We start from the raw sequence: 53,936 nt of genomic DNA, 5'->3' as shown, positions 1-53,936 counted from the left end.
GCGTGGCTGGCGTCGGCGAACATTTCCAGCGTCAGGTGCGGAATGCTGCCGATGCCCGACGAACCCACTGCCACGGACTGCTTGTCGGCCTGCGAGCGCTTGACGAAATCGGCGGCGTCGGTGGCCGGGTTGGCCGGATTCACGACGAACACGGTGGCGTTGTTGACCACGCGCGACACGGGCGCGAAATCGCGCACCGGGTCATACGGCAGGTCCTTGTACAGCGCCGGGCTGATGGCCACCGCGCCCACGCTGGTCAGGAACAGTACCGAGCCATCGCCGGGCGCCTTGGCCACGTAGGCGGCGGCGATATTGCCGTTGGCGCCCGCCTTGTTTTCCACGATGACCTGCTGCTTGAGCTCTTTGCCCAGCTGTTCGGCCAGCACCCGGCCCACCAGGTCCACCGGACCGCCGGGCGGGAAGGCGATGATCAGGCGCACCGGGCCATCGGCGTGCGCCGGGCTCAGGCTGGCCAGGCCCATGAGGCCTGCGAATACGAGTTTCTTGAACATGGTTGTCTCCTCGGGATTGTCGTGTCTTGTTGTTGCCTGCGGTCAGGCGATGAGCGCGCTACGGAAATCCGTACAGGCGCGCCGGGTTGTCCACCAGGACCTGCTGGCGCGATGGCGCGTCCGGGCAGGCCAGGAAAAAAGCGTCGGCCAGTTCGCCGTCGTCGGGCATGTCGCCCGCCACGTTCGGATGCGGCCAGTCGGTGCCCCACAGCGTGCGCTCGGGCAGCGCATCCACCAGGGCCCGCACAAAAGGAACGCCTTCGGCAAACGGCCGACGGCCCGAGGCGATGCGGTCGATACCCGACACCTTCACCCAGGCCTTGGGTTCCGCGGCCAATTCCAGCAGCGCGCGAAAGGCCGGCGCATCGACGCCGTCGGATGCCTTGACGCGACCCATGTGATCCACCACGAACGGCACCGGCAGCGCGCGCAGGCGCGGCAGCAGCTCGGGCAACATGGCGCCGTCCAGATGCAGGCACACATGCCAGCCCAGCGGCGCGATCAGGCCGATGACGTGATCGAACACGGCCGGATCGGGCGCGCCGCCCAGGTGCGGCACGAAATTGAAACGCGCCCCGCGCACCCCGCCCTCGTGCAATCGGCGCACGCTGGCGGCCGTGGCATCCGCCCCCAGCAGCGCCACGCCGCGATAGCGCCCCTGGCTTTGCGCGAGCGCGTCCAGCAAGGCGGCATGGTCGCTGCCGTGGCAGTTGGCCTGCACCACCACCGCGCGCTGCACCCCCAGGTGCGCATGTAGCGCCGCCATCCTGGCGTAGGGCGCATCGGGCGGCGTGTACGAGCGCCCCTCGGCATAGGGAAACACGTCGGCCGGGCCGAACACGTGGCAGTGCGTGTCGCAGGAGCCGGCCGGCAACGCATGGCGGGGACGGGAAGGTGACGCAAGCGGAGGGCGGCAATCGGGCACGGCGGGTTCCTGCGGGAAAAACGCCATCCTCCCGGATTGCGGGCCGACTAACAATGCTATATCTTTAATTTCAGATATAGAAAATATAAATATCATCACCCACTCCATGGACCTCAAGCAGATCGAATACTTCGTGCGCGTCGCCGAACGGCGCAGCTTTTCGCGCGCGGCCGAAATGCTGGATGTCGCCCAGCCCACCCTCAGCCGCCAGGTGCGGCTGCTGGAACTGGAACTGGGCCAGCACCTGCTGTATCGCAACGGCCGCGGCGCCGAACCCACCGAGGCCGGCCTGCGCTTTCTGGAACACGCCCGCGCCCTGCTGGCCCTGGCCGACCGTGCCAAGCAAGACCTGCAGACCCTGCGCGAAACGCCCACCGGCAAAGTGGTGGTCGGCCTGCCGCCGCGTATTGCCCGCGTGCTGACCCCGCCCCTGGTGCAGGCGTTTCGCCGCCGCTTTCCCGACGCCTCCATCGCCGTGGCCGAAGGCCTGAGCGCGCAGATGCGCGAATGGCTGCTGGCCGGCCGGGTCGACCTGGCGCTGCTGTACGACCCGGCGCCGTCACCACAACTGGCCTATGAATCGTTGTTTCGCGAAAACCTGGTGCTGGTGGCCGCCGCCAACCACCAGCCGCCCCTGCCCGACCGCATCGCGGTGGCCGGGTTGGGTGCGTACCCGCTGGTGCTGCCCAGCCTGCCCAACGCCATCCGCACCCTGGTCGAAAGCGTCTGCCGCGCACAGGGCGTGCGCTTGCAAGTGGCGGCCGAAGTGGACGCCGTGCAGACGATCGTGGAACTGGCCGCGCAGGGCGACGCCTACGCCATCCTGCCGCGCTCGGCGGCGCGCGGGCCGGCGGCCGAACACGCGCTGTCGCTCAGCGACATCGAGTCGCCACCCATCACCAACAACCTGGTGCTGGCCAGCGCCCGCCATCGCCCCGCCACCCGGCTGGCGGCGGCCACCGGCGAGCTGATCCGCCAATTGAACCTGGCCGCGCTGTTTGCCCCTGCGACGGGCGCTCAATCCTGAGCCCCCACGCAGAACGCCACCCGGCCCCCCGGACGCTGGCCACCGCGCATCGCCGCCGCCCTCACCACCGGGCGCCCCCCGCCCACCCGGTTCAAAAGAGTTAAAATAGCCCTCTGATTTCTTGTTTGGCGGCCTGTTGCTGTCAAAGTCTGCTGTCAAAGCCCCGTTGGCGTCTTACCTCAAACAATGACCACTATCCTCCCGAACCTTCCCACCGGCCAGAAGGTCGGCATCGCCTTCTCCGGCGGCCTCGACACCAGCGCCGCGCTGCTCTGGATGCGCAACAACGGCGCCATCCCGTACGCCTACACCGCCAACCTCGGCCAGCCCGACGAAGCCGACTACGACGAGATCCCCCGCAAGGCCCTGGCCTACGGCGCCGAAAACGCCCGCCTGATCGACTGCCGCGCGCAGCTGGTGGCCGAAGGCATCGCCGCCCTGCAGGCCGGCGCCTTCCACATCTCCACCGCCGGCATCACCTACTTCAACACCACGCCCATCGGTCGCGCCGTCACCGGCACCATGCTCGTGGCCGCCATGAAGGAAGACAACGTCAACATCTGGGGCGACGGCAGCACCTTCAAGGGCAACGACATCGAGCGTTTCTACCGCTACGGCCTGCTCACCAACCCCGACCTCAAGATCTACAAGCCCTGGCTCGACCAGCGCTTCATCGACGAACTCGGCGGCCGTTCGGAAATGTCCGAATACATGCGCCAAGCCGGCTTCGACTACAAGATGTCGGCTGAAAAGGCCTACTCCACCGACTCGAACCTGCTGGGCGCCACCCACGAAGCCAAAGACCTCGAGCACCTGAACTCCGGCATCCGCATCGTCAAGCCCATCATGGGCGTCGCCTTCTGGCGCGACGACGTCGTCGTCAAGGCCGAAGAAGTCACCGTGCGCTTCGAAGAAGGCCAGCCCGTCGCCCTGAACGGCGTCGAATACAGCGACCCCGTCGAACTGCTGCTCGAAGCCAACCGCATCGGCGGCCGCCACGGCCTGGGCATGAGCGACCAGATCGAAAACCGCATCATCGAAGCCAAGAGCCGCGGCATCTACGAAGCCCCCGGCCTGGCCCTGCTGTTCATCGCCTACGAACGCCTGGTCACCGGCATCCACAACGAAGACACCATCGAGCAATACCGCGAAAGCGGCCGCAAGCTCGGCCGCCTGCTGTACCAAGGCCGCTGGTTCGACCCCCAAGCCATCATGCTGCGCGAAACCGCCCAACGCTGGGTCGCCCGCGCCATCACCGGCGAAGTCACCATCGAACTGCGCCGCGGCAACGACTACTCGCTGCTCAACACCGAATCGCCCAACCTGACGTACGCCCCCGAGCGCCTGTCGATGGAAAAGGTCGAGAACGCCCCCTTCACCCCCGCCGACCGCATCGGCCAGCTCACCATGCGCAACCTCGACATCGTCGACACCCGCGAAAAGCTGTTCACCTACGTGAAGACCGGCCTGCTCTCCTCCTCCGGCACCTCGCTGCCCCAACTGAAGGACGAGGCCAAGAAGAAGTAATTCTTCCCGCCCGACAAAAAGCCCCTTGATCGCTCAAGGGGCTTTTTTTATCCGTGCAAATCCAGCAACCTCACACACCCCACCGCCCAAACGCCAAAAAAGGCCGCCCGCGCGGCCGACTTTGGCGACCCACCGCCCCACCAAAGACTTTAGGCCCCCCAAGCACACGGATCCCAAGCCAACCGTCAAGCAGGCACAACGCAGCCCGGCGCGTTGGCGGCTCGGGGGTGCGGGGCGTGTAGATGCGCCCGAGGGAATTCGAAGGGAGCCGAAGGCGGACGAGAATGACGAAGGGGAAGTCCGGAGCAAAGGCTCCGGACCGCAATCGTAGCCCCGCACCCCCGAGCCGCCAACGCGCCAGGCGTCTCAAGAACCCACGACGCTACAAAAAAACCTTAAAGCTCAACCTGCATCCCCATCTCAACCACCCGATTGGCAGGAATCTTGAAGAACTTGGTACTACGCGTAGAGTTCCGAGCCATGAAAGAAAACACCGCCCGCCGCCACCGCCACAAAGCCGGCTTGCGAGCCGCCACCACCGTCTGCCGCGACAGGAAATAAGACGTCCGCATCGGCTCAAGATCCAGCTCCGGATAAGCCTCCGCCACCAGGCGCAGCGCCTCCGGCACGTCCGGATCTTCCTTGAACCCGTAATTGATCGTCGCCGCCCAGCTGGACGCGCTCAGCTTGTGCACCGTAAAGCGCTCTTCCGGCGAAATGTACGGTACGTCCGCCACCAGGATCGTCAGGAACAGCACGTGGTCATGCAGCACCTTGTTGTGCTTCAGGTTGTGCAGCAAGGCCGGCGGCACGTTCCCCGAATTCATCGTCATGAAAATCGCCGTGCCCGGCACCCGCGACGGCGGATATTCCTCGAGCTGCTCCATGAATTCCTTGAGCGGCTGGCGGTCGCGCTGCTGCATCTCCGACAGCAGCCGACGCCCGCGGCGCCACGTCATCATCAGCGTGAACACCACGATCGCCACCACCAGCGGCAACCAGCCGCCTTCGTGGATCTTGAACACATTGGCCGAAAACAGCAGCACGTCGAACAGCAGCAACAGCCCCAGCACCACGAACCACAGCATCCGCTTGGCCCCCGTCGTGCCGCGCGGCAGCACCGCGAACGCCAGCACCGACGTCGTCAGCATCGTCCCCGTCACCGCGAACCCGTAGGCCGCCGCCAAGTTGTCCGAATTGCGGAACAGCAGCACCAGCACCAGCACTGCGCACAGCAGCAGCGCATTGACCTGCGGCAGGTAGATCTGGCCCTTTTCCACTGCCGACGTGTGCAGGATCTGCATGCGCGGCCAGAAGCCCAGTTGAACTGCCTGGCGCGTCACCGAGTACGCGCCGGAAATCACCGCTTGCGACGCCACGATCGTCGCCACCGTCGCCAACGCCACCAGCGGCGCCAAGCCCCATTCCGGAGCCATCATGAAGAACGGATTGCGAATCGCCGTCGGATCACGCAGCAGCAAGGCGCCCTGGCCAAAGTAGCAAAGCGTCAGCGCCGGCAGCACCATGCTGAACCAGGCGCTGCGGATCGCCGGACGGCCGAAGTGGCCCATGTCCGCGTACAGCGCCTCGGCGCCGGTCAGCGCCAGCACCACCGCGCCCAGCAGCACGAAGCTGATCAGCGGGAACTCGACAATGAAGCGCAGCCCCCACATCGGGTTCAAGGCCGCCAGCACCTCCGGCGTCTGCCACACCTGCCAGCCCCCCAGCGCCGCCAGCGTACCGAACCACAACAGCATCACCGGCCCGAACAGCTTGCCCATCGCCCCGGTGCCGTGCGACTGGATCGCGAACAGCGCCACCAGCACCACCAGCGCCAGCGGCACGACCCAGGCATCGAGCGTGTGCGACACGATGCTGATCCCCTCCAGCGCCGACAGCACCGAAATCGCCGGCGTGATCATGCTGTCGCCATAGAACAGCGCCGCGCCGAAAATACCCAGCACGATCAGCACCCACCGCAGCTTGCCCTCGCGGCTGCGCACCGCCAGCTCCAGGAGCGCCAGGGTGCCGCCTTCGCCGCGGTTGTCCGCCCGCAGGATCAGCGTCACATACTTGAACGACACCACCAGCATCAGCATCCAGAAGAGGATGGACAGCACGCCCAGCAAATGGGCCGGCTCCAGGTCGGTGTGCACGCTCAACCCGGTCAGGCAGGCCCGCAATGTGTACAACGGGCTGGTACCGATGTCGCCGTACACCACTCCCAGCGCCCCCAGAACGAGCGCCGCGCGCGAAGACGGCGCATGGCCGGCAGGTGCGTGACCGGGGGGAGAGGAAGGAACGCCAGCCGTGCCTTGGCTCATGATGTGGGTTCTTGCCGAGTGAGTTGAGCCCCTTTGCGGGGGCCGGGAAACACGACGGAAAGCCGTGTTCCGGAAAAGTCGGGACGGCTGGTGAGCTTCCACCAGGCGCCGTGCGCATGCGCGATCTCGCGCACGATCGCCAGCCCCAGGCCCGACCCGCCGGCCGTGACCGTGGGCGAGCGGTAGAACGCCTCGAACACGCGGTCGCGCTCTTCGGGCGGAATACCGGGGCCATCGTCCTCGACCGTCAAGGACGGCGGGTTGGCGCCGACGATCAAGGTGATCTTGCCGGTCGCGTTGCCGTAGCGCAGCGCATTGTCGATCAGGTTGCCGAGCAGCTCGGCCAGCAGCAACGGGTCGGCATCGATCCAGATCGGCGCATCGGGCGCCACCAGATCCAGTTCATAGCGAGCCTCGCGCACCCGCGGAAACCACTCGGCGCCGTGCGCCCGCACCCATTCGCACAGATCGATGCGCACAAAGCTGTCCTGCGGCCGGGCATTGGGGTCGGCGCGCGCCAGCACCAGCAACTGCTGGCCCAGACGGATCATGCGGTCGCTGACCGCCTTGATACGCTCGGCGCGGGCCCGCACGTCGTCAGGCAAGGGCCGTGCCAGCATCAATTCGGATTCCAGCCGCAGGCCCGACAGCGGCGTGCGCAACTGGTGCGCCGCGTGGCCGATGAAGCGGCGCTGCGCCGCCAGCGACGCATCCAGCCGCAGCAGCAGGTCGTTGGTATGGGTGACCAGGGGCTCGATCTCGACCGGCACGCCGGCCACTTCCAGCGGCTGCATGTCGTCGATGGAGCGCTGCCGGATTTCCTCGGACAGGTGGTTGACCGAACGCAGGCCGGACCGCACGCCCTGCACCACCACCCAGGTGAACAGCCCGATCAGCGCCACCTGCCCCACCACCATCAGCCAGAAGAAGTCTTCCAGCATCCACAACGACATGTCGATCTTGTGGGTGATGACCCAGGTCGCGGCCAGGTCCAGCAGCACCAGCAGCAGGATCGGCGGCATCAGCCGGATGACCAGATGCCGCGCAAGCGAACGGGACGGGAGCAAGGGGCGCGAGGCCGGGGGAGAGGGGGGAGTGCGTTCGTGCGTCATGACGCGGAGCCCTCGCTTAGACGGGAATGGCGTCCGGCCGCTGCAAACGGCCTATACCGGCCGGTGCAGGACGGCCAGGCGGGCCGTCAGGCCGTTTCCACATCCAGCATGTAGCCGAAGCCACGCACCGTCTGGATGCTGGCGCCCGTGCCTTCCAGGCGCTTGCGCAGACGGTAAACGTAGACTTCCACTGCGTTTTCGCTGAAGTCGGCGTCCCAGGCGGACAGGGAATTGACGATCTGGCGCTTGGTCACCACCCGGCCCACGCGGGCCATCAGCATTTCCAGGACGGACAGTTCGCGCACCGACAGCGACAGGCGCTGGCCGTTGGCACGGACTTCGCGGCCGACGGTGTCGAACACCAGCGGGCCGACTTCGATCAGGGGCTGCGCCTGCCCTGCCCTGCGGCGGCCGAAGGCGCGCACGCGCGCGGCCAGCTCGGGCAGTTCAAAGGGTTTGGTGACGTAGTCGTCGGCGCCGGCATCCAGCCCGGCGACGCGGTCTTCGATGCCGTCGCGGGCCGTCAGGATCAGCACCGGAACCTGGTTGCCGTCCTGGCGCAACTGGCGCAGGACGTCCAGGCCGCTCATACCAGGCAGGTTGAGGTCGAGCAGCATCAGGTCATACGGCTGGCCTGCCAGCGCGCCCAGAACCCGGTCGCCCTCGGTCAGCCAGTCGACCGCATACCCCTGGTCGGCCAGAAATTCCTGGAGCGCATGGCCCAGGGTGGTGTCGTCTTCGATTACCAGAACTCGCATGCCGCGATTCTAGCGCGATCCCAAAAAAAAGGGGCGCCCAATGCGCCCCTTTTCCCAGGAAACGTTCACTTGCCGGTCGGTGCCGGGGCGGCGGCGCCCGCCGGCGCGCCGGCCGACGGGGCTCCGCCCGAGGGCGGCGTGGTGACGAAGCCGATGCGCGTCATGCCCGATCGCCGGGCCGAGGCCATGACCTTGGCCAGGGTCTCGTAGCGGGTGTTCTGGTCGGCGCGGATGCGGATTTCCGGTTGCGGCTTGGTGCCGGCGATCGACTTGAAGCGGTTCGGCAGGTCATCGATATTGACCGGCTTCTCGTCCCAGAACAGCGCGCCGCTGGCATCGATGGCCAGGTCCACGGTCTTGGGTTCTTCCTCGATCTGCTCGGCAGCCACCTGGGGCATGTTGATCTTGATCGAGTGCGCCAGCAGCGGCGCCGTGATGATGAAGATCACCAGCAGCACCAGCATGACGTCGATCAGGGGCACCATGTTGATCTCGGAAACCGTGTGGCTTCCGGACCCTTTACCCTCAAAGCTGCCAAAAGCCATTATTCGCTCCCGCGTTGAACCGCGGCGCCGTTACCGTTCTGGCGGCGCAGGGCACGCACCTTGCCGTCGGACAGGGCCACTTGCTGGCCGGTCGTCAGGAAGGCGAACAGATCGTGCGCGAAGGCATCCAGGCGCGACAGGAACACGCGGTTGTTGCGCACGAAGGTGTTGTAGGCCAACACGGCCGGAATGGCAACCGCCAGGCCCAGGCCAGTCATGATCAGTGCTTCGCCCACCGGCCCGGCGATGCGGTTGATGGTGACGCCATCGGACAGGCCGATGCCGACCAGCGCGTGGTACACGCCCCACACCGTACCGAACAGGCCGACGAACGGCGCCGTCGACCCCACCGAGGCCAGCACCGTCAGGCCGTTTTCCAGCTTGGCGGTTTCTTCGTCGATCACCTTGCGCATCGTGCGGGTGACGAAGTCGGTGTTCGAACCGGCTTCTTCCAGCTTGGTGGCGCCGAACTTGCTGTGGTGCGCCTGGGCGTGCATGGCGTGGCTGGCCAGGTGCGAGAACGGATCGCGCGCGCCGTGCGTCACGATTTCGTTTTCGACCTGCTCGAGCGAGCTGGCGTTCCAGAACTTGTTCAGGAAGTCGGCCGAGCGCTTGCGCATGCTGACGTTGCTGGCAACCTTGACCAGGATCAGGTACCAGGTCACCAGCGACATCAGGATCAGGATGATGAACAGGCTCTTGCCCACGAAGTCGCTCTGGGCGACGAAGTGCAGGAAGCCCATGTCGGGGACGGCCGCAGGCGCGGGCGCCGCGGGCATTGCGGCGGCTGCGGTGTGCAGCGCATCGGTGGCTTGCTGGACGGTGCCGGCAGCCTGCTGGGCGACGCCACCGGCCGTGGCGGCGGCCTGCTGGGCAGCGGGCGCGGCGGCGGCAGCCGCCGGCGCCGCGGCCGGGCTGGTGGTCGCCTGCGCCACCAGGGTAGCGCTATGCATTGCGTTGGACATCTCAGTTCCTCATTACGAAATCGAACGGAATTTTTGCTTTGGCGGGGTAAGCCACGCCGTTGCGGGTATACGGTTTGAAACGGCCCTTGCGGGCAGCGGCCAGCGCCGATTCGTCAAGCCTTGGGAACCCCGAAGACGCGTCGATGGTCGCCCGCTCGACGAGCCCCTGGGTATTGATTTCCACCAGCACCACCACGCGCCCCTCTTCCCGCATGCGGCGCGAAGCCATCGGGTAATTGGGCATGGGCCGCGCTCCCTGGAATTCGATACTGGACACCATTACCGGCTGGTCCGGCGGCGGACCCTGCTGGGGGCCCTGCGGCGCCTGCGTGCCTTCGGGCGCGCCGGCCGGCGGCGTCTGCACGGGCGGCGTTTCCTTCTTGGGCTCGGGCTTGGCTTCCTGCTTGGGCTGGGGTTTGGGTTTCGGCTTGGGTTTGGGCTTGGGCGCCGGCATCGGCGGCTTCTCGACGACGGGCTCGGGCTCGGGTTCCGGCTCGGGCTTGAGTTCCGGTTCGGGTTCGGGCTCGGGTTCGACCTCGGGCTGCGGCGGCGGCGTTTCGACGACCGGCTGCGGCGGTTCCGGTGTGGGCTCGGCTTTGGCGATCTGGGGAATGGGTGCGTCGACTACGCTCACCATGATGGCCTCGGGTTCCTCCAATTCAGGACGGCTTGCGGGTGCCATGTAAATGGCATAGACCACTGCGGCATGTAGCGCAACGACCGCCAGGCCAGCGCCTGCGCGAATACCAAATGAAGACGTCGGAGTAGAGTTCAAACCACGTTGAAAGCTAGGCATGAATCAGCCAGGGTGCATTAACTTATCTGGCCAGCCAGAAAAAAGACGCGCGCCCGAAGGCGCCGCCGGCTGACCGGTACAAGCCGAACATCATATCTTAAATGCGAATGATTCGCACGCCATATTTCAGGTGGAACAGAGTAACACTCTTGATGTCGCTCAACCCGGGACCGATGCCCCTGCATCGTTGCGCCCAGGCGGGCGGCCCCCATGGGCTGGCCCGATGAATCGCGCGCAAAACAAAAAACCCGCCACGGCGACGTGTGCGGGTTCTGGATCGGCTTGGCGGTGCAAGACCGCTGACTGCTTCTGGTGGGTGCTACAGGGGTCGAACCTGTGACCTACGCCTTGTAAGGGCGCCGCTCTACCAACTGAGCTAAGCACCCGTCTTGGTTGCGGCTTTCGACTTTGCGAAAAACGCCTGCCGGGGTACTCAAAAGCAATACGCGGGCCGGAGTATACCGGACCGCGTACCTGTCGGCAAATCACCGGGCGCCGGAGCCGCGGGATTCGCCATGGCGTCAATCAGTTGACGGCGTCCTTCAGGGCCTTGCCCGGACGGAACTTCGGCACCTTGGCCTTCTTGATCTTGATGGTTTCACCCGTGCGCGGGTTGCGGCCGGTGCGAGCTGCGCGAGCCGACACGGCAAACGTGCCAAAGCCCACCAGGGTGACCGTACCGCCCTTCTTCAGGGTGGTCTTGACGGCACCGATCAGGGCGTCGAGCGAACGACCGGCGGCAGCCTTGGAGATATCGGCCTTGCTGGCGATGTGATCGATGAGTTCGGTTTTGTTCATTCAGGTGTACCCCTCACAAGGTATGGAGTCTGCCGGGAGTGCAGTTCATGGCTGTCATGGGAAGGCCACGACTTGACGCGAAGACCCGACAAACGACGAACAGACTAGTGGATAAACTTTTTCTTGCGCTGCAAAGCACAACTTTTAAACTGCTGCGCCGCTTGGGTTTCAAGGACTTTCAAGCCCTCAAACCGTCAGCGACGCAGACGTGTATTAGGCCTTGGCGTAGAGCGGCTGTCAAGCGAAAACCTCACCACAACCCGCACCAATACTAGCTTTTAGGTCTTTTCGCAATAAACAAAAACGCGCATTTCGGGGTTTGCGCGACACCCCCGCAACGCGTTCTGGAACAGCGTCAGACGTCGACCCAGCGGCGCAGCAAATTGTGATAGATGCCGGTCAGCTGAACGATCGACGCATGGCCCGGCGTGTCCTGGTTCAAGCGCTGTATGGCCACGTCCATGTCGAGCAGCAAGGCGCGCTGGCTGTCTTCGCGCACCAGGCTTTGCATCCAGAAGAACGAGCTCACGCGGGCGCCGCGCGTCACCGGGTTGACCTTGTGCAGGCTGGTGCCTGGATACAGCACCATGTGCCCGGCAGGCAGCTTCACGGCGCGCGGGCCGTACGTATCGTCGATGACCAGCTCGCCGCCGTCATAGGAATCAGGGTCCGAGAAAAACAGCGTGGCGGACAGGTCGGTGCGCACGCGTTCGGCCGTGCCGGTGACGCCACGCACGGCGTTGTCGACGTGATAGCCGAAGGCCTCGCCCCCTTCGTAGCGATTGAACAGCGGCGGGAAGATCTTGCGCGGCAAGGCCGCCGACATGAACAGGTTGTTGACTGCCAGGCGCTGCAGGATCAGGTTGCCCAGTTCCTGCGCCAGCGGATGCTGTTCGGGCAATTGGCGGTTGCGCTTGACCTCGGCGGACTGGTAGCCCGCCGTGACCTTGCCGTCGACCCAGTCGACAGCGTCCAGGCGGCGGCGGATATCGGCCGCCTCGATCGGAGAGAAGACTTCGGCAATCTGTATCAGCATGGGTTCCTGCCCTGTTCGGCCGGCGCGCTGACGCACCGGCGCTCCCCGTGGATTATCCCGGCAGGCAGCCGTTGAGCGCCTGATCGAAATCAAACAGCAGATCGGCTTCGTCTTCGATGCCCACGGACACGCGGATCAGGCTGTCGGCGATGCCCATCTGCTTGCGGCGTTCCGCGCCCATCTCGTAGTAGATGGTGTGCGCGGCGGGCAGCGCCAGGCTGCGCGTGTCGCCCAGGTGGGTGGCCATCAGCACGACGCGCAGGCGGTTCAGGAAGTCGAAGCAATCGACGCCGTCGGCAAGCTCCACGCCCAGCAGTCCACCGAAACGCGAACCGAACAGTGCCGCGGCGCGCGCGTGCTGCGCGTGGCTGGCCAGTCCGGGGTAATGCACCTTGGCCACGCCGCGGTGCTCTTGCAGGAAGCGCGCCAGCGCCAGCGCATTGGCGCAATGCTTGGCCATGCGCAGCGCCAGCGTCTCGGCGCCCACGGCAATGCGGTGCGCGGGTTCGGCCGCCAGCGTGCCGCCCATGTCGCGCAGGCCCTTCTTCTTGATCTGGGTCAGGCCCCAGCTGGTGGGTGAACCCTTGCGGTAGGTGTCGTAGATATTGGCGTAGTTCGACCAGTCGTACAGGCCCGTGTCGGTCACCGCGCCGCCCAGCGCGTTGCCATGACCGCCGATGTACTTGGACAACGAATTCATGACCAGCGAAGCCCCCACGGTGGACGGCCGGAACATCCACGGCGACGTCAGCGTGTTGTCGACGACATAGACCAGGCCCTTTTCACGGCAGATCTCGCCGATGACGGCCAGGTCCGCGACCTGCGTGCCGGGGTTGGCGATGGTCTCGGTGAACACCATGCGCGTGTTGGGCTGGATGGCCGCGCGTACTTGCGCGGAATCGGTCGCGTCGACGAAGGTGATCTCGACGCCCAGTTCCTGCAGCGTCCCGAACAGGCTGTTGGTGTTGCCGAATACGTACTGGCTGGAGACCAGGTGATCGCCCCGGCGCAGCAAGGTGGTGAAGATCGCGGCCAGCGCGGCCATGCCCGTGGAGAAGCTGACGGTGCCCTTGCCGCCTTCCATGTGGTTGATCTTGGCTTCGAGCGCCGTGGTGGTCGGCGTACCCTGGCGTGCGTAGGTGAACCCCGCCTTGCCCTGGAACACCGCGGCCAGCTCGCGGGCGTCGTCGTAGGCGAACTCGGACGAGGGATGCATCGGCTTGTGCACCGCTCCGTGCTCGACGGATTGCTGGCGGTCGGAATGGAGGATCGTGGTGGTAAAGCCGTTCTGGTGCATGATGGGCTACGCGGAAAAGAATGGGCTACGAAAAAGGAAGTACCAAAAAAACAGCGTGGGATCAGTCCTGGCGCTGGCGCACGGTCTCGTACAGGCACACGGCGCTGGCCACACTGACGTTCAGGCTTTCGACCGAACCCAGCATGGGGATATTGACCAGTTGGTCGCAGGTTTCGCGAGTCAGGCGGCGCATGCCCTCGCCTTCGGCGCCCATGACCCAGGCCATCGGCTGACGCGCGTCGATCTTGTGCATGCTGTCGGTGGCCTGGTCGTCGGTGCCCACCAGCCACACACCGCGGTCTTTCAGGCTGCGCATCGTGCGCGCCAGGTTGGTGACCATCAGGTAAGGCACGGTATCGGCCGCGCCGCAGGCCACGCGCTGCACGGTGGCATTCAAGCCCACCGCGCGGTCGCGCGGCGCGATGACGGCGTGCACGCCGGCGGCGTCCGCTGTGCGCAGGCAGGCGCCCAGGTTGTGGGGGTCGGTCACGCCATCAAGAATCAGCAGCAGCGGCGGGCCTTCGATGACGTCGAGCACTTCGTCGACGTCGACCGCCAGCTGGCGTTCGTCGGCCAGCGCCACCACTCCCTGGTGGCGGGTGCCGCGCGCCAGGCCGTCCAGGCGTTCCATGGGCACCGGGTGCAGGCGGCAGCCGGCCTTTTCGACCTGTTCGATGAACGTCTGCATGCGCTTGTCGCGGCGCGACGCTTCTACGTAAATATCCTTGATCGACTCGGGCGCGTGGCGCAGCCGCGCGACCACCGCGTGAAACCCGGCAAGAACTTGGGTCGACGCCATAAATGCAATACCTTTAGAAAAACGAATACCCGCCCCAGAGCGGAGCGGGCCGCCGGACGGGTCCGGCCATAGGCGCAATGTTACCCCTTATGGGGCGCTTGTCCCACGTCCGGCCCGCGGGCTTGCCGCAAGACCGGACGCTGTCGGGTCAGTGGCGCTTGCGCACGGCTTTCTTGGCCGGCGCGGCGCGCTGGGGGGCCTTGGCCGGCTTGCCGGCCTTCTTGGCCTCGGCGCGCCGCTCCTTGGCGGTCTGCCCTTTCAGTGCGGCCGGCTTGGGCGCCGCCGCCTTCTTCACGCGGCGCGGACCCTCGTCGGGGCCGCGGGCCGCCGCCTTGCGCAGGGCGTCGAAGCTGGTGCCCTGCACCAGGCGGAACTCGATGCGGCGCGCTTCCAGGTCCACGCGCGACACCTGCACCTGGACCTTGTCGGTCAGGCGATAGCGCATGCCCGTGCGTTCGCCGCGCAGCTCGTGCAGCGCGTCGTTGAACTGGAAGTATTCGCCGCCCAGTTCCGACACGTGCACCAGCCCTTCCACGTGCAGGGTGTCGAGCGTGACGAAGATGCCGAAGCTGGCCACGCCCGTGACGGTACCGCTGAAGTCTTCGCCCACGCGTTCTTTGACGAACCAGCACTTGAGCCAGGCCTCGACATCGCGGGAGGCCTCGTCGGCGCGGCGTTCGCTGGCCGACAGCACCAGGCCCATCTTTTCCCAGATGGCGTGTTCGTGCTCGCGCTGGGTACGGCCGATGACGACCGGCTGGTCCTCCAGGCTGGGCACGTAGCGCTGCCCGGCCAGCAGGGCCTTGATCACGCGGTGCGTGAGCAGATCGGGATAACGACGGATCGGCGAGGTGAAGTGACTGTAGCCGGGATAGGCCAGGCCGAAGTGACCCAGGTTATCGGGGCTGTAGATGGCCTGCTGCATCGAGCGCAGGCACATGGTCTGCAGCAGCTGGTAGTCGGGACGACCACGTACCGAATCCAGGAAATCACCATAGTCCTTGGCCGTGGGCGTCTCGCCCCCGCCCAGCGACAGGCCCATGGTGCGCAGGAATTCGCGCAGCGACTGCAGGCGCTCGGGTGTCGGGCCTTCGTGAATGCGGTACAGGCCGGGATGCTTGCTGCGCGTCATGAAGTCGGCCGCGCAGGTGTTGGCGGCCAGCATGCACTCTTCGATCAGCTTGTGGGCATCGTTGCGCACCGACGGCACGATCTGTTCGATGCGGCCCAGCTCGTTGCAGACGATCTTGGTCTCGACCGTGTCGAAGTCGATGGCGCCGCGCTTCTTGCGGCTCTGCGACAGCAGGTGATAGAGCTCGTACAGGCTCTGCACCTGCGGCATGACGGCGCGCATGGCATGGGCGGCCGGACCGCCAGGCTGCTGCAGCGCAGCCCAGATATTGGTATAGGTGGTGCGGGCGTGCGAATGCATGACCGCGTTATAGAACTGGTATGCCGTGACCGTGCCGGCCTTGGCGCCGGTCGCCGGGATCACCATGTCGCAGACCAGCACCAGGCGGTCGACGTCCGGGTTCAGCGAACACAGGCCGTTGGACAGCGATTCGGGCAACATCGGTATCACGCGGCGCGGAAAGTACACGCTGGTACCGCGCTCGACCGCGTCGTCGTCCAGGGCGTCGCCGGGACGCACATAATTGCTGACGTCGGCAATGGCCACCAGCAGGCGCCAACCGGGACGCTTGCGCTGGCCGGTACCCAGTTCGACGGCTTCGCAGTAGACGGCGTCGTCGAAGTCGCGCGCATCTTCGCCATCGATGGTGATGAGCGGCACGTCACGCAGGTCGACGCGATCTTTCAGGTCGCTCTTGCGCACCACGTCGGGCAGGCGGGCGGCCTGCTTGCGCGCGGCTTCCGAGAATTCCACGGGCACGTCGAACTTGCGCACCGCGATCTCGATTTCCATGCCCGGATCATCGATTTCACCCAACACTTCGGCTACGCGGCCCAGCGGCTGCGTATGGCGGGTGGGCTGCTCCATGATCTCGACCGCCACCACCTGCCCATGCTGGGCGCCATTGGTGTCGCTGGGAGGAATCAGGATGTCGTGCTTGATGCGCTGGTCTTCAGGCACCACGATGGACAGGCCGTGCTCATGCAGGAAGCGCCCCACCAGTTTGTTGGTGCGGCGCTCGATGACTTCGACGATGGTGCCTTCCGGCTTGCCCCGGTATTCGCCCGTGGGCTTGACCAGCACGCGGTCGCCATGCAGTACCTTGAGCATTTCGCGCGGCGACAGGAACAGGTCCGGCCCGCCGTCGTCGCGCAACAGGAAACCGAAACCGTCGCGGTGACCCAGCACCTTGCCGGCGACGAAATCCAGTTTGGTCGCCAGCAGCAGGACACCCTTGCGGTTGGGCATCAACTGGCCGTCGCGCTCCATGGCGCCCAGGCGGCGTTCGAAACCCACCAGCGTCGCGGGACGCTCCACGCCCATGCGCTCGGCCAGCTCCACGGGTGACAACGGCGCCCCCGCGGATCGCAGCGCTTTCAGGATGGCTTCACGGGACGGGACATCGGGGTCGAAGTCAGGCGGCGCTTCCGGCAACGGAGTGGATCTGTTGTTGTTCGATTCGTTATTCGATCGTTTTGCCAAAGCTAAATTTTCCGTATATAATGCGCAGCTTCTGTGGTTCGCCCAAGGCTGAACACTGAAGCAGAAGTGGTCGAGACGGATTGTAGATTGATTTTTTAACTACATACTGTTTTGTGATTTCTGACTGCACCGGCAGCATCGGTAATGTGAAAAACAAAACCCATGCAACTGAGCGGCAGCGTATCACAAAGTCTTTACCGAAATCTCTCAGTGCCCAGGTGGCGGAATTGGTAGACGCGCATGGTTCAGGTCCATGTGCCGCAAGGTGTGGAGGTTCGAGTCCTCTCCTGGGCACCACGGAATTCCGATCAAGGCGGCTGGCATCACGATGCAAGCGGCGTTGATTAAAAAGTTGAAGGCCCCGGTAATCGAAAGATTGCCGGGGCTTTTGCTTTGCGGCGCGCCCCAGCATGTTTGGCGCCCTATCCCCGCCACGCCCGCTCAGCGCCGGGGCACCTTTCTATTGAGGTGATGGCGCGCATACAGGTCCGCGCCCATGCCTTCGATCTGCCCGTCGATCAGCGCTTCGAACGGCCGCAGCAAGGCATCGAAGTGGTGCGGCGCCTCCAGCGCATTGAGCGCATGGGTTACCGCTTCGATGGTGGACAGGGCGCCGGGGATGTCGGCATGCCGGACCCGATAGCGCGTCGTCAATCCGGCGGGCAGCATCACTCGCGGCAGCGCGGCCAATTCGGGATTGATGTGCAGCAGCTTGCGTGCATGGGTCCAGGTGCCGTCCGGCACGATCAACTGCACCGGTCCGCCACGGGCTGCCGCACAGCCCGGCTGCAGCACCTGGGCGCCCTCGCCCGGAAACAGCACATGCGACGCCCAGCCCGGCTCGGCCCATTGCTCGGGCCGAAAATACTCCCCCACCAGCCGGCGCCCGCCCGCCAGCCCCAGCACCGCCAGTCGGGCCGTGTTCAACGCATGGCGCGCTTCGCTGGGGTGCTGCAACACCAGCACGCGCGTGCGCGGCGCCAACGAGGGAATCAAGGCGCACAGGCAATGGGATTCAGGGCGCTTGCAGCGCAGGCAGACAGTACGAGACATGGGGCGACACTATAGCGAAAGCGACGCCTTCAAAAAAAATCCAAAAAAAATGAAAAAAATGCCGCACGACTTGCACACTTTAAAAAAAGTATGCATAATCTCGTTCCTCTGCTGCTGAACACGAAACGAAACGCAAGCCGCTAGCTGAAAAGCCAACGACAAGCGCCGCGAAATGTGAAGCAACAGCGCCCAGGTGGCGGAATTGGTAGACGCGCATGGTTCAGGTCCATGTGCCGCAAGGTGTGGAGGTTCGAGTCCTCTCCTGGGCACCAATTATTACATCACGAGGTACCTGTCGTGATGCGCCAAGAAAAACCCCGTTCGCGAATGCGACCGGGGTTTTTTCTTTTCTGCTGACGGCTCTGCCGCCAACCCGAAGCCAGGTCGCCGGCCCGCCGCATCGCGGGCCGGGTCCCCGCCTTAAGCCAGCACCCGCGTCATCACGACGTGCGCAATGCCGGCCTCGATGAACTCCTCGCCTTCCACGCGGAAACCGTGCGCTTCGTAGAAGCCCTTGGCGTGGGTTTGCGCGTGCAGCACCAGCATGCGGTGGCCGTCGCCGTGGCCCTGCCCGATCAGGGCATCGAGCAACAGGCCGCCCACGCCCAGGCCGCGCGCCCGCTTGTGCACGGCCATGCGGCCGATGTGGCCGTCGGGCAACAGGCGCCCGGTGCCCAGCGGCGTGCCGTCGGCGGCATAGGCCACGGCGTGCACCGAGACCGCGTCGTCATCGTCCATCTCGACTTCGGGCGGCACGTTCTGTTCGATCACGAACACTTCATAGCGCACCGACGAGGCGTCGTCGCGCAGGCGGTCCCAGGTTCCCAGAGAGATGCGTACCGCCGGTTTTTCGCTGGCCATGTTGTTTTCCTTCGCGTCGCCGCTGTCCATGATTGCGTTGCCCTCATTTTCGCAGGGATGGCTCCCCGGTGAAACAGGCGTACGATCGCGGCTGGCCTCCCCTCGCCCATGCCCATGCCGCAAGCCGCCACGCCCGCCTGGTTGAAATTCGCCCCCGCGCTTTTCCTGCTGCTGTGGTCCAGCGGCTTCGTGGTGCTCAAGGTCGGGCTGGCCTATGCCGACCCGATGACCTTCCTGGCGCTGCGCTACGCCTGCGTGCTGCTGCTGCTGGCACCGCTGCTGCTGGCGTTGCGCCCGCCGCTGCCGCGCGGCGCCAGCGCCTGGGGCCACCTGGCCATGGTCGGCCTGCTGCTGCAGGCGGGCTATTTCTGCTTTACCTACCTGGCACTCAAGCACGGCATGTCGGCCGGCGGCGTCGCGCTGATCACATCGCTGCAACCCATCCTGATCGGCCTCTTGGCACCGGCCATCGCGCACGAACGCGTCGATGCGCGGCGCTGGGCCGGCCTGGGACTGGGCGTGTGCGGCGCCGCGCTGGTCATCGTATCCAAGGCCTCGGTCGACCTGGCGTCGCCACTGGGCCTGGCGTTCGCCGTGGCCGCCCTGCTGTGCATCACCAGCGGCACGCTGTACGAAAAGCGCTTCGGGGTGCAGACCCATCCCGTCACGTCCAATACCGTGCAATACACGGTGGGACTGCTGGTGAGCGCACCGCTGGCCTGGTGGCTGGAACCCATGCAAATCGAGTGGACCGGACCGCTGCTGGGCTCGCTGGCCTATCTGGTGGTCGGCAATTCGCTGGTCGCGATCACGTTGCTGCTGGCGATGATCCGCCATGGCGAGGCGTCCCGCGTGTCCGCCCTGTTCTTCCTGGTACCGCCCACCACGGCCGTCATCGCCCTGCTGGTGCTGCAAGAGCCGATTCCGCCGCTCGCCTGGCCCGGCATGGCGCTGGCGGCGCTGGGCATCCTGCTGGTGACGCGATCCGCGCGGCCGGCGTCCGCCCGGTAGAATGACCGGCTTTTCGCCCCCCCTCTCATGCCGCCATGAATGCCGTCATCACCGCCGCCCTGCCGGTCTTTGCGCTGATCCTGACCGGATGGCTGGCGGCGCGGTGGCGCGTGCTGGGGGCTGGCGCCACCGACGCCCTGAACCGCTACGTGGTCTACCTGTCGTTGCCGGCGCTGCTGTTTCGCGCCATGACGCAGGTGGACCTGACGCGCATGGCGCACTGGGGTTTCGTGGGCGCGTTCGCCGGCGGCATCGCCGTGACCTTCCTGGTGTCGTTCGTGCCACGCAAGCGCGGCCCCACCGGCCTGACCGACCGCAGCATCGAGGGGCTGGCCGCCTCATACGCCAACGCCGGCTACATGGGCATTCCGCTGTGCCTGGCACTGTTCGGCGCCGAAAGCCTGGCGCCCGCGGCCTTCACCACCCTGCTGACGGCCAGCGTACTGTTCGGCGTGGCCATCGCCTTGATCGAATTCGACCGCCAACAGGCGCCCAGCCTGCCCGCCACGCTGCTGAAGGTCGGCCGGGCGCTGATGCGCAATCCGCTGCTGGCCGCACCGGTGCTGGGTCTGGCCTGGGCCGGCACCGGCGTGCCGCTGCCTGATGGCGTGGACCGCTACGTAGCACTGCTGGGCGCGTCGGCCAGCCCCTGCGCGCTGGTGACCATTGGCCTGTTCCTGGCGCAGACCGAAACCGCCAGCGCCGGTCCGGGCGTGCTGCGGCTGGTCGCCGGCAAACTGCTGCTGCAACCGGCCGTGACGGCGTTGCTGGCCTTCCAGGTGTTTTCCATGCCGCCGCTGTGGGCCTGGACCGCGGTGCTGATGAGCGCCCTGCCGATTGGCACCGGCCCGTTCATGCTGGCCAAGATGTATGGCCGCGACGCCCGCGTCACGTCGCGCGCGATCCTGGTGTCCACCGTCTTGTCCGTCCTGACAGTCAGCGTGCTGGTGGCCTGGATCAGCGCCCACCCGATTTCGTAGCGCTCGCCAAGGCGAGCCCCTATATTATTAATAGTTATTAAAGAAGCATAAATAGATGCTTTGAGAAATGTTCGCTGCCCTTTAGACTTGATCCACGATGACGGGTGCGGCGACGCGCCCGTTTGCATTGACTGACCGATTTTCCCCGGACTCGCCCATGAGCACCCACGCCTCCACCCTGCCCTTGCCGTCGGCGCTGCCGCCCATCCAGATCAACCGCAAGCCGCTCTGGATTGCACTGCTGCTGGTGCTGGCCGGCGCCCTGTACCTGAACCAGACGGTCAGTTGGCGCCAGGGCGCGTTGTGGATAGTTGGCGCGCTGCTGGGCGTGGCGCTCTACCACGCCTCGTTCGGCTTCACCCAGGCGTGGCGCGTATTCGTGTCGGATCGCCGCGGCGCCGGGCTGCGCGCGCAGATGTTCATGCTGGCCGTGGGCGTGCTGCTGTTCTTCCCGTTCCTTGCGCAGGGCTCGCTGTTCGGCCAGCCCGTCAACGGCCTGGTGTCGCCCCCGGGCGTTTCGGTGCTGCTGGGCGCGTTCCTGTTCGGCATCGGCATGCAGCTGGGCGGCGGCTGCGCCTCGGGCACGCTGTTCGCGGTGGGCGGCGGCAATACGCGCATGCTGGTCACGCTGTTGTTCTTCATCATCGGCTCGGTCATCGCCACCGCCAACTTCGGCTGGTGGTCGACCCTGCCCGCGCTGGCACCCACCTCGCTCATCAAGACCTGGGGCCTGGCGCCCGCGATCATCGCCAACCTGGCGGTGTTTGCCCTGATCGCCTGGATCGCTACCGTCCTGGAAAAACGCCGCCACGGCCACGTGGTGTCGTTCGCCTCGCGCACGGCCCGGCCGGCGTCGCTGCTGCAAGGCCCCTGGCCGCTGATCTGGGGCGGCGTGGCCCTGGTGGTACTGAACTTCGCCACGCTGGCGCTGGCCGGCCGCCCCTGGGGCATCACGTCGGCCTTCGCGCTGTGGGGCGCCAAGGCGCTGGATGCCATGGGCGGCGACGTGGCCACCTGGGCCTACTGGAGCAAGCAGGCCGCCCTGGGCGCGCCGCTGCGCCAGGACGTGACCACGGTCATGGACATCGGCCTGATGCTGGGCGCCCTGGCCGCGGCCAGCGCCGCCGGCAAGTTCGCGCCTGTCTGGAAGGTGCCCGCCCGTTCGCTGGCCGGCGCGGTCATCGGCGGCCTGCTGCTGGGCTACGGCGCACGCCTGGCCTTCGGCTGCAACATTGGCGCGTATTTCAGCGGCATCCTGTCGGGCAGCCTGCACGCCTGGCTGTGGTTGCCGGCCGCTTTCGCGGGCAGCGCCCTGGGCGTGCGCCTGCGCCCGCTGTTCGGCCTGGCGGTCGAAAAGACGCCCGCGGCATCCAGCTGCTGAAAAACACTGTTCCAGCAATGCCCCCTGCCAGGGGGCATTTTTACGTCCGCCGTGGTGTAAGGTTGCTGCATTCCGCAACACGGAGATGGACATGCAATGGATTGCCGGCCGCTTCACGGCCTTTATCTTGACCCTGGCGGGCGCCGCCGTGACCACCGTGCTGGCCGCCACGGACTCGCTCGGATGGCTGTGGGCCGCCATCCCGCTGGCCATGCTGGGGGCCCTGGGCGTCTACGACCTGATCCAGACGCGCCACGCCATCCGCCGCAATTACCCGGTGCTGGGCAACCTGCGCTTTCTGTTCGAATTCATCCGCCCCGAGATTCGCCAATACTTCCTGGAAGACGACACCCAGGCATCGCCGTTCTCGCGCGCGCAACGTTCGATCGTGTACCAGCGCGCCAAGCGCGAGATCGACAAGCGCCCCTTCGGCACCCAGGAAGACGTCTACGGCGACCGCTACGAATGGATCAACCATTCCATGTCGCCCACCCACATCCGCGATACCGATTTCCGTGTCACCGTCGGCGGGCCGGACTGTACCCAGCCCTATTCGATGTCGGCCTTCAACGTGTCGGCCATGAGCTTTGGCGCCCTGTCGGCCAACGCCGTGCTGGCCCTGAACGAAGGCGCGCGCCAAGGCAATTTCGCGCACGACACGGGCGAAGGTGGCATCAGCCGCTACCACCGCCAGCCGGGCGGCAGCCTGGTCTGGAACATCGGCTCGGGCTACTTCGGCTGCCGTGACGAGCACGGCGCGTTTTCCGAAGAAGCCTTCATCAAGAATGCCTGTACGCCGCAGGTGAAGATGATCGAGATCAAGCTGTCGCAAGGCGCCAAGCCAGGCCACGGGGGCATCCTGCCCGCCGGCAAGGTCACGCCCGAAATCGCCGAAGCGCGCGGCGTGGTCGCCTGGCAGGACTGCAATTCACCGGCCAGCCACTCGGCCTTCGACACGCCCATCGGCCTGATGAGGTTCGTGGCCCGCCTGCGGGAACTGTCGGGCGGCAAGCCGGTTGGCTTCAAGTTCTGCGTGGGCCACCCCTGGGAATGGTTCGCCATCGTCAAGGCCATGCTCGAAACCGGCATCACGCCCGACTTCATCGTGGTCGACGGCGCCGAGGGCGGCACCGGCGCCGCGCCGGTGGAATTCGTCGACCATGTGGGCACGCCGCTGCGCGAAGCCCTGCGCCTGGTGCACAACACCCTGATCGGCGTGAACCTGCGCGACCGCATCAAGCTGGGCGCCTCGGGCAAGATCATCACCGCGTTCGACATGGCCCGCGTCATGGCCATGGGCGCCGACTGGTGCAACGCCGCGCGCGGCTTCATGTTCGCCATCGGCTGCATCCAGGCGCAGGCCTGCCACACCGGCAAATGCCCGACCGGCGTAACGACCCAGGACCCGCTGCGCCAGCGCGCGCTGGTGGTGCCGGACAAGGCCCAGCGCGTGGCCAACTTCCACAAGAACACGCTGCATGCGTTGGCCGAGTTGCTGGCCGCTGCCGGCCTGACGCATCCGGGCCAGCTGCGGCCGCACCATATCGCCCGCCGCATCTCGTCCAGCGAGATCCGCCTGCTGTCGGCGCTGTTCCCCGAACTGGCTCCCGGCGAGCTGCTGCGCGGCGAATTCCGCCACCAGGTGTTCCGCGCCGGCTGGGCCATGGCGCAGGCCAATTCGTTCCAGCCCACGCACGACATCAGCACCGCGCTGGCGCAGGAACGTGCGATGGCCCATCCGCCGCAGGCTGCGCCGGCCTGACGGCCGCTACAGCCAGCGCTCGAACATCCGCGAAAAGAACTCCATGAACCGGTCGTCCACGCCCCGGGCCCGCCAGGCCTCGGGCGTGATGCGCACCGAATCGGCCACGTCGCGCTGGAACAGCGCTTCCATTTCAGTGGCGAAATCCGCCCCCAGCACCACCGCGTTGACCTCGTAGTTCAGGGCAAAGCTGCGCCAGTCCATGTTGCTGGACCCCACGGTGGACCAGACCCCGTCCACCACCGCCGTCTTGGCGTGCAGCAGCGCATCGCGCCGCTCATGGATGGTCACGCCCGCCTTGAGCAGCTTGCCGTAATGCGAACGGCCGGCATTGAACACCAGCGACGAATCGCTGAACCCCGGCAGCACCAGCACCACATCCACGCCGCGCTGCGCGGCGGCAACCAGCACATCGACGAACGCCGGGTCCGGCACGAAGTACGCCATGGTGATGTGGATGGACTTCTGCGCGCTTTCAAACGCCGACATCAGCGTCAGGTAGACCGTGTAGCCATCGCTGCGGTCAGGCTGGTTGGACAGTATCCGCACCCGCGTCGGACCCGTGGCGGGCGGCGCGATCACCTCGCCGCCGCCCTTGAGCGGTTCCTTGGCCTGCGATTCCCAGCCCGCGCGCACCACGGCTTCCAATTGGGTCACCGCGGGCCCCTCGATGCGCAGGTGGGTGTCGCGCCAGGGTGCGGCGCGAGCGTCCGTATTCTTGGCGTCGGGACCGTTGCCCATGCTGCCCGAACCGCCGCGCCCGCCTGAAGGCGACGAGGCATAGACGCCGCTGACGTTGATGCCGCCGAGGTAACCGACCTTGCCGTCCACCACCAGTATCTTGCGGTGATTGCGCTGGTTGGGCGACCAGCCTGCCCGGCTGCCGTTGACGGGACTGACGGGATTGAACACCGCCACCTGCACGCCCGCGTCGCGCAAGCGCTGGAACAGCGCGTCGGGCGTCTTGATCGTGCCCACCGCGTCCACCATCAGGGCGACATCGGCACCACGATTGCGTGCCGCGATCAAGGCCTCGGCAAAGCGCGCGCCTTCTTCGTCGTCGTCAAAAATGTAGGTTTCCATGTGCACGTAGCGCCGCGCCTGAGCGATCGAGCGCAACATGGCCTGGTAGGTGCTGGGGCCGTCGGCCAACAGGCGTACCCGATTGCCGGCCACCAGCGGCGCGCCGCTGACCGCTTCTTCGACTGCCAGGTGGCGGGCCAGGAAATCATCTTTGGGCGTGTCCGGGCTGGCGGCGATATCGTGGCCGCGCCGGTAGCTGTCCTGGGCGGCATCGGCCGACAGGCCTGCCTGCGCCTTGCGTGCCGCGCGTTCTTGCGCGTCGGGCACGCTGGCGCAGGCGGCCAGCATGGCGGCAACGCACGCCAGCGCCGCGGCGCGCAACCCCCGCCGCCATCCGGCGCGCCACGACAACGGGCCGCAAGCGGCCCGTTGGTAAAGCGGTGGCGGCCTCATGGCGCGCCTTGCCTAGCGCCGGTTGGCCAGCAGGCAGCAGCCCAGCAACACCCCCACCAGCGTGGCCACGCCCACGGACTTCCAGGCGTTTTCATGGACGTATTCGTCGGCATAGGCCTTGGCGCGGCGCGCCCGGTCGAGCGCGGCGCCTTCCCAATCGCCAGCGGATTCACGCGCCTCGGCCAACTGGCGCTTCAGGCGCGAACGGGCCGCTTCGATTTCCGAACCCGTATAGGAAGCCGTCGAACGCAAAAGGTCTTCAGTGCCGGCAAGCAGCTCGTGCAAGCTGTCGCTCACCCGATCGCGATGCAGGGCCATTTCAGCGCGCTGGTTCTTTCTATTCATAGTCGCTCCTATTGCGTAGTTGCGGGTTGGGCCTGCCCTGCCCCCGGTTGCGCGCAAGCCATCACGCGATGCGGGCGGCACGGTGCGGAGCCATCGCTCCGCCAGGCCATGCCCCCATTGTGACCTTGTCGGCGTGCTCCCGCCCCGAGCTTTCGCAACCAGCCGTTAACCGATATTTCAATGGCGCGGAACTTGCTGAGGACCACGGCCCTCATCGGCCAGCCCGCATGCGGGTGCCCACGGGGACACACCGGGCCGAACGTCGCCGCCGCCCCCTCGATTTCGTAAAAGTCCATTGCATTTCAGAGGCTTAGACTTGACATCAGAACCCCTCTGGCCGCCACAATAAGCCTTTGCAATGCGCTTCACCCGCCTCAAAAAGGAACTGAACGCATGGTCTCCCCCTCCGCACTTCTTGCCGGCGCCGCGCCAAGTTTCCTCGCGCCCCAGCCGCAGCCCATCAGCGCCGAGCAGCACGAACTGGGCCGTGGCCTGCTGGACCACCCCGCCCATATCGATCCCAAATACCTGTACGACGCGCTCGGCTCTTCGCTGTTCACCGCCATCACCCAGTTGCCCGAGTACTACCCGACCCGTTGCGAAGCCGAGATATTCGAACGGCACGGCCAGGACATCGCCCGCCGTGTCGGCCCCGTGCAGACGCTGATAGACCTGGGCGCGGGCGATTGCGTCAAGGCAGAACGCCTGTTCGCCAACCTGCGCCCCCGCCATTACGTGCCCATCGACATCTCCGCCGACTATCTGCAGGCGGCCGTGCGGCGGCTCCGTCTGTCATACCCGGAACTGCGCATCACCGCGATCGGCCAGGACTTTTCCCAGGCGTTGTCACTGCCGGCCGGCATTGCGCCTGAACAGCGCCTGTTCTTCTACCCGGGGTCCAGTATCGGCAACCTCGACCCGGACAGCGCGCGCGCCATGCTGCAACGCATCCGGCGTCAATGCGAAGGCGGCGGCTTGCTGGTGGGTGTGGACCGGGTCAAGTCCCGGCAAGTGCTTGAACCCGCCTACGACGATGCCCTGCACCTGACCGGCGCCTTCAACCTGAACCTGCTGCGGCACGTCAACACGTTGCTGGGCTCGGACTTCGACATAGGCGAGTGGCGCCATGTGGCCCTGTTCAACAGCGAGCAGTCGCGCATCGAGATGCACCTGCAGACGCAGCGCCCCGTCACCGTGAGTTGGCCCGGCGGCGAACGGCGCTTCGCGGCAGGCGAACGCATCCATACGGAAAACTCGTACAAGTTCACGCCCCAGGCCTTCACCGACCTGCTGCACAGTGCGGGCTATCACGACGTCGAACACTGGTCGGATGCGCGCGGCTGGTTCTCGGTATTCAGCGCCCGTGCCTGACGCCCTGCCCCCTCAACCCGCCCCTGGAGGATCGCCATGGAACCTGCCTGCCTGCTGACCCATCCCGCCAACGGCCCCTACGCCGCCGGACAAGCGGGCCAGCACGACCGGTACGATGCCGTGCGCGCCACCAGCACCTCCCTGGCAGCACCCTTGAGTCCCGAAGACTGCCAGGTGCAATCCATGCCCGACTGCAGTCCCGTCAAATGGCATCTGGCGCACACGACCTGGTTCTTCGAAACCTTCCTGCTGACGCATTTCCATCCACCCTATACCGTGTTTCACCCGCAGTACCGGATGCTGTTCAATTCCTACTACAACGCGGTCGGCGCCAAGCACCCGCGCCCCCAAAGAGGCCTGCTCTCGCGCCCGCCACTGGCGGACGTGCTGCACTACCGCCAGCATGTCGACAACGCCATGCATGAATTGATCTCGCGGTTGGGCGGCAACGATCCAGCCTTCGATGCCTTGCTGGAACTGGGACTGAATCACGAACAGCAGCACCAGGAACTGATCCTGACCGACGTCAAGCACATGCTGTCGGGCAACCCGCTCAGGCCGGCCTACGTGGCCTCGGGCTCGCCGGCGCTGCCGCCCGGGACCCCCGCCGGCTGGACTCGCTACAGCGGGGGCGTGGTGCGCATCGGCCATGACGGCAAGGGCTTCGGCTTCGACAACGAAGGCCCCGCGCACGACGTGCTGCTGACGCCCTTTCACCTGGCCGACCGGCTGGTGACCCAGCACGAGTACCTGGCCTTCATTCGCGACGGCGGCTACAGGCGCCCGGAATTATGGCTATCGCTGGGCTGGGAACGGGTGTGCGCCGAAGGCTGGCGCGCCCCGCTCTACTGGGAGGGCCAGCGCGACGACTGGCGGGTGTTCACGCTACGCGGCATGCAGGAACTGGAACTGCAGGCGCCCGTCACCCATATCAGCTACTACGAAGCCGACGCCTACGCGCGCTGGGCTCGCGTGCGGCTGCCCCGAGAAGCGGAATGGGAGCACGCCGCCCGGCAACTGCCCGACGGCAGCCATACCAGTCGCGCCAACCTGCTGGAAAACGGCCATCTCGACCCTCGCCCCGCCCCCGCCCGGCTCGGGGCCGCCGGCCCCGTGCAACTGTACGGCGACGCCTGGGAATGGACTGCCAGCAGCTATGACGCCTACCCGGGCTTTACGCCAGACGCCGGGGCGGTGGGCGAGTACAACGGCAAGTTCATGTGCAACCAATACGTGCTGCGCGGCGGCTCCTGCGCCACCCCGCGCGGCCATATCCGACCCAGCTATCGCAATTTCTTCCCGCCGGAGGCCAGGTGGCAGTTTTCGGGGATCCGGCTGGCGCGGGATGCCTGAGGCGGGGGGATAAAAAAACGCCCCCACCCAGTTGCATTGCCAAAAAATTTCATGCTAGAATTTCGTTCTTCGTTGCTCAGCTTCGTTTGGAACTGAAGCTTGAAACTACGGTTTTACGCAACGGAAAGATGGCGCATTAGCTCAGCCGGTTAGAGCGACGGAATCATAATCCGCAGGTCCCCTGTTCGAATCAGGGATGCGCCACCAGAATTTTTAAAAGGCCTTCACGCAAGTGAAGGCCTTTTTGCATTGGGCGGTCTAGAATGCGGCGCGAGTCATTTCACAAAACAGAGCAGCAGCACTGAAAAGAGAGCGCCCACAACATGCCCCTGCGCCATTCTGGAACTGCCCCCCGTCCGGCCCTGGCCGCCCTTGCCCTGATTGCCGGCCTGCTGTCGACAAGTGCCTGGGCCGCCGCGGGCGGCGTGCAGGCGTCGCACGCCGCGTTCGCCCCCACCGCCGAACAGCTGCAAACCGTTGAAACCTTCAAACAGGCCCCGATCGATGCCTTCGTGCCGGGCGAATTCGCGCGCTCGGGCAAACCGGCGCTGCCCTACCGGCTCGTTTCTCCGCTGCCCGCGAGCGGCAAGGACGCCGGCAAAAAATACCCATTAGTGGTGATTTTTCATAGCTCGGGCGGCATCGGCACGGATAATCTGTCGCCCCTGAACGCCTTCACCCGTACCTTCGGCACGGAGGCATCGCGCCGCGATTTCCCGGCGTATGTGCTGGTGCCGCAGACACCGGGCCGCACGGCCAACTACACCAAGGACGCGCACGACGTGCGTATCTCGAAACCGGGTCTGGACCTGGCCGACGTCATGCGCTTGGTCGACGACATCGCCAGGCACCATCCCGTGGACACCCGGCGCATCTACGCGGTGGGCTTCTCGATGGGGGCATCGGCCGCGCTGGATGCCGCCGTCGCCTCGCCGCACCGCTTCGCGGCCATCGTGGCCATGTCGGGCGTGCCGCCTGAACGGTCGCTGGCCAAGCCCCTGGCCAGCATTCCGCTCATGCTGATGCACGGGACGGCCGACAAGGAAAATCCCTACGAAGGCAGCCAGGTGTGGGCCCAGGCGCTGGCCGCGGCCGGCGGTCATCCGATCTTCATCACTTACGACGGCATGGACCACCGCATCGCGCCGGAACTGTTGACCGCCAAGCCCTGGCGGGAATGGATGTTCCAGCAACGCCGCCCCTGATACGCAAAACGCGCGCCCCAGGCAGCCAAGCCACCTGGGGCGCGCGTTTCTTGACGCAGGGGTTCCGGCGGCATCAGCCCTCGGCCAAGGGCCGCGCCGCCGTCTGCGCGCCTACACCTTGTGCAGCGTATCGCGGCGACGGCCGCCCCACGTGGCGCACAGGCTGGCCACGAAAGCGCCGATCAGCATCGACGCGAATCCCCACAACGCAAATGCCGCAGCCGCCTTGCGCGCCTGATCCGCGGCTTCGCGCGCCTTCTGCTTGGCTTCGTCGGCGGCCTTCTTGGCGTTCTGGATGGTCTGGTCCACACGCTGTTGCGCCGCGGCGGCATCCATGCCCGTCTGCGCCGCGATCACCTTGGCAACGTAATCGCGATCGGCGGGCACCATCTCGCCGCGAGCGAGGCTGGTGGCCACGATGCGGCCGACTTCAGCGCGCGATGCCGCCTTGTCACCAGCAGCGTCGGGCCGATCAGAGCGCAGCAGCACGTCGGTGAAGTAGTCGCTGGCCTTGTCCAGGCCACCGCCACTGGCACCCGCCGCGGCGGTCGCCGTGACCGCCGCGCCCGCGCCTGCGGCCACCGACACCCCAGCCTTGGCCGCGCCAGATGCCAGCGTCGCCAGGGCCGAGCCCAGCAATGCCGCGCTGACGACCGCGCTCAGTGCCCAAACCAGGAAACCGTGCGCGGTGTCACGAAAATAGACCTCATCCACATGCGCGTCCACCCACTTGGTGCGCAGGCGGCCCGCGACGTACCCACCGATGCCATAGGCGATGATCTGCGTGAACAGCATCCAGGCGATGATGCCGATGCCCACCGCGGGTGCGGACATGCCTTCCCCGCCCCAAGGCGAGACGGACAGGAAGCCCAGGCCCGAGCCGCCTGCGAACAGGGCCAGCGAGAGTGCCGCCGCGATGACCGCGCCCGCGAACACCGCCGCCCAGGACACGGCGGACACCGCCGATTCCCGCGCGGGTACTGCACCGGCGTAGGCCGCGCCACCGTATGGCTGGCCCGGCGAAGTTGCGTTTTCCATGGTTATTCCTTGTTCATTGTGTGTGCAGCGGCGCCTGATGGCGGCGCCGCCGCGGAAACCCAGCGGGTGTCATCAGTGCCAGAACAACGCCAGCAGGATGATGATGGGAATAGGTACCCCCAGCAGCCATAGCAGAATGGAACGCATGTAAACCTCCTTGATGTTGCGAAAACGGGGTTGCGACGTTCGCTGACGTTCAGGCCAGGTCGATCGTGCCGGGCGCGCGGGGATCCGGCGGCGGCGGCGTCACACCGGGCTCGTCTGGATCATTGGGCGGGCGGTTCGTGTCCGGACGCGGGTCGTCAGGCCGCGGATTGCCTGGCAGCGACGGATCGTCGGGGGGCACATCGTCGGGTGCGCCCGGTGGCCGGTGATTGAGTAGGGTCATGACGGGTCTCCTCGGCGGCGCCAATTGCGCCGGCCCGCTTTTCAGCAATTGCCGTGCCCGCCAGGCGCTCCCTCGGAACACGCAGACGAAAAAAAACCCTCTTGCGAGGGTTCGGGAGGGAGGAACGCGCAGGGTCAGGACCGGGGCGGCCTGCCCTCCTTGGGGGCTTCCGGGCCGCTTTGGCGCTCATTGCCCAAGAATTCCACGACCGCGGCCTTGCCGGCGGCGGAAGCTTCATCCTGGCTGGCGTAGCGCCGCTCGGAATAATTGGTGCTCCGCACATTGCCGGTTTCGGGGTCGAGCAAGGTAATGATCCAGGCGAACTGGCCGGGCAGCAATTGCCTGACCTGCAGGGTGGCGCGCGTGCCCGGGCGTAGTCGTTGCGGCATTTCGCAGACTCGAGAGTGATTCAACGCCGCCATCGTAGCGCAAAGCACCTGCCCGGCGGCGTGCTGCCAATGCTGCGTCGCACATGAATTCCATGCTGCAGCCTGCGAGGCAAATACGCCACACCGCGATCGGGTGCCAGGAAAACCCTAGCGCCATCCGCTTGAATACAGGCGCACAATCAGTCCAAACATGTAGACCGCAGCAGCGGCGGCCGCATCCCTTTAATCAGGCGAGGACGGAGACAACATGACTTACGTAGCAGTGGTAATCAGCTGTTTGATGGTTGTGGGTATCGTCGCGTTGGTGATTCAAACGGTGCAAAGCGCAGGGCCCGAGCCCTGGCTGAAACTATCGGCGGCGATTGTCAGTTCCCTGTTCGCTTCCCTGTTGCTCATTCCGCTTGGCTACGCCGTGGCGCAGACCATGGTCATGGATTGAGCGTTGCCGGCGGCTGACCGGGGCTAGCCGCCCCGGGCAGGCCTGCCGCGTGTCGCTGCCCAGCAGATCAACGAGCCGGCGGTCACCATGGCCACGCCCTGCCAGAACGCGGCCGTCAATGCCGTGGACAGCCACAGGGCCGCAAAGAACGTCGACAGCACGGGCGTGAAATACGACGCGGTGGCCAGCAGGGTCAGGTTGCCCTTGAGTATTCCCACGTTCCACAGCGCGTAGCCGGCAGCCATGGCCGCCCCCGTGACGCCTAATTCCAGCACGCTGGATCCGCGCCACGGCAAGGCCGGCTCGGCGCTGAATCCGTATTTGATCCACAACACGGCCGCCGTCAGCATGAAAAATAGCGCCACCCCATTCTTGCCATCGGCAAAGCGTTTGGTGACGTTGCAATACACGGCCCAGATAATGGCGCCGCTGAACGCCAGGCCATAACTGAGGGGATTACTCGAGATATTGGTGACCGTGCGGTCCCAGGACAATCCGCCCGAGCCACCGACGACCCACACAATGCCGCAAAGCGACAACGCGATGCCGGGCACCACCCAGAACCCGGCGCGCTGGCCGTTGATCAGTATGGCCAGGATGACCGTGAAGCAAGGCCACAGATAATTGACGATGCCCAACTCGATGGCCTGCCCGCGGTTCATGGCAAACCCGAGCGAAAGCGACAGGCAGATTTCATAGGCAACGAACAGCACGCTGCCGGTCAGCAGATACGAGCGCGGAAACGCCCGCAACTTGGGAAAACCCAGCAGCACGACCAGAAACACCGATCCGACCGTATAGATCAGGGCTGCGCCGCCAATCGGGCCGAAACTTTCACTGACGCTGCGGATCAGGCCGACGACGGTGCCCCAAAGCACCACGGCCATCAATCCCAGGAACGTCGCCGTCTTCCTGCTGGGAGCAAATTGCATTACCGTTTCCGATCGCCCGATATTCAAGCAACGACCCGCGCCGGGCAACGCGCGCCAAAACGACGAGAGTGTAGCCAATACTGGAGAGCGAGCCGCATGACCATTTCCATACGCAGGCTGACCGACGTGCTTGCCACGACGGAATCCGGCCGACTCTACAGGATCGAAGTGTTTTCGCAGGCCGACCAGGCCAGCCCGCCTGCCAGCGCGGCGACCACCCGCTACATCCTCAGGACCTCGGAAGGCGAACGCGTCATCGCCCTGGGCGATCGCCGCTATCGCCTGAAATCCGGCGAAGTGCTGACCGCCCTGGCACCGCCCGCCGCCCCCCGCCACGACGCTTGAGCGCCCATGCCGGATGGGCCTCAGCGGTCGGACGCCACCCGCCGCTTGCCCAGGCCTTTGGCCCGGTACAGCGCCACGTCGGCCCGCTCCAGCAGCTGCAGCATGGTGACGCCGGACTGCGGAAACACGGCGATGCCTACGCTGGCCGACACGGCCACCCGGATGTTCGGATAGGGCAACGACAGGCTTTCGACCAGCGCTTCCGCCACGGCCTGGGCGTCATCCCGGTCGGCGCCCATCAGCAGCACGGCGAACTCGTCCCCGCCCAGCCGCGCCGCCACGTCCGACACCCGGATGGCGCGCGCCATGCGGTCGGCGGCCTCCTTGAGGACGGTGTCTCCGGCAGCGTGCCCGTGCATGTCGTTGACCGCCTTGAAACCATCAAGATCGATTGCCAGGATCGCAAAGGACTCGCCGCTGCGCTGGGCCACGGCCAGTTCCCGCAAGACCATTTCGCCAAACAGCACCCGATTGCACAGGCCGGTCAGCGGGTCGTAGTGGGCCAGATGCTGCGCGTGCGCCAGCATGCGCGAGGCCTGCAGGAGCGCCGTCCCGACCTCTTCGGCTTCCTTGACCCGCGTACCGGGCAGTTCGACGGTGCGGCCCTCGCCCAATGCAAGCGCCGGGGCGACCAGGCCCTGAACCGCGGACGTCAGCCGGTTGGCCAGCCGCAAAGCCAGCCACAACCCCAATCCAAACGCGGTCAGCGTCCCAAGGGCCAACCAGGCGATGGAACGGTAGAGGTCGGTCGTCACGAGCGTCATGGGGGCGCCGGCCGCCACCGTCCAGCCGGTCAGCACCGAGCGGCTGAAGGCGGTATAGACCGGTGTGCCCTCCTTGGTGATCGTCTCGAGCGACCCTTCGCTTTCCATCTGCACCGCCCTCGCCAGGGCCGGCACGGCCTTTTGGCCGACGAACTTGGCCGTGTCGCGCGTACGCGCGATGATGGTCCCGCTTTTGTCCAGGACCGCCGCCACCCAGCCGTCGGGCAAGCCGCGGCGCCCCAGTACATTGCCAATCCGGTCGGGTGACAGACCGACGTTCAGGCTGTAGATGACCTCGTCGCCTCTCACGACCGGCACCCCCAACGCGATGGTCGGATTGCCGCTGACCGCGCCGGTGAACAGGCTGCTGAGTACCGGCTCGCGGGCGCGAAACACCCGGCTCAGCTCCTGCGACACGCCGGACGCCGGCAGCGCCGTGCCAAATGGCACCAGCGTATTGACCACCTGCTTGCCTTCCTTGTCGGTCAGCACATAGCTGTCGACGATCTGGAACCGGATGGCCTCCCGCGCCCGCTGGTGAAAGCCGGCCAGGTCGCCGCTGACCAGGTCGGGCGACGACGCCAACATCTGCAGGCCTGCCTCGACCCCGGTCATTTCCCGATCCAGGATGGCCGTCAGATTGCGAGCGAGGAAAATAGTGTCGCGGAATATCCGCTCTTTCTGGACCTGGTAGCTTTCGTAGACAGCGATCGACGCGACCATCAGCGCCGGCGCGATACAGGCGAACACCAGCGCCAGCAGGCCGGTACGCATGGAATACCGGTGCTGCGGGCGAACCCGTACGGCAGCCAGGCTTTCGCCGTCGGGCATATTATTGTTCTCCGCAGCGCATTAGCCCGAGGCAACACGCCTGCCGATACTGCACCCCCTGACCCATAGCGCCTCTCCTGGAGCTTCCGTGCGGATGTCAAGACCGCATCGGCGAAAAGTCAGAAATTATTGCAGAACCAGATTCCAGCACAATGTCTGCCGTCAAATCGGCGCCAGAAAAAAGAAGACGCCTGCGGCAAGAAAATCGCGATCCCAATTTACCTCAAAAACAAAGCCGGGCAACGGTTTCATTATGTTCGAGCACTTGCCGACGAATATCCGCCGGTGTCGCGTCCACCTGCGCCGCGGAATTGAAATAAACCGGACGGGCGTGATCGCAATATTCAATCCCTGTCCGCAGGGGGGGCTTGGCGCACCCACCCAGACTTGAGGCGATCAGCCACGGCATCGTCATCGCTGCGAGCCACCTTTTCCTGCACATCCCTGACCTCCTTGCGGGCGTCGGCCGCCCGCCCCTGGAGGCGGGCCTCACTGTCCGAGCGTTCCTGCGCCCGGCCCATGGCCCGCCCCCTCCAATAAACCCCGGCGACGGCGGCCAGGCCCGCCAGCACGGCCGCCACGACGCCGAGGCCCCGCTTAATCCACTGTTGCAACATGCGCTGCGCTCCTGGCCACCGGGGCGGAGACCGCCGCCACGGCGCGTTGGTACAGGCCGTCCCAGCTATCGCGCTTGGGCTTGCCCGGCCGCCAGGTGCGCAGGTACAACGCCCAGGCCGATTCGGCGTCGCCGATGCGCGGCAGGCTGGCCGGGTCCGACCACAGCAACAGGCGCGCAAACGCCGCCGCCAGCACATCGTCCTGGTCCAGCCGCGCATAGACGGACGGCGCCGTAGCCACCACCCCGCGCACCTGGCAGACCTGGCTGGCGACGTCCCGGCAGGCCGGATGCGTCAACACGCCGCGCACCCCGCCCCCCTGTTCGAACTGCCAGAAGCCGCGCGCCGGGCCGCCGATCTGGCGCCGGTGAATGAAGCGGCTTTCCTGCAGGCCGATCGCCAATAGCAGGCAATGCGCCTGCCGCGAATCCATGCGTGCGGGCAGCAGCGCCATCGCCGGCCGCACCGCGCTATCCATGATCTGGTCAAGCGTCATGCTTGCCCTCCTTGTCTGATTGCGTTTCCAACCCCAGCGTCTTGCGCCGTATCTCGACCGCCCAGTCCACCAGGTCCTGGTTCTGCAGCTTGGCCGTCAGCCGCAGGTAGGCGCCCAGCACCCACCACGCCGGCAAGCCGGCCAGCAGCATGCAAGGGCCCAGCACGTAGAACATGGCCAGCAGCCCGTCTTCGCCCAGCCCGGTGCGCTCGGCCATCCAGTAGGCGGACGACATGATGTCGGGCATCCAGGCGATCATGCCGATCGCCAATATCGGCCCGAACAGAAATGAACTGACCACCGTGCAAGCGGTGCGCGCCACGAACTCGCGCGGCGAGCGCGGCGGCATCAGCAACATGCCGATCAAGGCCGCCATCGCGGCCGGCATGCCGAACGCCATCGCAATTTTCAGGGCGGCAAAACCGCCCAATCCCGTAGATCCCGGTTCCATGGTTACACCGCTCCTGTCGACGGCGCGCATTGCTGCCTCCCGCGAACATCACGGGCGCCGCGGTGGCGCGCCGGATGAGAATTTTGAAATCCGGGCGACACTGTCGTCCGTTTGCCCCAGGCCCCGCCTGCGTCGGCATCTATCCTGTTTACGTTTATTGGTCTTACCCCTTTTGCCCGAATCGTCATGAAACCCTGGACCCGTCGTCAGCCTCGCCGCAAGCCCGCCCCCACCCTCGCCGACGCGCTGACGCGTTACCTGGCCGAGGTGTCCGCCGCGAAGAAAGGCCACACGGCCGAGCAGTCGATTGCGCGCATCTGGCGTGCAACGCGCCTGTCCATCCGGCCGGTCGACCGGATTCGCAGTTCGGACTTGACCGAGCTGCGTGACGAGTGGCTGAAAGACCGGGCGCCGGCCACCGTGGTCCGGCGCATGGCTTTCCTGTCGCACGTCTACACCGTGATCCGCAAAGACTGGGGCTTTGACCAACTGGCCAACCCCGTGCAGCTGGTGCGCAGGCCGGCGGTGGATGACGCACGCGATCGGCGTCTGTTTGACCGCATCACGCTGCGCGGTGTGTCGGACGATGATTGCCCGCGCAAAGAGCTGGAATGGATCATCCGCGCCACCCGATCGGCCGAATTGCCGACCATCCTGACGGTGGCCAAGGAAACCGGCATGCGCCGGTCTGAAGTCGTAGGTATCCAGCGTGAACACCTGGACCTGATGCACGGCGTGGTGCATCTGCCGCATACCAAGAACGGCCGCGCCCGCGACGTACCCCTGACGCCCCGGGCGCGCGAGGCGCTGCGGCGCTGGGTCACCGGCAGGCCCATGCGCGGCCGCATCTTCACGATGCAGCCAGGCTCGGTCACCCGGGCTTTCATCCGGGCCCGACGCCGCGCCCGCCTGCGCTACGAGTCCATGTGCCGCCAGTACGGCCGGCGCCCGAACACCGCGTATTTTCGCGATCTGCGGTTCCATGACCTGCGCCATGAAGGCACGTCGCAGATGGCCTCCGTGTTCGCGATCCACGAACTGGCGAAGGTCAACGGCAACGTCGATACCCGGATGCTGCTGCGCTACTACCACCCTCACGGGCGGGAGCTGGCGCAGAAACTGACCCGCAGTCCGCTGGGCCGGCGCCAACTGGAGGAAATGCGCCGTGAACGCGAGGGCGAACTCGACGCGCTTGCCTTGGCGGCGTAAGGCCTAGGCTGCCGTAACCGGCTGCGAGGCCGGCGGCTTGGGCGCCACTTGCGTCAGCCACGCCGGCAGCGGTCCCCAACCGGGATAGCTGACCTTGCCGTCAACGCCGGCATGCTCGGTGCCGATCGTATACGGCGCCCCCGACTCCACCACCCACAACGGCGTGGTGCGATAGTCCTCGACCATCGTCCAAGCATCCCCGACGCGCCGCGGCCACCGGCCTTGTGCCGGCTGCGGCGGCGCGTCTTCGTAGGCGCCGAACGGGATGTTGAACTTGCCGGGCGTCAGCGCCAGCTCGTTGGCGAGGGTTTGATACAGGAACAAGCCGTTGTCGTCGGCTTGGAAGACTTCTTTTTGCATGGTTTTTTCCTAGAAATGTAATTTGCACTGCAAATGCGAGAGCGCTAGGAGCGGCGCAGCGAGACGCGCTCCAGAACATTACGGGATCGTTCGCCTCTATCGGCAGCGTTACCTCGGTAGGGACGTTGCTGGGCGGCGTCGGAGCCTTCGCCACGCCTGGTAACGCTCAGTTCTGGGATTCGGCGCCCACAGGCGCCGCGGCGGGTCGCTCCAACAGCGCGACGTTCGACGCGAGCCGAGTCGCGCGCACCTCCAGAGAAACCCGCCCTTTGAACACCGCTTTCCATCCGAGAATCCATGTTTGATGCCTCTTTCACTGCAAATGCGAACGAGCGCCTTCTGGCGACGCGCCAGGCCGATCAGGTACGTAGGCATGCCCACAACCTGCCAAATCTGCCATCGCTGAATGGCTCAGGATCATCAGGGGCAGACTTCCATGATGATCCTGAGCCATTCAGCGATGGCAGATTTGGCAGGTTGTGGGCATGCCTACGTACCTGATCGGCCTGGCGCGTCGCCAGAAGGCGCTCGTTCGCATTTGCAGTGAAAGAGGCATCAAACATGGATTCTCGGATGGAAAGCGGTGTTCAAAGGGCGGGTTTCTCTGGAGGTGCGCGCGACTCGGCTCGCGTCGAACGTCGCGCTGTTGGAGCGACCCGCCGCGGCGCCTGTGGGCGCCGAATCCCAGAACTGAGCGTTACCAGGCGTGGCGAAGGCTCCGACGCCGCCCAGCAACGTCCCTACCGAGGTAACGCTGCCGATAGAGGCGAACGATCCCGTAATGTTCTGGAGCGCGTCTCGCTGCGCCGCTCCTAGCGCTCTCGCATTTGCAGTGTCAGCGTCAGTTCCCGTAAATCGCCGGAACATATCGCGCAAATCCGGCACGCGGAACTCGCTTGCCGAGTAGTCCGAGAACCAGTGCGTGCCGCGATTCGCCTGCCAGACGGCCTCGGTCTTGACCAGGCCTTGCTCCTGCGCATACCCCCACAGGGCGGCGTAGGCCGTCTTGGAGATCAAGCCGCCGATGGCGTCGACCTCGCTGGCCAGCGGCAGGCTGGTATGGCCGTCCAGGGGCCGGCCGCAAAGCGGCGAGCGATAGCCCTTGAAATACTGGGTGGACGACCAGGTCCACACTTCCGCGCACTCGGCGACGATGATCGGCCCGATGTCCTGCGTCGGCAACGCCGCAATCGGATAGATCCGCGGGAAGTTGCCCGAGACGAAGGCCGTCGTAGCGATGCGGGTGCTCTTGTCGCTGGCATCCGGCGTGGGCGCCGTCGGCACCCCCGTTAAAGCGGGCGAAGCCGCCAGCGCCGCCACGAACTTGGCCTGCAGGGCCGCCAGGTCGCCGTTGTCCAGCACGTCCTGGCCGGACTTGTCGGCGATGTACTGGGCGATCATGGCCGTCACGAAGGACGCCTGGCGCCAGACGGTGTTGAGCTCTTTCGACTTGGCCGTGCCGGCCGAGAAGCCGCCCAGCCGGGCGGCCAGCGCCTGGTAGTCGGCAGGCGTCAGTACGTTGGCGCCGGGAACGGTGCCGAAGGGAAGAATTTGATTGATAGCCACGGAATGTCCTTATTCAACCGGCAAAAAGCGAACCCCAGAGTCCGGTGTCGAACCCCGAGATGTAGTGGTTTTGAACGTCAAAACCGAACAAAGGCCCCTCGCCCGAGGGGATGACGTAGTAACTGATGCGCACGCCCTCGGGCTTGAGCGGGATGTAGCCCCCGGTCAGCAGCGCCAGGAACAGCGCGGATGGCGGCGTGCCGGCAACGCCGATATCGACCGACATGTCGCCGTTGTCCTGGATGAAGACGTTCGTGCCACCGCCGAAGATGCGGTCCAGGATGGCGGCCGACGTCTCCAGCGTGCCGTCCCAGTGATTCGCGCCGATCTTGGCCCGCAACAGCAGGCGGTAGGTCTCGTCGTCCAGTTCGGTCAGGCCGCTGTCCGGATCGAATGGGCCCTGCCACACGCCCTGGTCAAAGCCCAGGCCGTCGGTGTCGTGCGAGAAATACACATTCGCGATCGGGGTGCTGACCTTTCTGTCCAGCCCCACCCAGCGGCCGATGGCGTCCAGCTGGACGCCATCGGCCAGGTCCAGGTCGAAGGCCGCCGGCATGCCGCGGTACAGCTCGCGCAGCCCCGCCGCGCCGTCGCAGACCGCCGCCACCGTCGCCATGAAACGGGGCTTGGTCCGGTGATAGGCCGGCACCCGCCCGAGGTAATCGTCTGTATTGGCCATGTCAGATCACCGTGAGAGTCACGTTGTCCGGCGTGGCCGCCGCGGCCTGGTTGAAGGCCAGCGCCACGTCGGGCACGCCATTGCCGGCGGGTCCGCGCAAAGTCAGGCCCGAGATCTTGAACGTGCCGCTGCCCGCCACGCCATTGGCAGCCGAGATGGCGTCCGCCCATTCCACCGACGCGCTGGCGCCGCCGCCGATGGCGACCGCATTGATGTAGTCCGCGACAGCCTGCCGGACCGCCTGCCCGATCGCCGTGGTGTACCCCGGCAGCGCCCGCATCTGGATATCGACCGTCACCGGCACGATCACCGGCCGGAAGAACCGGATGGGATGGGCGATGCCGTAGATATCAGTGACCACGACGGTGGTGGTGCCATGCGTGCCCGTTCCCGGCGTCTTCTTGCCGGCAATCGCCTGCGCGATAAGGGCGGCATCGCCGCCGTCGACCACCAGCGCGATGCTGTGCGCAGGCAAGCCATGGGCATCCGCCACCGGCGCATCATTCTCGTAGGCGGCATGACGCAGCACGCCCGGCACCGACGCCACCGCGCCGATGGTGCCTTCCAGCACGCTGCGCGAGGGCAACGCCACCGAGACGGCCTGGCGCACCCGCAAGGCGGCATCGCTCTCGATCGGCGCACCCGGCGCCGCGGCGGCCGGGTTGGTGACCGATTGCCAGCCCAACGTCGGCGTGCCGATCTGGTTGATGGCACCGGCCGGGGCCGTCACGGCGCCCAGCGTCTGGCTGTAGGCCGTCACCGTAATCTCGCCGCCGGGCGGAATGGTGACGCTGGCCGGCAACTGCCAGCGGCCGCGATTGGCATCGGTCGCCACGCCATCGACAATCGTGACGCCGCCCTGCCCCACGATGCGCAGGTCCACGGACGAGCGCGTAGCCGCCCCGCGGACCAGACCGTTGATCTTGACGTTGCTCGACAGCGCCGCGTTGGACGCGGTGGCGGGCGAAAAAGCGTTGTAGACCGTGACCGCCGCGGTGTTGGCCTCATGGATGGCCATGGCAAACACCGCCAGCAACTGGCCGTCTTGGCTGTCGGCTTCCAGGTAGGTGTCCGCGCCGTAGATGTTCCGGTACTGATCCTTGAAGTACTGCAGCACCTCCCCGTAGGTCGGCGCACGGATGCCCGCGGCGTCGATCACCGGGGCCGTTGAGAGAATCGTCATAATGCCGCCTGCACGGTGGCCGTGCCATAAAGGGTTGAGATGGATGCCGTGACGCTCAAGCCGCGGGTCTGCGGGTCGAGCCGGCTCGAATAGTCAGTTAGCGCCGTCACCCCGGGCGTGCCCAGGATGCGCTGGCGGATCGCCCAGTCGTAGCTGGCCCTGGGCTGCTTGCCCAGCACCTCGCTATTCCAGGGCGTGCCTTCGGTGACATCCAGGAACCACTCGCCGCGCGATAGCTGCAGCCGTGTCTGCACGGCCTGGGCGACGGTCTGGGCCGTATCGCGCAGAAAGTCGGCCTGGCGCGAGCCGAAGGAATAGTCGCCGTCGGCGTCCAGTTTTCGGTAACGCATAGGAATCCTCAGTTAGGCGGCGTAGTCACCGCGTTGGCGCCTTGAGCGGTATGGGTATGGGTGTCGTCCACCCGCTTGCCGTTGGCCAGGATCTGGCCGATCACATTCAGCACGCCGGTGATCTGGGCGGCGTTGCCCTCGCCGCCACTGCCCACCAGCCCCGCTACGTAGCTGAGCAGGCCATTGACCAGCACCTGCCCGGAAAACTCGGACATGGGTGCAACCACATCAAAGCCGCCGGGCGCCACGATCTTCACTTTGCCGGCGGCGGGGTCCAGCTCCACGAACGTGGAACCGTCATCGCTGCGCAGCTGCGTGGTCGTGGTGCTGACCGCGGGCAACACCCGAGGCTGGGAGCGCACGCCCACATAGACGAAGCCGTCGGACAGGTCGTGCATCCGCATCTCGGCCTGGTCCTGCACCTGGCCGGATTGCCACCAGGCGTCGATACAGCGGGACGCAAACACCACCAGACATTCGTCGCCTGGCTGGATCGGAAAGGTCAGCGTGCAATTGCCGCCCGACGGGAAATACACCGGGCAGTCCACCAGCAACGGCAGCTTGAGGTTCTGCTGCTGCCCCTCGGGCGTGGTCACGCGTGCCCGGATTGCCGGCTGCGCCGTGCATGTCATCGCCACCGGATCGAATTCACCGATGATCGCCGGCATCGCGGTCCAGGTTTGCGCCAGCGCGCCACGCATGGCGCTGGTGAACACCGTTTCCGGGTCGTTCAAAGTTTCAAGTCGATTCATGGATCATCCTGCAAAAATAGAGCCGGACCCGCTGCGGACACGGCCGCCAGCTACTTGACGACTTCGGCGGGCTTGCCCCCGCCGCCGTCCGCGCTTGCCCGCCCCAGATCTCCCGGGTACAAGGTGGCGTCGGTGGCAATGCACAACACGTCCGTGTACCAATCGTTGTCACGGGTATTGCCGCGGTGCGCCACTTCCATCACGTAGTAATAGCCATCGCTGCTGATGCGCCGCTGTTCGCTGCGATCGGCCTCGGCCGCGGCATCCTTGCCGCCGCCGGCCTTCGCACCGGTCTTGGCTTGGAAGCCGTATTCGGCGATGCGGCTGTTGTCCAGATGGATCAAGCCGCCCACGCGGATGCTGGGGTTCAGCAGCATCCGTGCCTTGATGCCCTTCTCCGTCTGTTCGGGCATGCCGATCAGACCGGTCTCGTGGGACACCACCGGCACGGAACCGGGCACGTAGGCCGTGTCGGGCACCACCACCACCTTGCCGTCCTGGATGCTCCATAGCGTGTTGGAACTGCCGCAGACGTCCTGCAGGTAGTCGCGGGCCATGCCGGCCATGACCGCCCCGCGGATCGAGATCTTGCCGCCCAGGTCGGGCACATAGCCTTGCTTGACGCCGTAGGGGTTCATCGCCGAGCACAGCAGCTGCACTTTGTCGCCCTGCGTGCTGCCTTTCGGCACGGTCGCATTGATGACGGCAAAGTTGTAGGCTTTGTCGCCGTCGGCGGCGGTGATGTCCAGGACCGTCTCGGTGTCACCCGATCTGCCCCATTTGGCCCGCACCACGTTGCCGTGGAAGATCACGCCGTAGTTGCCCTGGTATCCTGCCTGCACCACCACCCGGGTGAACTCCCGTTGCACCATGCTGGCGGTTTCCCGGCTGGCGTTCATCACCTTGATGGTGGCGGTATTGGGCGACTTGGCGTCATTGCGCCTGATGTCGAAACTGAAGCTCAGTTCGGACAGGTCCAGGGCTTCTTCGTCGCCCACGATCAGCGACGCTTTCCGGCCCCATTGGCGCACGCCGTCGCCCTCATCCACGGGATCACCATAGGCGGTGATCGGCTCCATTGTCGATATGTCGGCCATGTCAGTCCGCCACCCAATAGAGCTTGGCGCCGCGTCCGAGGTCATTGAAGGTCGGCACGTCGTCCGGCGATTCCGCGCCCGCCACGCGCAGGCCGCCGGCAAACCCCAGGTGGCGGTACTGCGCCAGAAGGTTCAGGCCGGTCACGAGCGGAATGCCGGATACCAACGGCTTGCCCAGGTCGTCGGCCACATCCAGGATCCAGCCGTCGCGGTACTGCAGCGTCAGCCGGTAGTCATCGCCGCCCAGCGAAATGGCGAAGACCTGCGGAATCGGCGACACGGGTATCTCGAAGTAGTTCATGCGTATCTCCTAGGTCCAGTGCAGCGATCCGCCGCTGGGCGGCGCTGCGGGCTTGGACGATTTCGTGCCTAGGCGCTGCGTATCCGCGGTCTTGTCCTTCTCCTTCTGATTGGCATAGGGAGGCAAGGACGTGCTGCGGGTCTGCGCCACGATGACTTCGCGGAACGTCACCGTCACCACCACGGCGCCAGACGTGTCTTTGCTATGTTCGACCGCCAGCTTCTCGATCAACATGCTGCTGTAGCGGCGGCGGCTCGACACCACCTCGATCGGTTCACGCGATTCCTGCAGGCTCAGCAACTGCGAATACACCGCCGTGGCGTAGTCATCGGCGGCCGCCTTGCCGTTGGTCACGTCCATGGCCTGCGCGCCCAGCAATGCCTCATACGAGGCGTTGCTCCAGCCGCATTTCATGGTCAGGCCCAACGGCATCTTGTAGGAGTGGTCGCTGATCGCGGACTTGCCGTAGGGGCCGGATTCCACCGGATGGCTGGTGATCTTGAGCGAGTCGTCATAGGTCTCGCTCAACGTCGCCTGCACCACGATGTCGCCGATTTTTTTCGACATCAGGCCCACCATGTCCGAGCCTGCAAAGTTCAATTCGCTCATTTGTGATTCCCCTGCAGGTTGCGGGTCAGGTCCGCATTGACCCGGTCCTGTTGACTGGCCACCGCCTGGCCGGTCGCCAGCGGGTCGATCGACCCGTTGACATAGACGTTGGTGGTGGCGTTGACCGACACGGGCCCGCCGCTTTGCTGGCCGGCCGCTACGCCGGCTGCCGCGCCGGTGACGAATCCAGGCTGGTAGTCGCGCCAAGGCGCGACCTGAGTGCCCTCAAGCGCCGGCGGCAGGACACTGCCAGGAACCTGGGTAAAGCCCGGGCCAGGCAGGCCTTTCGCCTGATTGCTCTCTATCTCGCGCAGCAACTTCTGATCGTCCCCCAGCGAACTGGGATAGAGCAGCAGGCCCGCGCCGCCGGCCAAGCGAGGCGCCAACGCCACCGTGCCACGGCCCAGCGCCTTGGCGCCGTCGACCAGCCGGCCAAGCCAGGAACCCGCCGATGCCAGAAACGACTGGCCCCACTGCATCGCCGTTTCGCCAATGGCCTTCATGCCATTGGCGGCGGCCGCGACGCCGCGCGTCGCCAGGCCCCCCACCGAGGACCAGAGCGAGCCGGCCCAACCGCCGAGTTGGGTCATCACCGCGCGGCCCTGAGCCATCACGCTGCCGAACATGCTCGACGCCGCGCCGGAGACCGTCGACCAGGCGCGGCTGACGGCCGAGCCGATCGTGCCGGCCATCGACGCCAGCCGAGGGCCCAGCGCGCCCACGACTCCCCTGATACTTCCCAAGGAGGAAAACAGGCTCATGAGAGCGCCCACCACGCCGCCGCCGCCCAGCAGCAGGAAGCCGCCGACCAGCAACATGATCTCGGAACTGAGTCCCCCCGTCGCTCCGTCCAGCCAGGTAAGCGCCGAGATCAGGGGGCCGAACAGCGACATCACGGTCAGCACGAGATTGCCGATCTCGCCCAGCCGCTTGCCCGCTTCGGCGCCGTTTTCCTTGAACCAGGCCGATATACTCTGGAGCATCGGCTCCAGCCGGTCCGCCATGGTCAGCAGCGCCTGCGCGAACATCTCATCCACGGAAAGGCCGATATCCCGCACCGACTTCATTATCCGGTGAGCACGCTCGCCGGCCGCTTCAATCTTGCTGTCTTCCAGGCTATCGCGCATGACAGACAGTTGCTGCCCGAAGCCCGGGCTGCGCATGGCTTCCATGAGCTGCGGGTCCATGCCCAGCTTGTTGCCCGCATCGCTCGCCTGCTGTGACGTCAGGTTCTTGAGCGCGTCGCCCAGTTCCTGGATGAGATCGATGCTGTCGCGCTGTCCGCCCGCGCCATCGCTCGCCGAGATGTACAGCTTTTCCAGCAGCGCGGCGGCCTGCGGATCGTCGCGAGCATTGCGATGCAGGGCCTGGACGCTGGCACGCACGGCCTCGGCGGACACGCCGAATTCCTGTGACACGCCCTCCAGCGCCCGCATGTCCTTGGACGAGGTGCCGGCCAGCTGCGCGTTCAGGTAGCCCTTCTCGAACTCGGCGATCTTGTTCTCGGCGAAACCGATGACGCTCTTCGCACGGTCCGCAAACACGGCAAGGGCGTCCGCAAGGCTTTGCTTGCGCGAATCGCCGATCGTCTGCTTGAGGTCGTTGAGGTCATCCTTGTCGAGTTTGAATGTGAAAATCTGGCCCGCGGTCGCGGACCCTGAGGTATTAGCCATTTCTTTCTGCCATGTGGCGGCGATGCGCTTCCGCCTTGTTGTCTGCCCGGACCGACAGCGCGTCGTTCAGAAGCGCGATGTCGGCCAGGTCCAGGGAGCCGTCCTTGAGGGACTCGTACTTGCAGAGTCCCTCAAGGACCGGCGCCAGCAACCAATCCTCGCCACCGGGCAGGCTCTTCAGCCAGCCTGTGTCGCCTCGGGGCTGCCGGTCTGGCTGGTAAGCAGCCCTTGTATAAAAGGCCCGAGGCTTCCGACGATGACCCGCAACATCAGCGGCAGCATGACGCCCAGGTCGATGTCCTGAAACATCGGCACCCGTTGGCTGGCCGACCAGATGCTGGTCCAGCCATGCTCCTGCTTGCGCTGGACAACCTGCATGCAGGTGTCCAGGACGTAATCGGCGTCTTCGTCCTTCATGCCTGCCAGGCCATCGGCCAGCGGCTGCAGGACATCGGCCATGCCGCCCGGATCCTCGATGATTCCGCGGCCGCCCGCCGCGAGGCGGGCGAACACGGGGATCAGCGTAGGAACGATCGGAGCGATGCGGCGCGACACATGGAACTGCTGCTTGGCGCTCAGTTTTCCAATGGAGTACCGGTGGCCGTTCAGATCGATTTCCAATGCCATGGCTTAATAGGTCCCCAGGATCGTGTCGATCTTCGCGGCGTCGAACGTCCACTTCACCACGTCGCCGTCTTTCTTGTAGGAAAGATCGGGCTTCTTGCTGAAGGCGCACGAGCGGCAAGCCGTCACGTCGCCCGTGGACGGGTTGGTGACCGTGATCAGGTTCTTGCCCCACAGGCGGCTGTCCAGCGACTGCGCGTCGTACAGGGCCTGCAGCTGGGCGTTGACCGGCGAGGTCTTCAGATAGCTCAGCGTCACGGTGCCGCTCTTGTCGGCGCGCAGCGTGTGCATCACTTCCCCGTCGGCGCCGACCGTCATGGCGCTCTTTTCACCCTTGGCGACGATGGCGATGCCTTCGTCGGCAACGCCCGAGCCGGAACCCAGCGAAATCGCGCCGCCCGGGCCGATGAGGCTGGCGCTGATATCAGCGAACGAATAGGTAGACATCTGCTACTCCTGTTTAGCGGTTGACCGTGACCAGAACGTCGACGGTGTGAATGGCGCCGGCTTCCTTGGCGGCGACCTGGAACGGAACGGCCTTGCGCGCTTCGCGGTCGGCCTGGGACTGGGTGGCGATGGCCGGTGCGTAGACGTAGTAGCCCTTGGACAGCGTGTCGCCCTGCTTCAACGCACCGAAGCCGGCCGAGTTCCACACGCCCGGGGCCAGGTAGCCGTTGTTCACCGCGGCCTCGCACGCGGCTTCGATCACCGAGGCGATCAGCTGGTTGCCGGCGTCGGTCTGCGGCACCTTGGTGGGGCTGGTGTAGAGCAGGTTGTAGACGTCGGTCTGCACGCGGTTGCGGAACCAGATCGCGTTGTAGACCGAGTCGATGAAGATGCCGCTGGGCGTCACGCCGTACTGGATGATGGCCGTGTCGTTGTCATAATTGACAAAGACGTTGCAGTTCTTGGCGGCCAGCGTGTCGGCCTGGCTGCTGGTCAGGGTCTCGGCGACGATGCCGGGCTCCTGCTTGTACATCAGCGTGATCGTGGTGTTGTTGGCGTTGAAGTTCACCGTCAGCATGCGGCCCAGCAGCGACGCCACCGCGTACGGATTGGCGCTGGAGAACTGCACGATCGTGTACTTGTACTTCAGCGCCTTCAACTGGCTGGCGATGTCGTCGTGGTGGGTCGGGTCCAGCACCTGGGGCGACTGGGTCGACACACCGTACAGGTGACGCTGGTCGGCCTCGATCAGGCCGGCCACCGCCAGGTGCTGCGCGCTCGTCAGTTCGGCATCGGCAAAGGCCAGACCCAGGAACTTGTTGGCGAAGCGGTCCAGGAACAGCGCCACGGCGTCCACCGGCGTCTCGGCGACGATACCCGCGACGGGGGACGAGGCCTGGGCGGCGGTCAGGCCCAGCATCGACGAGATGTCGGTGCCGGTAGCGGGTGCCGACGCGTAGCCCAACGTCGACGAGGTGCCCGAGGTGTTCGAGGTCACGACGAATTGCGAGCCGTTCCACAGCACCGAGGCGGACACCAGCGCGGTCGAGATGATCGAGGCCACGCCGTTCAGGTTGGTGACGCCCGAGAAGTCCAGGCCGCTGACCGACTTGGCGGTGCCGTCGACCGTCAGCGCGAAGCCACCCGCGGTGACCGCGGTCCAGGCGGACAGTTGTTTTTCAGCCGCCGACAGCACGGCGCCGCGCAGCGTCGCCGACGTCGCGCCCTTGGCCCAACGGCCGATGTACAGCTGCGAAGGCTGGGGCGTCTGCTGGAAGTACAACAGGGCCGCGCGGTATTCGGGTGCGGTGGTGCCGAAGTCGGCAGCCACGGCGTCGATGCCGCCATAAGCGCGCATGCGCTCGCCGGTGTCGATGACCGCGGACGAGCCCAGCAACAGGGCGGTGTTCAGGCTCGCGCCCTGCGCCGCCAGCGGCGACATATTGATCGTAACGTTGATCAGGCGTGATACCGGCAATCCATTAGCCATGGTAAATCCCTTAATCTGCAAGGTGGTTGGTGTTGTCTGTCGTGGACAGCGACGCGGCATGCGTCGTGACTTGCGCCGACAGAAGATTCAGGACCGGATAGCTGCGGATGACCTGCCGCGCAAAGCGCAAGGTCATGTCGAACTGCCGTATCCACTGCTGATTCACGAGTTCGTGCTGGGCCAGGATCGGCCCCGCGCCGCTGATCGCGATGCCTTGCGCCTGCAAGGGCTCGCGGTTCTGCGGCACGGCGGCGCCGTCGCGCAACTGCGCCGCGTGGCGCAGGGCGCGCGGCCCGAACATCGAGCAAAGCACCTCGATGTCTTCGTGCCGAACGTATGAATCAGATCCTTCTCCGGCCGGGTCGTGTGCCACGACCGGACCGGCATCCGCGCGCTGCGACCGGATGTCCATCAGGCACCAGGTATCGGTTTGCGCGGGTGGTTCCACGCCGGCGGCAGGCCAGCGTGTACGAACCAGGTTGAGAGGCAGGCCGGACACGCCGGCAATGAACCCCTGGAACAGCGCCTCGAGTTCGGCGTCCTCCAGGGGCGGGGAAAGGGCCAGGGGCGCCAGGTAGCCGCCGGTGGCCGAACTGTTCGCCATGCGTCGCTCCTTCGATGTGGTCGGATCAAGGCGCCATGCTCCCTGAAGGCAGCGCCAAGCAAAACGCCCCGCGTTCTCGGCGAGAACGCGGGGCGCGCAAATGAAAAAGGCCCGCCGATGGCGAGCCTGGTCAGGGAGACTGCAAAGAGCACTTGCCGACGTGTTGGCCGGACGTACGTACCCTCTCATAAATAAGGCCCGCACTGGGCGGGCCTTGTTTGGGGCCGTCGGCGCAAAGCGCGACGGCATGAACGAATTGTGCAGCAAGGTCAGGCGTGGGCGCAATCCTCCGCGTGTCGCACTTCACTCCAGACATAGGCAAGCGAATTGCGGGCGTGTTCGATGCGCGCCACCTGCCCCCCGTCGTGCAGGGTTTCCAGCACACGCAATATCGCCTGGCGCATTGCATTGCGTTCGCGGCGCGACAGTTCACGCGCACCGGACGCCCCGCGCACCAGTTCGGCCATGCGCCATGGGCGGCCGGGGTGGGCGGACATCGTTTCCAGGACTTCCTTGGCGTATTTCATCGGGACGCCCCCCGTTCAAAACCAAATGCCATGCCTCGTCATCCTTGTTCCAGGTTTATGCCGGTTGTGGTCCTCCTGCGTCGGCTTGCGGCCAGCCCGACTGTCGTGGAGTTGCAATTCATGGTAGCGAGTCGCTACCATGAAGTCAACAGCGAATCGCTACTGTACTTTCGGGTAGCGGATTGCTACTATCGCTACCATGGACATCCGATCGATCCGACTGAACAACCTCAAGTACGCCGTGCACGAGGCCGGGGGCGTAGACCGCCTGGCCGAACGCGCCGGCGTCAGTCGCAAATACCTCGACCAGATCCTTCAAGGATTCCAAGGCAAGCGGGACAAGAACCCGCGCAAGGTCGGCGACGCCCTGGCCGCCAAGCTCTCCATGGGCCTGGGCCAGTCCGCACACTGGATGGATCTTCCCCACCCCGACCTCTGGCGCGAAATCTCTCCCGATGCCATGCCGGACGAGCCGTCAGGCCGGCTCGTTTCTTTCGACCATGCACGGCTGGGCAGACCGAACCTCGACAACGTCCTCATCGCCCAGTTCGATACCGGAGGCGCAATGGGTAATGGCCTGGAACTGCGTGACCAGCCAGGCGTCATTCAAAGCTGGAACGTCAGCCCTGAATGGCTGCAAAAGAATGTCCGGGGCTTTTCCGCCTCGAAGAACCTGTGCATCGTCACCGGTTTCGGCGACTCCATGCGCCCCATGTTCAACCCGGGCGACCCCCTGATCGTCGACCGGGGCGTGCAGGCCGTCGAATACGACGCCATCTATTTCTTCCGCGTCGGCAGCGAAGGCTTCATCAAGCGGCTGCAGCGCATTCCCACCGCCACCGGCCTGGTGGTCCGGGCGAAATCCGAAAACACCAAGTACGACGCCTGGGACATCACCGAAGGCATGGATTTCGAGGTCTTCGGCCGCGTACTGAAGGTCTGGCGCAGCGAGGACTTCTGACCCCCATGCCCCAACTCTCCCGCCTGTCGCCCGCCGAAAGAACCATCCTGCTCTACGGCGTGCTCGGCGCGCTGGGTGCGCTGGCGCTGCATGCGGCGCTGAAACACCACGTTTGGCCGTGGCGCAGCACCTACGCCACGATGTTTGCCATTCAATTCGCGTGGCTGGTGCCGCTGGCCGGCGCCCTGCTGGCCGGCACGCCTTCGGCCAGGCGTTGGCTGGCGGCCCTGCTCGCCTTCGGCGTGGTTCTGCCCGCACTGCATGCCTATAGCCTGACGACGCTGCTGGGCCCATTGCCGGTCGACGGCGACAGCACCGGCCTGCGTGCCGTGGCCACCTTGGTCACAGCGAGCAGCGCCTTCCTGCTGCTGCCGCTGGTGCAGGCGCTGGACCCGACCGCCCCCCATTGGAACTACCCGGCGGTCTTTCGCGCGGCGTGGCGCAACACGGTGACGCTGGCGCTGGCCGGCGGCTTGGCGCTGGCGGTGTCGTTGCTGTTCTGGGCGACGGGCCAGATGTTCCGCATGATCGGCATCATCATGGTCGACGACCTTGTCCAGTCCATCTGGTTCACCCTGACCGTGATGCCGCTGGTGCTGGCCCTGTGCCTGGCGGCCGTGCGCCGCCGCCCGCAGTTGGCGGATACCCTGCAACGCTCATGGCTCACGCTCACGGCGTGGTTGTTGCCGCTGGTGGCGCTGATCGGCATCGCCTTCGTGCTGGCGCTGGCTGCCCGCCTGACGCTGGATCTGCAGGCCGGGGCCCTGTCCGCCGGTGCGCTGATCGCCTTCAGTGCCCTGTGGATCAAGCTGATCAATTCGGCCTGGCAAGACAGCCCCGATGCGCCCCCCTTCGGGCCTCGGTTGCGGGCGGTGTTGCGAGTGGCGGCGATCGGCCTGCTGCCGTTGGCGCTGGTCGCCCTGTACGGCTTGGCGGTGCGGGTGCAGCAATACGGCTGGACCACGCCCCGCGTGTGGGGCATCTATCTGGCGGCCTTGCTGGTCGTCTACGCGGCAGGCTATGCCCTGGCGGCCTGGGCGCCCCGACGATTTCACGCCATCTTGGGCGCGACCAACATTGCGGCCGCGCTTTGCGCCCTGGCCATGTTGGCGGCGGTCCAGACGCCGCTGCTCAGCCCCGACCGGCTCACCGTCGACAGCCAGATCCAACGCCTGGTCGACGGCCGGGTGCCACCGGGTGATTTCCGCTATTTGTCCATGGCACGCGACCACGGCGACTACGGCCGCCATGCATTGCAGCGCCTGGCCGACGGCGCCGCCCAGGCGCAAAGCCCCGAGATCGCCATCGCCGCCGAGCTGGCCCTGAAAGGCAACTATTACGACTGGGGTGACCCGCGACGCACGGGCTCAAGAATCGCCAAGTCTCCCGCCATGCCCACCTTCAATGTGTACCCCGCAGGCAGTGCGGTGCCCGAGGGCTGGTGGGCCGCCGCCACGCTTTCTGCCCCGTTCCAAACCAGCAACTGCATCAGCGCCGACCAGGCCGCCTCGAAAGACGCCGCCGCGGCACACCGGCGTTGCTGGCTGATCCACGCCGACGTCACGGGCGCGGGCGCCAACGACCTGGTGCTGTATGTGCCGCCGCGCACGTTCACCGAGGCGGACGGCTACGAAGAATTCATCACCTACACACAAGACCCGGACGGCACGTGGCGCAGGGTTGGCGCCCAGTCACAGCGCTGGACCGAAGACCGCCAGCCCAACGATATCGGCAATGCGCTGGCACAGGGCCAGGTCAGTACCCAGCCCCGCACGGATCGCGACCTGATTGTCGGCGGGCGGCGCTTGCCGTTGCACTGAAGATTGACCATGGGCACCTGCCGCAGCGCCAGCGCCTGCGGCCGCCCAGCGCCATCAACGCCTGGGACCGGTCCTCAGGGCTTGTCTTCCAGGTCCGGCGTGCCCGTGAACTGGCTCTTGAGCAGCGTCAGCGCGCCCTTTTCCGCCAGCGCTTCGTTCGGAAAGACATTCTTGGTGTCTTCCAACACAGGAAAACCAAAGACCCGCACGCGGGCGTGATAGCCCTCGGGGGTTTCGGCGAATTCGATATCGAAGTTGCGTTCTTCGATCCAGCCCGATTTGTGCAGCTTCCAATCCATGTCCGACGCGCTCCAGGTAAGCGAGGCCGGCATCGGCAAGTGCCGCAGAGGCCGGCATCGAGGTTGACATACCGATCAGGCCGGCCCCGCGGGCCGGCTCTGCATTACACCTTACACCCGGCAGGCTGACGGCGGATTGACGACAGGCAATCCGCGCGATCGGCTACCGGGTCTTGGCGGGTCCTGCCTCGTCGGCAGGCAATGGGGGCCGCGGCTCGACAGGCTCGATGACCGCTTCGTCGGGCGGCGAGAACAAGTCCCAGCTGGCCATGAACAGCGCCGCGATCAGCGGGCCGATCACGAAGCCGTTCAGACCGAACAACGCCATGCCGCCCAAGGTCGAGATCAGCACCACGTAGTCGGGCATCTTGGTGTCCTTGCCCACCAGGATGGGACGCAGCACGTTGTCGACCATGCCGATCACCAGCACCCCGAACGCGATCAGGACCACGCCCTTGACGGTGGCGCCGGTCAGCAGGAAGTAGATCGCCACGGGCGCCCAGATCAGGCCGGCGCCCACCGCGGGCAACAGCGACAGAAAGCCCATGATGACGCCCCACAGCAGCGCCCCCTGAATGCCCAGGATGGAAAAGATGATGCCACCCAGCAGGCCCTGGGACGCCGCCACCGCGATGTTGCCCTTGACCGTGGCGCGCACCACCGTGGTGAACTTGCGGAACAGATGCTGCTTGTGCGCGTGGCTCAAGGGCATAGCGCGCTTGATGCGCTGACCCAGTTGCGGACCATCGCGCAGCAGGAAGAACAGCAGGTACAGCATGATGCCGAAGCTGATCACGAACTGGAACGTATCCTGGCCGATGCTCAAGGCCTGCGTGGCCAGGAACTGGCTGGCCTGCATCGCC

General features: G+C 65.9%; 57 protein-coding genes and 4 tRNA genes (2 of these 61 running past the window's edge). 17 read left to right on the top strand and 44 right to left on the bottom strand.

All coding sequences use genetic code 11. The features are described from left to right. A protein-coding gene (locus ACUDP5_RS08635; protein ID WP_175219106.1) for a Bug family tripartite tricarboxylate transporter substrate binding protein crosses the window boundary here: on the bottom strand, positions 1-512 show its 5' portion. 442 nt of this gene lie to the left of the window's left edge; only the first 512 of its 954 coding nucleotides appear in the window; it begins with the start codon at positions 510-512; its stop codon lies off the left edge, out of view. Between the two features lie 58 nt (positions 513-570). Then, positions 571-1,437 (bottom strand): amidohydrolase family protein, encoded by an 867-nt coding sequence (locus ACUDP5_RS08630; protein WP_445658554.1) that lies wholly within the window; start codon positions 1,435-1,437, stop codon positions 571-573. A 106-nt stretch (positions 1,438-1,543) separates the two neighbouring features. Between ACUDP5_RS08630 and ACUDP5_RS08625 the strand changes: the two genes are divergently transcribed. Both ACUDP5_RS08625 and argG read left to right on the top strand, forming a co-directional pair. Next, on the top strand, positions 1,544-2,464 hold the full coding sequence (locus ACUDP5_RS08625) for a LysR substrate-binding domain-containing protein (RefSeq protein ID WP_445658553.1): 921 nt from the start codon (positions 1,544-1,546) through the stop codon (positions 2,462-2,464). A 186-nt stretch (positions 2,465-2,650) separates the two neighbouring features. After that, positions 2,651-3,991 carry an argininosuccinate synthase gene (gene argG / locus ACUDP5_RS08620; RefSeq protein WP_175194718.1) on the top strand — a complete coding sequence of 447 codons (1,341 nt, stop codon included), beginning with the start codon at positions 2,651-2,653 and terminating at the stop codon, positions 3,989-3,991. 395 nt (positions 3,992-4,386) lie between these two features. On the opposite strand, the gene ACUDP5_RS08615 is transcribed toward argG, so the two are convergent. From ACUDP5_RS08615 to rnr, 12 genes are all read right to left on the bottom strand, one after another. Beyond that, positions 4,387-6,315 (bottom strand): potassium transporter Kup, encoded by a 1,929-nt coding sequence (locus ACUDP5_RS08615; protein ID WP_263914973.1) that lies wholly within the window; start codon positions 6,313-6,315, stop codon positions 4,387-4,389. Then, positions 6,312-7,427 carry a sensor histidine kinase gene (locus ACUDP5_RS08610; RefSeq protein ID WP_263914972.1) on the bottom strand — a complete coding sequence of 372 codons (1,116 nt, stop codon included), beginning with the start codon at positions 7,425-7,427 and terminating at the stop codon, positions 6,312-6,314. The genes ACUDP5_RS08615 and ACUDP5_RS08610 overlap by 4 nt, the downstream gene beginning before the upstream one ends. Before the next feature lie 86 nt (positions 7,428-7,513). Continuing rightward, positions 7,514-8,185, bottom strand: coding sequence for a response regulator transcription factor (locus ACUDP5_RS08605; RefSeq protein WP_006218435.1), 672 nt, complete (start codon positions 8,183-8,185; stop codon positions 7,514-7,516). Positions 8,186-8,250: 65 nt separating this feature from the next. Next, positions 8,251-8,730: a biopolymer transporter ExbD gene (locus ACUDP5_RS08600; protein WP_263914971.1), complete on the bottom strand. Its 480-nt coding sequence runs from the start codon at positions 8,728-8,730 to the stop codon at positions 8,251-8,253. After that, positions 8,730-9,695 carry a MotA/TolQ/ExbB proton channel family protein gene (locus tag ACUDP5_RS08595; protein ID WP_263914970.1) on the bottom strand — a complete coding sequence of 322 codons (966 nt, stop codon included), beginning with the start codon at positions 9,693-9,695 and terminating at the stop codon, positions 8,730-8,732. Before ACUDP5_RS08595 ends, ACUDP5_RS08600 begins: the two co-directional genes overlap by 1 nt. Position 9,696: 1 nt before the next feature. After that, a complete protein-coding gene (locus tag ACUDP5_RS08590; RefSeq protein ID WP_263914969.1) occupies positions 9,697-10,491 on the bottom strand; it encodes an energy transducer TonB in 795 nt (264 codons plus the stop codon). A 310-nt stretch (positions 10,492-10,801) separates the two neighbouring features. Then, positions 10,802-10,877, bottom strand: a tRNA-Val gene (locus tag ACUDP5_RS08585). 139 nt (positions 10,878-11,016) lie between these two features. Continuing rightward, positions 11,017-11,289 carry an HU family DNA-binding protein gene (locus ACUDP5_RS08580; protein ID WP_003812968.1) on the bottom strand — a complete coding sequence of 91 codons (273 nt, stop codon included), beginning with the start codon at positions 11,287-11,289 and terminating at the stop codon, positions 11,017-11,019. 355 nt (positions 11,290-11,644) lie between these two features. Further along, positions 11,645-12,325, bottom strand: coding sequence for a Fe2+-dependent dioxygenase (locus ACUDP5_RS08575; RefSeq protein ID WP_263914968.1), 681 nt, complete (start codon positions 12,323-12,325; stop codon positions 11,645-11,647). A 52-nt stretch (positions 12,326-12,377) separates the two neighbouring features. Then, complete coding sequence (locus ACUDP5_RS08570) at positions 12,378-13,622, bottom strand: cystathionine gamma-synthase family protein (protein ID WP_445658552.1); 1,245 nt, start codon at positions 13,620-13,622, stop codon at positions 12,378-12,380. A 61-nt stretch (positions 13,623-13,683) separates the two neighbouring features. Next, entirely contained in the window at positions 13,684-14,421 is a 738-nt protein-coding gene (gene rlmB / locus ACUDP5_RS08565) for a 23S rRNA (guanosine(2251)-2'-O)-methyltransferase RlmB (RefSeq protein WP_175194733.1), read from the bottom strand. 148 nt (positions 14,422-14,569) lie between these two features. Further along, the gene (gene rnr / locus ACUDP5_RS08560) at positions 14,570-17,035 is read right to left on the bottom strand and encodes a ribonuclease R (protein WP_263914966.1); all 2,466 of its coding nucleotides are present in this window, start codon (positions 17,033-17,035) and stop codon (positions 14,570-14,572) included. A gap of 212 nt (positions 17,036-17,247) precedes the next feature. Here rnr and ACUDP5_RS08555 point away from each other — a divergent pair. Then, positions 17,248-17,332: transfer RNA gene (locus tag ACUDP5_RS08555), tRNA-Leu, on the top strand. A 144-nt stretch (positions 17,333-17,476) separates the two neighbouring features. On the opposite strand, the gene ACUDP5_RS08550 is transcribed toward ACUDP5_RS08555, so the two are convergent. Next, positions 17,477-18,088 (bottom strand): tRNA-uridine aminocarboxypropyltransferase, encoded by a 612-nt coding sequence (locus ACUDP5_RS08550; RefSeq protein ID WP_445658551.1) that lies wholly within the window; start codon positions 18,086-18,088, stop codon positions 17,477-17,479. A 187-nt stretch (positions 18,089-18,275) separates the two neighbouring features. Between ACUDP5_RS08550 and ACUDP5_RS08545 the strand changes: the two genes are divergently transcribed. After that, positions 18,276-18,360, top strand: a tRNA-Leu gene (locus ACUDP5_RS08545). Positions 18,361-18,508: 148 nt separating this feature from the next. Here ACUDP5_RS08545 and ACUDP5_RS08540 read toward each other — a convergent pair. After that, positions 18,509-18,949, bottom strand: a complete 441-nt coding sequence (locus tag ACUDP5_RS08540; RefSeq protein ID WP_445658550.1) for a GNAT family N-acetyltransferase — start codon at positions 18,947-18,949, stop codon at positions 18,509-18,511. A gap of 114 nt (positions 18,950-19,063) precedes the next feature. Here ACUDP5_RS08540 and ACUDP5_RS08535 point away from each other — a divergent pair, with 114 nt between their 5' ends. The 4 genes from ACUDP5_RS08535 to ACUDP5_RS08520 all read left to right on the top strand — a co-directional run bounded on the left by ACUDP5_RS08535 (position 19,064) and on the right by ACUDP5_RS08520 (position 24,083). Further along, a complete protein-coding gene (locus ACUDP5_RS08535; RefSeq protein ID WP_263914990.1) occupies positions 19,064-19,960 on the top strand; it encodes a DMT family transporter in 897 nt (298 codons plus the stop codon). A 35-nt stretch (positions 19,961-19,995) separates the two neighbouring features. Then, complete coding sequence (locus tag ACUDP5_RS08530; RefSeq protein ID WP_445658549.1) at positions 19,996-20,940, top strand: AEC family transporter; 945 nt, start codon at positions 19,996-19,998, stop codon at positions 20,938-20,940. A gap of 157 nt (positions 20,941-21,097) precedes the next feature. Continuing rightward, on the top strand, positions 21,098-22,321 hold the full coding sequence (locus ACUDP5_RS08525; RefSeq protein WP_445658548.1) for a YeeE/YedE family protein: 1,224 nt from the start codon (positions 21,098-21,100) through the stop codon (positions 22,319-22,321). A gap of 91 nt (positions 22,322-22,412) precedes the next feature. Next, positions 22,413-24,083, top strand: coding sequence for an FMN-binding glutamate synthase family protein (locus ACUDP5_RS08520; RefSeq protein WP_263914961.1), 1,671 nt, complete (start codon positions 22,413-22,415; stop codon positions 24,081-24,083). 6 nt (positions 24,084-24,089) lie between these two features. Here ACUDP5_RS08520 and ACUDP5_RS08515 read toward each other — a convergent pair whose 3' ends face one another. Both ACUDP5_RS08515 and ACUDP5_RS08510 read right to left on the bottom strand, forming a co-directional pair. Continuing rightward, complete coding sequence (locus tag ACUDP5_RS08515) at positions 24,090-25,454, bottom strand: phospholipase D-like domain-containing protein (protein ID WP_445658547.1); 1,365 nt, start codon at positions 25,452-25,454, stop codon at positions 24,090-24,092. Positions 25,455-25,571: 117 nt separating this feature from the next. After that, positions 25,572-25,904 carry a DUF883 family protein gene (locus tag ACUDP5_RS08510; protein WP_263914959.1) on the bottom strand — a complete coding sequence of 111 codons (333 nt, stop codon included), beginning with the start codon at positions 25,902-25,904 and terminating at the stop codon, positions 25,572-25,574. A gap of 393 nt (positions 25,905-26,297) precedes the next feature. Between ACUDP5_RS08510 and egtD the strand changes: the two genes are divergently transcribed. From egtD to ACUDP5_RS08490, 4 genes are all read left to right on the top strand, one after another. Continuing rightward, the gene (gene egtD, locus ACUDP5_RS08505; RefSeq protein WP_445658546.1) at positions 26,298-27,275 is read left to right on the top strand and encodes an L-histidine N(alpha)-methyltransferase; all 978 of its coding nucleotides are present in this window, start codon (positions 26,298-26,300) and stop codon (positions 27,273-27,275) included. Positions 27,276-27,311: 36 nt separating this feature from the next. Further along, positions 27,312-28,628, top strand: a complete 1,317-nt coding sequence (egtB, locus tag ACUDP5_RS08500) for an ergothioneine biosynthesis protein EgtB (protein WP_263914957.1) — start codon at positions 27,312-27,314, stop codon at positions 28,626-28,628. A 130-nt stretch (positions 28,629-28,758) separates the two neighbouring features. Further along, positions 28,759-28,835 (top strand) — tRNA-Met (locus ACUDP5_RS08495). A 116-nt stretch (positions 28,836-28,951) separates the two neighbouring features. Beyond that, complete coding sequence (locus ACUDP5_RS08490; protein ID WP_445658545.1) at positions 28,952-29,833, top strand: carboxylesterase family protein; 882 nt, start codon at positions 28,952-28,954, stop codon at positions 29,831-29,833. Positions 29,834-29,944: 111 nt separating this feature from the next. On the opposite strand, the gene ACUDP5_RS08485 is transcribed toward ACUDP5_RS08490, so the two are convergent. The 3 genes from ACUDP5_RS08485 to ACUDP5_RS08475 all read right to left on the bottom strand — a co-directional run bounded on the left by ACUDP5_RS08485 (position 29,945) and on the right by ACUDP5_RS08475 (position 31,648). After that, on the bottom strand, positions 29,945-30,871 hold the full coding sequence (locus tag ACUDP5_RS08485; RefSeq protein ID WP_445658544.1) for a hypothetical protein: 927 nt from the start codon (positions 30,869-30,871) through the stop codon (positions 29,945-29,947). Positions 30,872-31,067: 196 nt separating this feature from the next. After that, positions 31,068-31,259, bottom strand: coding sequence for a hypothetical protein (locus ACUDP5_RS08480; protein WP_445658543.1), 192 nt, complete (start codon positions 31,257-31,259; stop codon positions 31,068-31,070). Between the two features lie 134 nt (positions 31,260-31,393). Continuing rightward, entirely contained in the window at positions 31,394-31,648 is a 255-nt protein-coding gene (locus ACUDP5_RS08475; RefSeq protein ID WP_263914953.1) for a hypothetical protein, read from the bottom strand. A gap of 247 nt (positions 31,649-31,895) precedes the next feature. On the opposite strand from ACUDP5_RS08475, the gene ACUDP5_RS08470 reads away from it, so the two are divergent. Further along, positions 31,896-32,087 carry a hypothetical protein gene (locus tag ACUDP5_RS08470; RefSeq protein WP_263914952.1) on the top strand — a complete coding sequence of 64 codons (192 nt, stop codon included), beginning with the start codon at positions 31,896-31,898 and terminating at the stop codon, positions 32,085-32,087. 23 nt (positions 32,088-32,110) lie between these two features. On the opposite strand, the gene yddG is transcribed toward ACUDP5_RS08470, so the two are convergent. Beyond that, positions 32,111-33,019 (bottom strand): aromatic amino acid DMT transporter YddG, encoded by a 909-nt coding sequence (yddG, locus tag ACUDP5_RS08465; RefSeq protein ID WP_445658542.1) that lies wholly within the window; start codon positions 33,017-33,019, stop codon positions 32,111-32,113. A 96-nt stretch (positions 33,020-33,115) separates the two neighbouring features. Here yddG and ACUDP5_RS08460 point away from each other — a divergent pair, with 96 nt between their 5' ends. Then, on the top strand, positions 33,116-33,364 hold the full coding sequence (locus ACUDP5_RS08460) for a 6-phosphofructokinase (RefSeq protein WP_445658541.1): 249 nt from the start codon (positions 33,116-33,118) through the stop codon (positions 33,362-33,364). 20 nt (positions 33,365-33,384) lie between these two features. On the opposite strand, the gene ACUDP5_RS08455 is transcribed toward ACUDP5_RS08460, so the two are convergent. From ACUDP5_RS08455 to ACUDP5_RS08440, 4 genes are all read right to left on the bottom strand, one after another. Further along, the gene (locus ACUDP5_RS08455) at positions 33,385-34,959 is read right to left on the bottom strand and encodes a sensor domain-containing diguanylate cyclase (RefSeq protein ID WP_263914949.1); all 1,575 of its coding nucleotides are present in this window, start codon (positions 34,957-34,959) and stop codon (positions 33,385-33,387) included. A 344-nt stretch (positions 34,960-35,303) separates the two neighbouring features. Next, positions 35,304-35,576, bottom strand: coding sequence for a hypothetical protein (locus ACUDP5_RS08450; RefSeq protein WP_263914948.1), 273 nt, complete (start codon positions 35,574-35,576; stop codon positions 35,304-35,306). Beyond that, positions 35,557-36,072, bottom strand: coding sequence for a hypothetical protein (locus ACUDP5_RS08445; protein WP_263914947.1), 516 nt, complete (start codon positions 36,070-36,072; stop codon positions 35,557-35,559). Before ACUDP5_RS08445 ends, ACUDP5_RS08450 begins: the two co-directional genes overlap by 20 nt. Further along, a complete protein-coding gene (locus tag ACUDP5_RS08440) occupies positions 36,062-36,523 on the bottom strand; it encodes a hypothetical protein (protein WP_025141333.1) in 462 nt (153 codons plus the stop codon). The genes ACUDP5_RS08445 and ACUDP5_RS08440 overlap by 11 nt, the downstream gene beginning before the upstream one ends. A gap of 186 nt (positions 36,524-36,709) precedes the next feature. Between ACUDP5_RS08440 and ACUDP5_RS08435 the strand changes: the two genes are divergently transcribed. Then, positions 36,710-37,732 carry a tyrosine-type recombinase/integrase gene (locus ACUDP5_RS08435; protein ID WP_445658540.1) on the top strand — a complete coding sequence of 341 codons (1,023 nt, stop codon included), beginning with the start codon at positions 36,710-36,712 and terminating at the stop codon, positions 37,730-37,732. 3 nt (positions 37,733-37,735) lie between these two features. Here the strand turns inward: ACUDP5_RS08435 and ACUDP5_RS08430 are convergent, their stop codons facing one another. The 16 genes from ACUDP5_RS08430 to ACUDP5_RS08355 all read right to left on the bottom strand — a co-directional run bounded on the left by ACUDP5_RS08430 (position 37,736) and on the right by ACUDP5_RS08355 (position 49,993). Continuing rightward, on the bottom strand, positions 37,736-38,092 hold the full coding sequence (locus ACUDP5_RS08430; protein ID WP_445658539.1) for a phage tail protein: 357 nt from the start codon (positions 38,090-38,092) through the stop codon (positions 37,736-37,738). Positions 38,093-38,647: 555 nt separating this feature from the next. Then, positions 38,648-39,658 (bottom strand): hypothetical protein, encoded by a 1,011-nt coding sequence (locus ACUDP5_RS08425; RefSeq protein WP_445658538.1) that lies wholly within the window; start codon positions 39,656-39,658, stop codon positions 38,648-38,650. Between the two features lie 13 nt (positions 39,659-39,671). Beyond that, positions 39,672-40,337 (bottom strand): DUF2612 domain-containing protein, encoded by a 666-nt coding sequence (locus tag ACUDP5_RS08420; protein WP_445658537.1) that lies wholly within the window; start codon positions 40,335-40,337, stop codon positions 39,672-39,674. A 1-nt stretch (position 40,338) separates the two neighbouring features. Continuing rightward, positions 40,339-41,520, bottom strand: a complete 1,182-nt coding sequence (locus ACUDP5_RS08415) for a baseplate J/gp47 family protein (RefSeq protein WP_445658536.1) — start codon at positions 41,518-41,520, stop codon at positions 40,339-40,341. After that, on the bottom strand, positions 41,517-41,870 hold the full coding sequence (locus tag ACUDP5_RS08410; RefSeq protein WP_445658535.1) for a hypothetical protein: 354 nt from the start codon (positions 41,868-41,870) through the stop codon (positions 41,517-41,519). Before ACUDP5_RS08410 ends, ACUDP5_RS08415 begins: the two co-directional genes overlap by 4 nt. 8 nt (positions 41,871-41,878) lie before the next feature. Next, positions 41,879-42,622, bottom strand: a complete 744-nt coding sequence (locus ACUDP5_RS08405; protein WP_445658534.1) for a Gp138 family membrane-puncturing spike protein — start codon at positions 42,620-42,622, stop codon at positions 41,879-41,881. Between the two features lie 50 nt (positions 42,623-42,672). Next, positions 42,673-43,719: a phage protein gene (locus ACUDP5_RS08400; RefSeq protein ID WP_445658533.1), complete on the bottom strand. Its 1,047-nt coding sequence runs from the start codon at positions 43,717-43,719 to the stop codon at positions 42,673-42,675. A gap of 1 nt (position 43,720) precedes the next feature. Then, positions 43,721-44,020: a phage baseplate plug family protein gene (locus tag ACUDP5_RS08395; protein WP_445658532.1), complete on the bottom strand. Its 300-nt coding sequence runs from the start codon at positions 44,018-44,020 to the stop codon at positions 43,721-43,723. Between the two features lie 9 nt (positions 44,021-44,029). Next, positions 44,030-44,629, bottom strand: coding sequence for a phage baseplate protein (locus ACUDP5_RS08390; protein WP_445658531.1), 600 nt, complete (start codon positions 44,627-44,629; stop codon positions 44,030-44,032). Next, entirely contained in the window at positions 44,626-46,302 is a 1,677-nt protein-coding gene (locus ACUDP5_RS08385) for a phage tail protein (RefSeq protein WP_445658530.1), read from the bottom strand. Before ACUDP5_RS08385 ends, ACUDP5_RS08390 begins: the two co-directional genes overlap by 4 nt. Further along, positions 46,295-46,453 carry a DUF6889 family protein gene (locus tag ACUDP5_RS08380; RefSeq protein WP_445658529.1) on the bottom strand — a complete coding sequence of 53 codons (159 nt, stop codon included), beginning with the start codon at positions 46,451-46,453 and terminating at the stop codon, positions 46,295-46,297. Before ACUDP5_RS08380 ends, ACUDP5_RS08385 begins: the two co-directional genes overlap by 8 nt. 26 nt (positions 46,454-46,479) lie before the next feature. Further along, positions 46,480-46,929, bottom strand: a complete 450-nt coding sequence (locus tag ACUDP5_RS08375; RefSeq protein WP_445658528.1) for a phage tail assembly chaperone — start codon at positions 46,927-46,929, stop codon at positions 46,480-46,482. A 3-nt stretch (positions 46,930-46,932) separates the two neighbouring features. Further along, complete coding sequence (locus tag ACUDP5_RS08370; protein ID WP_445658527.1) at positions 46,933-47,373, bottom strand: phage protein; 441 nt, start codon at positions 47,371-47,373, stop codon at positions 46,933-46,935. 13 nt (positions 47,374-47,386) lie between these two features. Beyond that, positions 47,387-48,862, bottom strand: a complete 1,476-nt coding sequence (locus ACUDP5_RS08365) for a DUF3383 domain-containing protein (protein ID WP_263914935.1) — start codon at positions 48,860-48,862, stop codon at positions 47,387-47,389. Positions 48,863-48,872: 10 nt separating this feature from the next. Continuing rightward, positions 48,873-49,466 (bottom strand): phage neck terminator protein, encoded by a 594-nt coding sequence (locus ACUDP5_RS08360; protein WP_263914934.1) that lies wholly within the window; start codon positions 49,464-49,466, stop codon positions 48,873-48,875. A 269-nt stretch (positions 49,467-49,735) separates the two neighbouring features. Continuing rightward, positions 49,736-49,993 (bottom strand): hypothetical protein, encoded by a 258-nt coding sequence (locus tag ACUDP5_RS08355; RefSeq protein ID WP_263914933.1) that lies wholly within the window; start codon positions 49,991-49,993, stop codon positions 49,736-49,738. Positions 49,994-50,192: 199 nt separating this feature from the next. Here ACUDP5_RS08355 and ACUDP5_RS08350 point away from each other — a divergent pair, with 199 nt between their 5' ends. Together ACUDP5_RS08350 and ACUDP5_RS08345 are read left to right on the top strand one after the other, a co-directional pair. Beyond that, positions 50,193-50,954 (top strand): S24 family peptidase, encoded by a 762-nt coding sequence (locus tag ACUDP5_RS08350; RefSeq protein ID WP_263914932.1) that lies wholly within the window; start codon positions 50,193-50,195, stop codon positions 50,952-50,954. A gap of 5 nt (positions 50,955-50,959) precedes the next feature. Further along, a complete protein-coding gene (locus ACUDP5_RS08345; RefSeq protein ID WP_445658526.1) occupies positions 50,960-52,774 on the top strand; it encodes a DUF4153 domain-containing protein in 1,815 nt (604 codons plus the stop codon). Between the two features lie 74 nt (positions 52,775-52,848). On the opposite strand, the gene ACUDP5_RS08340 is transcribed toward ACUDP5_RS08345, so the two are convergent. Further along, the gene (locus ACUDP5_RS08340) at positions 52,849-53,073 is read right to left on the bottom strand and encodes a hypothetical protein (protein WP_445658525.1); all 225 of its coding nucleotides are present in this window, start codon (positions 53,071-53,073) and stop codon (positions 52,849-52,851) included. Positions 53,074-53,236: 163 nt separating this feature from the next. Then, a protein-coding gene (locus ACUDP5_RS08335) for an AI-2E family transporter (RefSeq protein WP_263914929.1) crosses the window boundary here: on the bottom strand, positions 53,237-53,936 show its 3' portion. Its footprint extends 419 nt past the window's final position; only the last 700 of its 1,119 coding nucleotides appear in the window; the start codon falls outside the window, past its right edge; it ends in the stop codon at positions 53,237-53,239.

The organism is Achromobacter sp. NCFB-sbj8-Ac1-l (assembly GCF_052695805.1).
The sequence above is the reverse complement of the archived record's forward strand: the minus strand, read 5'-3'. Positions and strand labels throughout refer to the sequence as shown.

What these genes read in the sequence shown, in the direction of transcription:
- ACUDP5_RS08445 (WP_263914947.1), bottom strand. Translation starts at nt 36,072, where the DNA reads ATGACGCTTGACCAGATCATGGATAGCGCGGTGCGGCCGGCGATGGCG.
- ACUDP5_RS08435 (WP_445658540.1), top strand. Translation starts at nt 36,710, where the DNA reads ATGAAACCCTGGACCCGTCGTCAGCCTCGCCGCAAGCCCGCCCCCACC.
- ACUDP5_RS08410 (WP_445658535.1), bottom strand. Translation starts at nt 41,870, where the DNA reads ATGCGTTACCGAAAACTGGACGCCGACGGCGACTATTCCTTCGGCTCG.
- ACUDP5_RS08605 (WP_006218435.1), bottom strand. Translation starts at nt 8,185, where the DNA reads ATGCGAGTTCTGGTAATCGAAGACGACACCACCCTGGGCCATGCGCTC.
- ACUDP5_RS08420 (WP_445658537.1), bottom strand. Translation starts at nt 40,337, where the DNA reads ATGGCCAATACAGACGATTACCTCGGGCGGGTGCCGGCCTATCACCGG.
- ACUDP5_RS08540 (WP_445658550.1), bottom strand. Translation starts at nt 18,949, where the DNA reads ATGGCCAGCGAAAAACCGGCGGTACGCATCTCTCTGGGAACCTGGGAC.
- ACUDP5_RS08385 (WP_445658530.1), bottom strand. Translation starts at nt 46,302, where the DNA reads ATGGCTAATACCTCAGGGTCCGCGACCGCGGGCCAGATTTTCACATTC.
- ACUDP5_RS08520 (WP_263914961.1), top strand. Translation starts at nt 22,413, where the DNA reads ATGCAATGGATTGCCGGCCGCTTCACGGCCTTTATCTTGACCCTGGCG.
- ACUDP5_RS08365 (WP_263914935.1), bottom strand. Translation starts at nt 48,862, where the DNA reads ATGGCTAATGGATTGCCGGTATCACGCCTGATCAACGTTACGATCAAT.
- egtB (WP_263914957.1), top strand. Translation starts at nt 27,312, where the DNA reads ATGGAACCTGCCTGCCTGCTGACCCATCCCGCCAACGGCCCCTACGCC.
- ACUDP5_RS08405 (WP_445658534.1), bottom strand. Translation starts at nt 42,622, where the DNA reads ATGAATCGACTTGAAACTTTGAACGACCCGGAAACGGTGTTCACCAGC.
- ACUDP5_RS08510 (WP_263914959.1), bottom strand. Translation starts at nt 25,904, where the DNA reads ATGAATAGAAAGAACCAGCGCGCTGAAATGGCCCTGCATCGCGATCGG.
- ACUDP5_RS08515 (WP_445658547.1), bottom strand. Translation starts at nt 25,454, where the DNA reads ATGCTGGCCGCCTGCGCCAGCGTGCCCGACGCGCAAGAACGCGCGGCA.
- ACUDP5_RS08395 (WP_445658532.1), bottom strand. Translation starts at nt 44,020, where the DNA reads ATGAACTACTTCGAGATACCCGTGTCGCCGATTCCGCAGGTCTTCGCC.
- rlmB (WP_175194733.1), bottom strand. Translation starts at nt 14,421, where the DNA reads ATGGCGTCGACCCAAGTTCTTGCCGGGTTTCACGCGGTGGTCGCGCGG.
- ACUDP5_RS08470 (WP_263914952.1), top strand. Translation starts at nt 31,896, where the DNA reads ATGACTTACGTAGCAGTGGTAATCAGCTGTTTGATGGTTGTGGGTATC.
- ACUDP5_RS08490 (WP_445658545.1), top strand. Translation starts at nt 28,952, where the DNA reads ATGCCCCTGCGCCATTCTGGAACTGCCCCCCGTCCGGCCCTGGCCGCC.
- ACUDP5_RS08625 (WP_445658553.1), top strand. Translation starts at nt 1,544, where the DNA reads ATGGACCTCAAGCAGATCGAATACTTCGTGCGCGTCGCCGAACGGCGC.
- ACUDP5_RS08460 (WP_445658541.1), top strand. Translation starts at nt 33,116, where the DNA reads ATGACCATTTCCATACGCAGGCTGACCGACGTGCTTGCCACGACGGAA.
- yddG (WP_445658542.1), bottom strand. Translation starts at nt 33,019, where the DNA reads ATGCAATTTGCTCCCAGCAGGAAGACGGCGACGTTCCTGGGATTGATG.
- ACUDP5_RS08355 (WP_263914933.1), bottom strand. Translation starts at nt 49,993, where the DNA reads ATGAAATACGCCAAGGAAGTCCTGGAAACGATGTCCGCCCACCCCGGC.
- ACUDP5_RS08415 (WP_445658536.1), bottom strand. Translation starts at nt 41,520, where the DNA reads ATGACGATTCTCTCAACGGCCCCGGTGATCGACGCCGCGGGCATCCGT.
- ACUDP5_RS08535 (WP_263914990.1), top strand. Translation starts at nt 19,064, where the DNA reads ATGCCGCAAGCCGCCACGCCCGCCTGGTTGAAATTCGCCCCCGCGCTT.
- ACUDP5_RS08575 (WP_263914968.1), bottom strand. Translation starts at nt 12,325, where the DNA reads ATGCTGATACAGATTGCCGAAGTCTTCTCTCCGATCGAGGCGGCCGAT.
- ACUDP5_RS08430 (WP_445658539.1), bottom strand. Translation starts at nt 38,092, where the DNA reads ATGCAAAAAGAAGTCTTCCAAGCCGACGACAACGGCTTGTTCCTGTAT.
- ACUDP5_RS08450 (WP_263914948.1), bottom strand. Translation starts at nt 35,576, where the DNA reads ATGTTGCAACAGTGGATTAAGCGGGGCCTCGGCGTCGTGGCGGCCGTG.
- ACUDP5_RS08480 (WP_445658543.1), bottom strand. Translation starts at nt 31,259, where the DNA reads ATGACCCTACTCAATCACCGGCCACCGGGCGCACCCGACGATGTGCCC.
- ACUDP5_RS08350 (WP_263914932.1), top strand. Translation starts at nt 50,193, where the DNA reads ATGGACATCCGATCGATCCGACTGAACAACCTCAAGTACGCCGTGCAC.
- ACUDP5_RS08610 (WP_263914972.1), bottom strand. Translation starts at nt 7,427, where the DNA reads ATGACGCACGAACGCACTCCCCCCTCTCCCCCGGCCTCGCGCCCCTTG.
- ACUDP5_RS08370 (WP_445658527.1), bottom strand. Translation starts at nt 47,373, where the DNA reads ATGTCTACCTATTCGTTCGCTGATATCAGCGCCAGCCTCATCGGCCCG.
- ACUDP5_RS08595 (WP_263914970.1), bottom strand. Translation starts at nt 9,695, where the DNA reads ATGTCCAACGCAATGCATAGCGCTACCCTGGTGGCGCAGGCGACCACC.
- ACUDP5_RS08375 (WP_445658528.1), bottom strand. Translation starts at nt 46,929, where the DNA reads ATGGCATTGGAAATCGATCTGAACGGCCACCGGTACTCCATTGGAAAA.
- ACUDP5_RS08440 (WP_025141333.1), bottom strand. Translation starts at nt 36,523, where the DNA reads ATGGAACCGGGATCTACGGGATTGGGCGGTTTTGCCGCCCTGAAAATT.
- ACUDP5_RS08400 (WP_445658533.1), bottom strand. Translation starts at nt 43,719, where the DNA reads ATGGCCGACATATCGACAATGGAGCCGATCACCGCCTATGGTGATCCC.
- ACUDP5_RS08390 (WP_445658531.1), bottom strand. Translation starts at nt 44,629, where the DNA reads ATGAGCGAATTGAACTTTGCAGGCTCGGACATGGTGGGCCTGATGTCG.
- ACUDP5_RS08455 (WP_263914949.1), bottom strand. Translation starts at nt 34,959, where the DNA reads ATGCCCGACGGCGAAAGCCTGGCTGCCGTACGGGTTCGCCCGCAGCAC.
- ACUDP5_RS08580 (WP_003812968.1), bottom strand. Translation starts at nt 11,289, where the DNA reads ATGAACAAAACCGAACTCATCGATCACATCGCCAGCAAGGCCGATATC.
- ACUDP5_RS08360 (WP_263914934.1), bottom strand. Translation starts at nt 49,466, where the DNA reads ATGGCGAACAGTTCGGCCACCGGCGGCTACCTGGCGCCCCTGGCCCTT.
- ACUDP5_RS08570 (WP_445658552.1), bottom strand. Translation starts at nt 13,622, where the DNA reads ATGCACCAGAACGGCTTTACCACCACGATCCTCCATTCCGACCGCCAG.
- ACUDP5_RS08615 (WP_263914973.1), bottom strand. Translation starts at nt 6,315, where the DNA reads ATGAGCCAAGGCACGGCTGGCGTTCCTTCCTCTCCCCCCGGTCACGCA.
- ACUDP5_RS08590 (WP_263914969.1), bottom strand. Translation starts at nt 10,491, where the DNA reads ATGCCTAGCTTTCAACGTGGTTTGAACTCTACTCCGACGTCTTCATTT.
- ACUDP5_RS08525 (WP_445658548.1), top strand. Translation starts at nt 21,098, where the DNA reads ATGAGCACCCACGCCTCCACCCTGCCCTTGCCGTCGGCGCTGCCGCCC.
- ACUDP5_RS08600 (WP_263914971.1), bottom strand. Translation starts at nt 8,730, where the DNA reads ATGGCTTTTGGCAGCTTTGAGGGTAAAGGGTCCGGAAGCCACACGGTT.
- ACUDP5_RS08530 (WP_445658549.1), top strand. Translation starts at nt 19,996, where the DNA reads ATGAATGCCGTCATCACCGCCGCCCTGCCGGTCTTTGCGCTGATCCTG.
- ACUDP5_RS08340 (WP_445658525.1), bottom strand. Translation starts at nt 53,073, where the DNA reads ATGGATTGGAAGCTGCACAAATCGGGCTGGATCGAAGAACGCAACTTC.
- ACUDP5_RS08550 (WP_445658551.1), bottom strand. Translation starts at nt 18,088, where the DNA reads ATGTCTCGTACTGTCTGCCTGCGCTGCAAGCGCCCTGAATCCCATTGC.
- ACUDP5_RS08475 (WP_263914953.1), bottom strand. Translation starts at nt 31,648, where the DNA reads ATGCCGCAACGACTACGCCCGGGCACGCGCGCCACCCTGCAGGTCAGG.
- egtD (WP_445658546.1), top strand. Translation starts at nt 26,298, where the DNA reads ATGGTCTCCCCCTCCGCACTTCTTGCCGGCGCCGCGCCAAGTTTCCTC.
- ACUDP5_RS08345 (WP_445658526.1), top strand. Translation starts at nt 50,960, where the DNA reads ATGCCCCAACTCTCCCGCCTGTCGCCCGCCGAAAGAACCATCCTGCTC.
- ACUDP5_RS08485 (WP_445658544.1), bottom strand. Translation starts at nt 30,871, where the DNA reads ATGGAAAACGCAACTTCGCCGGGCCAGCCATACGGTGGCGCGGCCTAC.
- argG (WP_175194718.1), top strand. Translation starts at nt 2,651, where the DNA reads ATGACCACTATCCTCCCGAACCTTCCCACCGGCCAGAAGGTCGGCATC.